Consider the following 54,083-nt stretch of genomic DNA (forward strand, 5'->3'; position numbering starts at 1 on the left):
GCGTATGGCCGAAAAAGCTCTTGAGCGAATGGATCGGCATGTGCTCGCCGAAGACCGCGTGGGTCGCCTGGCTTTCGGCAATGTCGCCCGATTCCGTTGCCGTGCCATGACCGCTGACGAAGCCGATTTCCGCGGCGGGCAGGCCGGCATCCTCCAGCGCAAGGCGCAAGGCGACCTCCATGGTCGAGGCCTGCGGATGGGTGGCGTGATGGCCGTCGCAATTCGTGCCGAACCCGACGAGCTCGGCATGGATCTGCGCGCCGCGTGCCAGGGCGTGCTCGCGCTCCTCGAGGATGAAGGTCGAGGCGCCTTCGCCGATCACCAGCCCGTCGCGCGCGCTATCATATGGGCGCGGCGTCAGCTCCGGTTTGTCATTGTTGGTCGAAGTCGCGAACAGGGTGTCGAAGACCGCGACATTGGAGATATCCAGTTCGTCGGCTCCGCCCGCGATCATGATTTCGGCCTTGCCGCTCTGGATCGCCTCATGGGCATAGCCGATTGCCATGCTCCCCGACGTGCAGGCCGTCGAGGTCGGAATGATGCGGCCGGTCATGCCGAAGAACAGCGCGATATTCACGGCGGCCGTGTGGCTCATCACCTGGACATAGCTGGTGGCATTGAGCGACTTGGAGAGCCCGTCCTTCATCAGCTCGGCAAAGCTGAGGATGGGCGGGACCGAGCCGAAGGAGGAGCCATAGGCGACGCCGCAGCGCCCGGTCGTGAGCTCGGCCGCACTGATCAGCCCGGCCTGATCGAGCGCCTGTTCCGTCGCGCGGACCGCAAGGCGCGAGACCCGGCCCATCGTGCGCAACTGCTTGCGGCCATAGCGCTGGTCGACCGAGAAATCGTTGATGGGCGCGGCGAGCTTGGAATTGATGCCGGTATAGAAATCCCAATCCATGCGCCGGATGGCTGTCTCGCCGGCATGGAGTTTTGCACGAATGCTCGGCCAATCATGGCCGAGGGCGGTGACGCCGCCCATGCCGGTGATGACGGTACGGCGCCTCAAAACATGCCTCCGTTCACCGAAATCACCTGCCGCGTGATATAGGCCGCCTCATCCGAGCAGAGGAACGCCACCACGGACGCCACCTCCTGCGGCTGGCCGACGCGCTGCATCGGCACGGTCTTCAGCGCTTCCTCAAGAAACGGGTGGTCGAGCATCTGCGTCTCGATCAGGCCGGGCGCGACGCAGTTCACCGTGATCTTGCGCTTGGCCAGCTCGACGGCGAGAGCCTTGGTCGCGCCGATGATGCCCGCTTTCGCGGCGCTGTAATTGACCTGTCCGCGATTGCCCATGATGCCGGAGACCGACGAGATGGTGACGATGCGGCCGCCCTTGCGGTTGCTCACCATCGGCATCGTGATCGGCTTGAGCACGTTGTAGAAGCCGCCGAGATTGGTGTCGAGCACGCTGTCCCAATCGACATCGCTCAGCGCCGGAAAAGCATTGTCGCGCGCGATGCCGGCATTGAGCACGGCGCCGTAATAGGGGCCGTGTTCGGCCATGTCGGCTTCCAGCGCCGCCTGCGTGACCTCGCGCTGCGAGGTGTCGAACGAGATCACGCGCCCCTGTCCGCCTGCCCCGACGATCTCGGCCAGAGTGCTTTCCGCGCCGGCACGGTCATTGGCGTAATGCGCAACGACCGTGAAGCCGTCTCGCCCGAGGCGAACCGCGATCGCCCGGCCTATGCCCTTGCTCGCGCCCGTAACAAGCAGCGTGCGCGTCATCTCTCGCGTTCCGATGTTTGACCGTCTACCAGGCTGGCAAGATCATCGGGCTGATAAACTGTCAATTGCGCTTTCGCCAGCTCGTCCTTGCCGCCATGGCGATACACTGTGCAATCGAATTGCCCCATGCCGGCCTCGCGATAGACCGACCTCGCAGTAATAGCGAGGCTCTCTCCTTCGCCGAACCAGTCGAGAGCCGCAGAAAAGTTGCGGGTACCCAGCAGGAAACCTACCCTGACCGGCCTCCGCGCCTGAATTGCCTCGATGCCGACAAAGGCGGCGCAGCTTTGCGCCATCCATTCCATGGCGACATGCGCGGCGATGCCCTTGCCATCGATGAAGAACGGGCAGGACGGGCCGATCGTCAGATAAGTCCGGATCTCCTGGCCGTTCCAGCTCTCGATGCCGTCGATCAGGATCATCGGCGCGCGATGCGGCAGGACAGAGTCGAGCGGGTAAAGCGTCTGTCTCATGACGCCGCTGTCCCTAGGACGAGCGCGACGTTGCTGCCGCCAAAGGCGAAAGAATTGCTCAGCATCGCGACGGTCTTCTGCGCAGGGAAGCTTTCACCCGGGCCAGTCAGGCGCAATGGGGCGATCCCGCCATCCTGGGCCTCATCCCAAAGATGAGGTGGCAAAAGACGCCCCGGATTATGATGCTGTGACAGCGTCAGCCACAGGAACGCAGCCTCGCAGGCGCCTGCCGCGCCCAAAGTGTGCCCGGTCATCGCCTTGGTCGAGCTGCATGGCGTGTCCGCCCCGAAGATCTGATGGACCGCCCGACCTTCCATGACGTCGTTCAGGGGCGTCGCTGTGCCGTGCAGATTGACATAGGCGATGTCGCCGGCCCCACACCCGGCATCGCGCAGTGCCGCGCGCATCGCGCTTTCCGCTCCTGTTCCTTCCGGCTCGGGGGCGCTGATGTGATGGGCGTCCGATGTCTCGCCGATGCCCATGAACACGATCTCGCCCGGCTCCTTCTCCAGCAGGAACACGGCCGCAGCCTCGCCGATCGTGATGCCGTCGCGATTCCTGCTGAACGGATTGGCAGGTTTGGCGGAGACCGCGCCGAGCGCAGTGAAGCCGCTCGGCGTCATCCGGCACAGGGAATCGGCGCCGCCGACAATGGCCGCATCGACCAGGCCGAGGCGGATCAGCCGCCGCGCCGCGCCAAAGACCTTGGCGCTCGACGAGCAGGCCGTCGCGATCGTATAGGCCGGGCCGGCGAGGCCGAGAAACGCCTTGACGAATTCGCTGAGGCCCCCGGCTTCCTGCTGCGCGTAGTCAAACGCTTGCGGCCATTCTCCCGTCTTCACGCGCTGCGCGAACGCGGCCTCGCCCTCGGCGATGCCCGAGGTGCTGGTGCCGAGGATGACGCCGATGCGGCTGTTCCCGTAGCGCGCGATCGCACGCTCGAGATGGGGGCGGATCTGCTCGAGCGCGACCGCCATCATCCGGTTGTTGCGGCAGTCCCATTTTGCGAATTCGGCGGGCAATCCGGGAATCTCTCCCATCGCCTCGCCGACCAGCACCTTGCGCTTGGGAATGAGGTCGTCGCGGCTCCGAAAGCCGCTCTGGCAGCCCTTGAACAGGTTGCCGGCGGTCTCGGCCTTGCCGTTGCCGATGGGCGTGATCAAGCCCATGGCGGAAACGCTGAGATAGTCGTTCACCGCACCACTTCCGCGGATTGAACCTCGACCTCGTAGCCCCAGGCCAGATTGGCATAGTGCAGGGAGCCGTTGAGCCGCTTCGGCGATTTCAGCTCATACTCGGCCCGCAGCACGTCCTTGTCATGGCAACGCAGCAGGCGCGAAGCTTTGCCCAGCTCCAGCGTGCAGCCCGAGCCGCTGAGCGCAGCCTGCAAGGCGGCGGGCTGGCCGTAGAGTACCATCATATCGGCGAAGATCGCATCGGCGCGAACGCCATAGGGCAGCCAGGGGGCGAGCTCGGACTCGAGCCTGCCGTCGCGCCAGACCAGGGTCACGCCGCGCCGCCCCAGCGAATCGAGCAGGATCAGGCGGGTTTCATCCTTGCTCATGGCGAGCTGGGCTTCGAGGCTGATCGACTGCTCGCCGAAGCGCATGGTCAGGACCTGCGTGACCTGGCCCTTGAACGCGAACTCGGCGGGAGAAATCGCGCGGATCGGCAGGCGCGGGCCGATCAGCATGGTCGCTTCGTTCGTCTTCGCTGAATTCAGATCCGATGCGCAGCCGGCCAACGCAAAGAGCAAGCCGCCTATCAGCCAATCACGCCACAACCGCATCAAATGCCCTTTTCGCCCCGCGGGGCTTATAACACAGGGATTGCAGGCTTCTAGAACGCACCCACAGCTTTGCGAGTTCCGCGCTGCGCCGGCTCGTCACCGCGCCCTGTGCCGGGCTGAGATGGGGGCGAGCAGGCAGGCGACGGCGACGCCGAGCAGCACCGTGAGGCCGAAGCTCGCCACGGCGGGCGTGCTGGAAAGCCCGAGAACGCCGAAGGACAGGATCGTCGCCAGCGCCGCGAGCCACACCGCCAGCAAGGTCACGAGCCGGTCATCCGCTTTGCCCTCGGCGCAGAACACCGAATAGTCCATTGTGAAGGAGAGCAGCAGCACCAGCGCCATGGCGTTGAAGAAGGTGAAGGAATAGCCGAGCAGAGCCAGCGCGCAGGGGGCGACCAGCAGGGCGGCGAAGGAGGGCACGAGCGCCCGCACGGCACCGCGCCAGCCGTAGCGCCAGGTGGCGAGCAGCGCGATGACCGCGAGAGAGCACCCTAGCAGAACCAGCGCGCGAAAGCGGTAAAGCCCGAGCAGCGCGCTCAGATCCGCCGTCGGATCGACGAATTTGACACCCGCGAGATCCGCGACCCCCTGCCTGACGCGCTCGGTGCTGGCGACACCCTGCAAGGTGACGACATGCAGGCCGGGCCCGAGCACGAGCTCGTTGAGGAAGGGAATGGCGCGGCTGCTTAGCGCCGCCGCGAGCTCGAGTTTTCCGTCCGGCGCCTCGTTGAGGTCGCCAGCCTGCAGGCCGACAGCCTCCAGCAGCTCAGCTCGAAAAGGTTCGACGAGCTTCTCGCGCTGGAGCAGCCGGTTCTCGTCCTGCCGTGCCGGAGACGGCACATAGGCAGCAGGAAATTGCGCGGTCGTAATCAGGCCGGATTTCCGCCAGGCATCGAGCATCGGCGCGATCTGCTCCTCGATCTCCAGGGCGCGCTCGTCGTCTGCCGCTTCGATCAGCAGATATTGATTGGTGAGGTTGAGCCCGGTGACGGCCGTGATGGCGGCTTGATCCGCCGTGAGCGAGTGATCGAGCGGTTGCAGCTTGCGGATGTCGTCATCGAAATCGATGCGCGCGAAGCCCGCGATGACGATCAGCGCAAGGCATGCGCCAAAGCCGAGGCGAAGCGCCCGCCATCTCCCCTCGGTCCAGAGCCGGGAGAGCCCCGCTATGAAGCGCAGGGTTTGCGGTGTATGCGCCGGCACCTTTCGCCTGTCGGCCAAAGGCAGCCAGAGCACCGTAGAGACGAAGGCGCCGGCCAGGCCGACGGCGGAGAAGACGGCGATCTGGCGCAGCCCCGGAAAGGGCGCGATCGCCAGCGCGCCATAACCCATAACGGCGATCAGCAAGGCCATCGAGATGCCCGGCAGGATATCGCGCAGACGTCGCTCCGGCGTCTTGTCGCCGGCCATGAAGATCGTCGCCGTGTAATAGAACCCGTAATCGACGGCGACACCGATCAGGCCGATCCCGAACAGCAGGACGGCGACATGGACCTGGGCGAAGATCAGCAGACAGGCGGCGAGGCCGCAGACCACGCCGGTCGCGATCACCAGGAGATTCTGGAACAGCGGCCGCAAGCCGCGAAAGGCGAGAAGAATGAGCAGGATGGTCCCGGCGAGCGAAAGCCCGGCCAGCCAGGCGGATTCGTCGATCGCCTTGCGCGCGCCGGTCTCCGCGAAAAACACCGCGCCGAGGCGGCGGATGACCGGCGCATCCTGCCCCGCCAGCGCGGCCTCAAAGCGGTTGAAGGTCGAGACGATGGTCTTCTGGACTTTCAGGTCGAACGGATCGGCGAGAAGCCTGGCCGATAAGAGAATATGCACGCCGTGTTCGTCCGTGAGCGACAGCATGCCCTCGTCCAGCGTCAGTTTGGTGGACGGGAAGGGGAGGCTGAGCAGGAAGGAGGGCAGCAGCAGGAACGGGTCGGCCTTCAGCAACCGTGCATCGGCGACCGCGCCCGGCCCGACGATCTGGGCCATGGCCCGCTCCGCGATGTCCTGGCCCTGGCCCGCCAGCAGAGCCTCCCGGTCGGCCTGCGAGAGCAGGCCGGCGCGATAGGAAAAGTAGAGCGTGCCGAGCTTCCTGAATTGATCCGTCGTGAAATCCTCGCCGATCGGCCCGACGAGGCCGGTCTCTTCGAGCGCCTTCGCCAGTTCGGCGGCGCGGGCCCGTGCCTGCGCCCGGTCCTTGTGGCTGACCAGGATGACGAAGCGTTTCGCCAATGACCGGGAAATCAGGTCATTCGCCTTCTGCCGCGCCGGATCCTGCTGTTCCAGGGGCAGCAGCGCGGTGAGATCGGTGCGCAGCGGATTGCCGCTGCGGAAGCTGAGGACAAGAAAAATGCCCGCGGCGATCACCGCGAGCAACCAGAGCAGGCTGGCCCGGGAACGCGTCAGCGCTGCGCCCTCGTCAGCAGTTCCTCTTCTTCCGGCGTCGGCGCGCCGCGTTCCAGCTTCTGGCTGGAGAAGGTCAGCACATCGCGGTCGTCATTGGTCTTCACCACCTCGACCTCGTCGAGAAGCTTCTGGCCGCGCGCATTGATCGCCTTGATCGGCAGATTGGGATCATCTGCCCTCAGGCTCTCGAGATGGATGGTCCAGGCATTGCCGCTCTGCCGGCGCGTCAGGGCGAAGGCGCTCTGCATCGCATCCCAGTTCCCGGTCAGCGCCGCGCCGAACATCGAATAGAGTTTCGACATGATCGGCAGCTTGCTGGCGGCCAGGCGCAAGGTCTCCTTGCCCTTCACATCCTGGACGAGGCCCGCCTCGGTCATGATCGTCGTCGTTGCGAACGGCTTTTTCGTCGTCCAGATCAGGCCTCGGCCGGCAACCAGCGTGAAGACGCCGGAACTTCTCACCGGATTGTTCAGCCCATTGAGATAGCGCTTCTGCTCGAACTGGCCGCGCAGCAGCTGGCCGTCCTGCAAGGTCACGCTCTGCGCCTGCAGCGGCATGGCGACGAACAGCATCGCGCAGCAGGAGAGCAGCAATGCGCAAGCCGACCGGGCCAGGCCGCGTGCGCTCAGCCGGCGGCAGACGGTGCTCGAAACATGCAAGCGGGAAGTCCACGAGCCGGTTGAGCTAGTCTTGTCCATGAAGCGCTTCCACTTTTCGGATGAAGTCCGGCGGGCAGTCGAGCCGCAATTCGCCGGTTTTTGCATCGACGCAAAGCTGGGTCGTTTGTGCTTTCGTCAGCAGTTCGCCGCTCGGATCAGCGCTGATCCGATAGCCGATCTTGATGCGGTTCTCGTATTCGAGCAGCGTCGCGCGGATGCAGAGTTTCTGAAACAGGCGCGCAGGCTTGACGTATTTGATCTGCATGTCGACGATCGGCCAGATATAGCCTGAGGCCGCCATCTGCGGGTAATTATAGTCGAGCCTGTCGAGGAGCGCGCAGCGCGCCAGCTCGAGAAAGCGCGGATAATTGCCGTGCCAGACGATCTGCATCGGGTCGAGATCGTAGAACTGGACCTCGGCTTTGGCTTCGGCGAACAGAGCCATGTTACCGCTCCTTCGCTGGCTTCAGCCGGATGGAGCCGGAGGACAGCATCTCGCCCTGGTCGGCATAGTCGAAGCGGAGGAATTCGCTCTTGATATGCAGCGTCAGGATGACGGGCCTGCCGGGCAGGAAAATCCGTCGATACTTCACCTGGAAATGCGTCCCGGCCTCGATATCGAGGTGCAAATAGCGTGCGGCCAATCGAATGGCCCAGTCGATCTGCACGACGCCGGGCACGATCGGCGTTTCCGGGAAATGGCCTTCGAGATAAGCGAGATCATGCGGGACGGTCAGGTCGATTTGCACGCCGTCCTGGATCGGACGCGTGGCCGAGATCTCGGGCTCGATTGCGCCAGACAGCTGCATCGGATCGGCTTTAGTCATCGAACAAGGTTTCAACGTCGCGCTGGCTGATTTTGCCCAGGGCGCCGCGTGGCAATTGCTCAACGAAACACCAATGCCGGGGCAGGCTGGCCGCTTCAAGATGAATTGCCAGAGCGGCGCGTATCCGGCGGTTAAACCGGAAAGCGCCATGATTGGCAAGGAACTCGGCCCCTACGGCGCTCGGCACGACACAGGCGGCAAGCCGGGCCGGGCGGCCGCGCAGGATGACGAAGGCTTCCTCGACATCGTCGAGGGCATGCAGCTGCGCCTCGACCTCATCGAGGCTCACGCGCGCACCCTCGATCTTGGCGATGCGGTCGCGCCGCCCCAGCAGGTCGAAACCGCCGCCCTCGCGCATGCGGATCTCGTCGGCAAGCTCTGCCGCCCCGCCGGGAAGATGTGGCGCCTTGGCCGTGGCTTGGCCGGATGAGCCCTGCACGAACTGCACCGAGGGCAGCGTAAGCCAGGGCTGCCCGGAGCGGTCGTGTCGTCGACAGGCGAGCGCCCCGGTTTCAGTCGAGCCGTAGATTTCCGTCACCGGGCAGCCGAAGAGATCTTGCGCCTGCTTCGCCGCGCCATCATCCAGAGGCGCGCCCGCGCTGAGGACGCAGGCGGGGCGCTTCGTCGGTGGCAAGGGAGCGAAGCCGTCCAGACGATGCAAATGAGCCGGACTGGTGACGAAAACAGCGCCCTCTTCGAGCTCTGCCAATGCATTCTCGAGAAAGTCCGGCGTTTCATCCGAGAAGGGAATGCCAGTAAGGAGCGGCCAGATCAGGCGAAAAGCCAGGCCATAGGCATGGTGATGCGGCACCGTTCCGCAAACCGATCGGAAATGCTGCTGCGTGCAGAATAGCTCGGAGATGGCGTCCGCCTCAGCGACGAGATGCCGGAGCTGCTTGTCGATTCTCTTGGGGGCGCCGGTCGAGCCCGAGGTGAAGAAGCTGAGCGGAGAGGCCATGTCCATCTCGGGCCATGCTACATCCGGGACATCACGGCCAGGCACGATAAGCTGCTGCAGGCCGGCGAAAAGCCTGTCCCGATCGCTGACGATGAGCCCGGCATGGTCACCGAGCCGCGCCAGGCCCGCCGGACGATCATTGGCAGCGATGATGACGCGCTTGCGACAGGCGATCAGCGCGAAAAGCCCGATGGCAAACCAGTAGAGGCTGGTCGTGTACAGGATCGCCGCCTCACCCGGCAGCTGCCGCAGCAGCCCGATATTATGGTCGAGATCGCCGATGAATTGCCGCCGTGTGAGAAGCTCGCCGGCGCGCAGCGCGACGGGCCGGCCCATGTCGTCGCGCCAGCTGGCAGGAATGGAAAGGAGGCTGCCTGCACTCATGTCGGCATATGTCTGATACGACGAAACAGCCATTCGCCGCCGAACAGGCCGCCGCTGACGAGATAATTGAGCAGGCTGGTCCAGAGCAGCCACAGCTCCATTTTGTGGCTGAAGGCCAGCGCGGCGGCGATCACGCCATTCGCAATGAGCCAGACGGTCCAGAGCAGGGTCACATTGGCGCAATAGGCCTTGGCTGCGTCCGGCAAGTCCGGATTCCGCGCACGGGCGAAGCGCTCGATCAGGCTCGGCGGATACCGGAGCGACAGGCCGAAGACCGAGGCGAAGGCGAAGCTGATCAGGCTCGGATAGGCCAGCGAGGCCAGCGACTGATCGACAAGGCTCAGGGCGAGCAGCGCCCCGCCGACGATCAGCACGGTCGGATGGCTCAGATGGAGCGGCCCGGCGGGCGCGAGCACGTAACGGAGCGCGATCAGCAGCAGGGCCGCCAGAATGAAGGTCGTGGGAGGAAGGCTGCCATGGCCCCAATAGACCAGGACGGGATAGGCCAGGCCCAGCACGATCAGAAACGCGCGCATCGCGGGCCCAGCGAACATGTCCGCTGCTGCTTTACGCCTGCGCCTTCATCATCGCATCGACCCGGTCGACCACATCGGTGACGGTCAGGGCCGATTTGAAGTCTTCCGGCGAGAATTTCTGGCTGGTCAGGTCCTGCAGCTTCACGATCAGGTCGACCGCATCGATGGAATCGAGATCGAGGTCTTCATAGAGCCGCGCATCCGGCGTCACCTTCTCGGCCGGGACTTCGAAAATCTCGATCAGATAGGACTTGATCTGGTGGAGGAGCTCGTCACGCGACATGGTGCTCGATATCCTTCTGCTGCGAGCGCACGAACTCGGCCAGCGTGCTGACGGTTCTGAAATGAAGCTTGAGATCGTCAGTCACGGTTTCGATGGTCAGCCCGAATGTCTTGCGCAACGCGACGCCGAGTTCGAGCGCATCGATAGAGTCCAGACCGAGCCCTTCGACGAAGAGCGGCTCGTCGCTGGCGATATCGTCCGGCGTGAGATCTTCGAGTTTGAGGCTGTCGATGATCAGCCTTTTGATCCGTAGTTCCAGCTCATCCATTCGCTAGTCTGTCCTCGTAATAGGCCGCCACCGTCCTCACCAGTTTGCGGGCGGCCAGAGGTCGCGCATGGTCGTTCAGCAGGTGCGCCACCGATATCACCTGGCCCACATCGACGCAAAACACCGGGCGGCGCGCCGGAATCTCATACCATTTCTGTCCCTTCAACAGCGTCGGCGGCGTGCAGGTGATGGTGACCAGCTGGATGTCGAGGCCGAGCAGGAGCGCGATATTGGCAAAGCCGCGCTGCAGCTGGATCGGCGCGCCGGGCGTGCTGCGCGTGCCTTCCGGGAAGACGATCAGGCAGGCATCCAGCTCGATCGCCTGGCGACAGGCGGCGAGCAATTGCTCGGAAGGCAGGGCATTGCTGATATAGCCGGCGCCCCGCACCAGCCGGCCGAGATAGGGGCTTTCCCAGAGCTCCTGCTTGACGATGCACTGGGCGCGCGGGATCAGCGACATCAGCAGCACCACGTCGAGCAGGGACGGGTGATTGGCGATCACCAGCTTGCCCGGCGCATCGCGCAGTTTCTCCAGGCCCCGGAACTCGAAGAAAGCCAGCCGCATGAAGCGCATCAGGCCGATATAGAACCTGAACAGCAGATGGATGATGTACTGCTTGCGCGCCCAGCGCCGCTCTGTGTTCCGGGTCGTCAGGCTGACGATCGGGAAGGCGATGGTCGCGATGACAGCGCCGCCGCCGAACAGGATGGCGAAGAAGAAGCCCGTGCCGAGGGTGCGGTAGATGCGGGCAAGCCAGTCAAGCATGCCGCCAGGTCCAGTCCCAGGATTCGCCGTGCGAAACCGCCTGCCTGCTGCCGGAGAGCAGGAACCGCAGAAAATCCAGCGCAGCCGAGGGCGTCGGCGCCTCGGGCCGGCTGGTTGGCTGCTGCGCCAGGAGAATGTCGCCCTCATCCATTTGCGGCGCCGTCAAGCCGAGCACCATGACACAGGGCAGGGCGCTTTCCGGGCCGGCGAGCCCGGTAAATTCATGCGGCAGCTTTTCATCGGCATAGAGCAGCAGGATGGGCGTTTGCGGATTCTCGGCGATGCAGGCCGCCGCTTCGAGCAAACCGCAGGCGAAGGATTCAGTTCCCGCCGCCAGCGCGGTATGGCCTTCGCGATTGCGTGCGTGGATCGACAGGAGCCCCGCAAGCCCGTGATGGACCGACATGCTGAACTCGGCCGGCGAGAGCTCTTCCTCCTGCGCCAGGGTCATGAGAGTCTGGCGCGCGCGGCTGAATTCGCCATGGCGGGAGGCCAGGACATAGCGCGCCCGCTGCACCATATCGCCGAAGCCCAGGGCGCCCGCGAGCAGGGTCTGCCCAATCGGCGTCGCCCGCCGGCGCAGGGACAGAGGCAAGGCGACCGGAGCGATGAAATCCTCATGGCGGCACGGACCGCCCCAATCCCGCCATTGCGCCGCCGAGACGCGCTCGGATGTCCATGCGAACCAGTTTCGAACCGCAAATCTCATAAAGGTTTCGCTTGGCATTTCGGACGGCTCTCATAGCTTGGCTGCCTTCCGCCGGCCATCCTGTTTCGTGCATGTTCGAAATTCCGGGCTTCTCCCTGCCCATCTCCTTTCCTGATCGTCGCGAGTCGAAGCGTCGGATCACGCTGGCACTGCTCGATCAGGACGGCGATATCGCGAAGGAACTCCTGGCGGGCTGGTCGCATGCGACGGATGCCGCCTATTCGCCCGCTTCCCGCTGCGCCAGGGCGCTGCTGCGCCACATGCTCGAGAGAGAGATCGAGACTTCGCGCCAGCGCGCCATTTCGCGCGACGCCAGCGGGCGACCGGTTCTGGAAGCCCGCGCAGGCGAGATACTGCCGATCATCTCGATCTCGCATGCGGGCAGGTTCATTGCCGCTGCCTACGGCTTTGTCGCCCGCCTGGGGCTCGATCTCGAAAGCAGTGCCAAGACCCGCGATCTCCAGGGCATCGCAGAACTGGCTTTCGGTCCGGCCGAGCGACGGCAGGTCGAGCAGCATGGGCCTGACGCATTCTATCGCATCTGGACGGGACGCGAGGCCTTGGCCAAAGCCACGGGGCGGGCCTTCGCCCAGGTCATGGACCGCCGGGACTATATTTCTGAGGCCCTGTCGGAGGGCGTGGCGCAGCTGTATCTTGACGGGGAGGCTTGGTCCCTCGCGCATGCCAGGCCGCTGGAGCACCTGTTTCTTGCGGTCGCGTGGCAGGACTGAGCGGCCTATCGGTCCATGATCGCATGCGCCGCATGGATCCCGGACAGCACCGCGGCTTCCACTCCGGGGCCCGTCGCCGTTCCTGCGCCGGCTAAAAATAGACCGGGCACGGGTGATTTGACGCCGGGGCACCATTGGCCGCGGGCGGCGCCGTAGATGCTGCCATTCTCCGCCTGGATATAGTGGCGAAAGGTTGGCGGCGCGGCGACCTCATGATGCACGATGTGCCGGTCGAGATCAGGGATCACCTTGCCCGCCGCCGCGATCAGCGTCTCGGCACAGGCTGCCTTCGCGCTTTCATACTCCCTGTCACCGAGCTCGAACCAGGAACTCGCCTCGTCTTCGGGCAGCAGATGCAGCAGGCTCAAGGCGGCATGGCCAGGGGGCGCCAAGCTGGGATCGATGGCGCTCGGATTGCCGAGGCCGAAGATCAATCCATCCTGCTCGACAAAGACCCGCGCCGGCATGTCCGGAATCCGGTCCAGGCCAAAATTGATCAGGATCGCAGTCGGGCCACGTTTCAATTGCTTCAATCTTTGGCGGTAGCGCGGCGGCAGTTGATAGGGACCGAGCATCGCGCCATGGCTGGCGGCGATATCGGCGTTGCTGATGACGACGGGCGCATGGACGGATTGGCCGGATGCCAATTCGATGCCTGCTATGGCGCCGTCGCGAAGGATGAACCTCTCTGCCCGGCATTTGAGACGGATCTCTCCGTGATGTCGGCGAATGAAGCCGCACAGCAGATCCGGCAGCTTCTGAGCCCCGCCCGCCGGATAAAACCCTCCGCCGATATAATACCCGAACAGCGGCACCATATCGGTGAGGCTCAGGCAGGCCGGATCATTGGTGACATATTCGGACAGGATGCTGAAAAGACTGATCAGCGTGGGATTGCGGATATGGCGCCGCAGGAGCTCGACATAGGGCTGCCCCGCAGCCTGCGCTGCGTATCTGAACTGGCGAGACCAATCCGCTTGCGCCAACGGCGTCAGCTGCGCGACGGGGCGATAATCCGCGGCCCGCATTCCGGCATAGAGTTCGTCGTAGATCAGCCTGATCTCGCGCAGGAACGCGCTGATGCCCTGCGCCTCATCGGCAAAGCGCGAGCAAAGAAGCTGCTCCAGGGCAGTCCAGTGTCTCGGAAGATCGATACTGGTGCCATTGATCACATAGCGATGCTGCACCGGCAGCCACTGTAAGCCATTCTCCTCGTCCAATTGGGCCAGCAGATGCTGCACGGGAGCTTGCGCGCTCAATCCGCTGATGTCCTGCACGCCGGCATCGAAGACGAAGCGTCGGGCGATCCGGCCTCTGTCCCGCGGCTTGCGAACCCAGGACGTCATGCAGCCGCCCGGCCGGTCGTGATGCTCGACGACCAGGATTCTGTAGCCCTGTTGCGCCAGCAAAGCCGCGGCAGAGAGCCCGGCCATCCCTGCGCCCACGACGATAACGTCGACATGCTGGTCGTCGGAGGGGCGGCGGCTCATTCGCGCGGCTATATAAATGGCCACGGCAGGATTCAAGCCGACCCAGGGAGCGGCAAGGCGCGCTAGCCGGAAATGATCAGCTCGCAGCGCGCATCGCGGATCATCTGAGCCGTCGCCTGATTGGGCTGGCGGTCGGTGATCAGCGTGCTCACCTCGCTTAGATGCGCCAGCCGTGCCATGGCGACCCGGCTGAACTTGCTATGGTCGGCAAGCAGCACCGAGCGGCGCGCGTTGCGCATCATCGTCCGGCCGACGATCGCCTCGTCGTCGCGATATTCGAGCAGGTTCCCCTCGGCATCGATGCCGCCGATGCTGGTCATGTGCAGGTCGCAGCGATAGTTCTCGATGAAGGCGGCGGCGTGCATGCCGCCGCAGGCACGGTTCTGCCCGAGCCAGTAGCCGCCGGTGATCAGGATCGAGATCTCCGGGCATTTGTCGAGGATCGACGCCGCCACCGTGCTGTTGGTCACCACGCGCAGCCCGCGCGGGCGCCGTTCCGCGATCGCCTTTGCGAGCGCGTCCGTCGTCGTGCCGGGCGTGATGAACAGCGAGCTTCCCGGCGTCACCAGATCCGCCGCCGCACGCGCGATCGACGCTTTCTCCGCTGCCGTCTCGACATGGCGCAGGCCGTAATCGGTGTTGGCGGTGCTGAGATTGGCGCTGGCGCCGCCATGATGGCGCCGCAGCAGCCCATGGTCCGCCAGTTCCTGGAGGTCGCGTCGCAGCGTTTGCGGCGTCACGTCGAAGGCGGCGACCATCTCCTCGATCGCCGCGTAGCCGCGCCGGGAGAGCATGTCGAGAATGTCGCTGTGGCGTTTGGTGAGGGAGGCCATGTCGGGGCTCTGACTACGATCGGCAGGTTATACAAGACAATGCGCGATTACGAAAATGGTCATTGCGGAAAGGAACATTTGGTGCATCATCGGCCATCGCCGCGCCTGAAGCCGTGACAAGCGGAGCGGGCGCCCTGCAAGGCGAAGAGAATGATGGCGGGAGGAATCATGAAGCAGCGGCGGGGCCGGCGCGGGGCGGCGTCTTCATGACCGGCAGGATTATCTGTGCCGGCAACCTCGTCCATGACGAGGTCTTCCATATCGACGCCCTGCCGACGGCCGGCATCAAGACCGGGGTGCTGCATTACGACCAGCGCTATGGCGGCCCGGCCGCGACGGCCGCCGTGGCGATCTGCCGTCTTGGCGGGGCGGCCTCCTATTGGGGCCGGGTCGGCGCCGATGCGGCCGGCGATGCCGCAATCCGGATCATGCAGGAGCATGGCGTCGATTGCGCCGGGGTCGCCCGGCTCCCAGGCCGGACCTTGCGTGCCATCGTGCTGGTCGATGCCCGCGGCGAGCGCAGCATCGTCTCGGACCGGCGCAGCCTGCCGACCGATGCCGCCGCGCTGCCGGACGATCCGCTCGACGATGCCGGCGTCGTCCTCGTCGATACGCGTTGGCCGGCCGGTGCCGATGCGGTTCTCGAGCGGGCCCGGACGCGGGGGATACCCACCGTTCTCGACGCCGATGGCGGTGCGCCCGAGGATAACCGGCGCCTGATCGACAAGACCGACCATGTCGTCTTCTCCAGCGAAGGCCTGAAGGATTTTGCGGGAGAGGGCGAGCCCGCGGACCTGCTGAGACATTGCGCCGCCGAGCGGCCCGGCAAGGTTTTTGCCGTCACGCGCGGCAGCGCCGGCAGCCTCTGGCTGCTGGATGGCGAACTCGTCTCGATCCCGGCCTATCGTGTCGAGGTCGTCGACACGACCGGCTGTGGCGACGTCTTCCATGGCGCCTATGCGCTTGGCCTTGGCGAGGGGCGCGCTCCGGTCGAGGCGGCGCGTTTCGCCTCGGCTGTGGCGGCGCTGAAGGCCGAACGTGCACGCGGCTGGGATGGCATGCCGGATCGGGCGGCGGTCGAGGCGCTCATGGCGAATGGCGAGGTTCGCTAACGCCTCCCGTCATTGCGAGCGAAAGCGAAGCGATCCAGGGGTCGCCGGGCGCCCAGTCCCCCTGGATTGCTTCGCTGCGCTCGCAATGACGGGATCGGTGCTCATGCTGCGATGCACTAAAAACGAAAATCAGACTTGCGATAACGAAAATATCATGCATCATTCCCGGCGATAAAAAGAAAAACGTTGCTCCGGGGAGGTCCGATTTTCCGCGCCGGAAGGCGACGAGATCGCGCGGCATGGATTCGCCATCGCTGGCCGGATCCCGTTCCATCGAGCGCCCGTCGTCTCGCCCGCAACGCTCATTCATATCGAACCGGACTGAGAAGGTGTGATCATGGCATGCTCTTCGCTCGCTGAGCTCAAGCAGGATCTGGCGGCACTTGGTGTCGACCTGTCAGGGCATTCGCCCGATTTCTCCAGGGCGAAGCGCCCCCCGGACGAGATGATCGACCGCTGGGCCGAAACGGCGGCGCTCGCCGAGCCCGAGGCGCGCTCGGTCGCGATCTGGGCGATCCGCGAGGCCGCACACGCCGCCGGCATCGTGCCCTCCTCGGTGCAGGAGCTTTATCTCGCCTGCGCCGCCGGTACATGGGGCGGCAAGACCGTGCCGGCGATGAACCTGCGCGGCTGGACCTACCAGACCTGCCGCGCCGTCTTCCGCGCCGCGAAGGAACTGGACTCGCAGCTCTTCATCTTCGAGCAGGCGGTCGGCGAGGCGATCTACGCCCAGCAGCCGCCGCTGGAATATGCCGCCGGCGTGCTCGCCGCCGCGCTGCGCGAGGGCCATAAGGGTCCGGTCTTCCTCCAGGCCGACCACGACCAGATCAACGCCAAGGCCTATCTCGCCGATCCGAAGGCCGAGCTGCGCCGGCTTGAGACCGTCATGCGCGAGCAGATCGCGGCCGGGCTCTACAATGTCGATATCGACGCCTCCACGGTGGTCGACCTCTCCCTGCCCACGGTCGAGGACCAGCAGCGTCTCAATGCCGAGCTCACTGCGCATTTCACCGAGTTCGTGCGTGGCATCGAGCCGAAGGGCATCACCATCTCGCTCGGCGCCGAGATCGGCGAGGTCGGCCACGAGAACACCACGCCCGAGGAGATGCATTGCTTCATGAAGGTCTATCAGCAGGAGCTGAAGGCCAAGGGCAAGCCGCTCGCCGCGGTCAGCAAGATCAGCATCAACTCGGGCACCTATCACGGTGGCAAGGTCCTGCCGGACGGCACGCTGGCGGCGGTGAATGTCGACTACGACCTGCTCAAGACGATCTCCACGCTCGGCCGCGAGCAATACAACATGGGCGGCGCGGTCCAGCACGGCGCCTCGACCCTGCCCGGCGAGCAACTCGCCAAGTTCCCGGCCACCGGCGCCGTCGAGATCCATCTCGCGCTCGGCTTCAACAACCTGATCTTCGATCATCCGCGCCTGCCGCAGGCGATCAAGGACCAGATCCGCGAATACACCTTCGCCAACCATGCCAATGAGCGTGGGCCCGGCGAGACCGATGCGCAGTTCTTCTACAATACGCGCAAGAAGTCCTGGAAGGTGATGAAGGGCCCGTTCTGGGCCATGCCGGCGGATGTCCAGGGCGATATCATGAACTCGCTCCAGGGCATGTTCCGTGACATGTTCACCTGGATGAATGTCGCCAACACCACGAAGCTGGTGCTCGACAATACGACGCTGGTGAAGGTCGTGCCGCCCGTGCCGGACGCCCTGCGCAAGGCGCTTGCCGCCTGATTGGCCGATCGCGACCCCGCATCTCCGCGCGCCCGCCCAGGGCGCGCGCCCGAAGCAAGAGGATAAGCCCAAGCAACAACAAGTCGAAACGACAAAACAAATAATCAAACCGGGAGGAAAACGTTCATGGATAGGAACCGTAGGTCTTCGTTGCTGAAGCTCGCGGCGCTGGCGCTCGCGTCGGTCGTCAGTCTGCCCGTCCTGGCCCAGGCCCAGCAGCGCGAGGTGCGCTGGGGCCAGTGGAAGGGCACCGAGGTCGGCGAGAAGTTCATGGCCGAGTTCAAGGCGGCCTTCGAGAAGGACCATCCCGACATCAAGCTCGTGCCGGTGGATTCCCCGTTCACGGGCTTCCATGATCGCGCCGTCGTGCTGCACCAGGCCAAGAAGCTGCCCGACGTGCTGCTCGTCCAGGTCGACTGGGTCGCGGAATTCGCCGATCTCGGCATGATCGAGCCGATCGACGAGCGCATCGCCAAGGAGCCGAAGGAGTTCTTCGCCAATATCCCGGTCACCTTCCACCAGCAATGGAAGGGCAAGCAATATTACCTGCCGATCGAGTCGGGCGCGGTCGCGCTGTTCTGGAACACCGACCTGTTCAAGGCCGCCGGCCTTTCCAGCGCGCCGAAGACCTGGGACGAGTTCGCCGAGTATTCTCGCAAGCTGACCGTTCCGGACAAGCGGCAATTCGCCGTCACCGGCACGCTCCAGGGCGAGCCGCCGACCAACATGACTTATGACATCTACCCGCTGCTGCTGCAGAACGGGGCCAAGCTGATCGACACCTCGACCAACAAGGCTGTCTTCAACAGTCCCGAGGGCGTCGCGGCGATCGAGTGGTATGCCGACCGCATCAACAAGGACAAGATCTCGGTTCCCGGCGTGCTCAGCAACGGCGAGAAGGAGAAGCGCGCCAATTTCGCCTCCGGCAATGTCGCGATGATGTTCGAGGGGCCCTGGGGCATCGCCATCCAGAAGCAGCTCAACCCGAAGCTGAACTACGACATCGCGCCGCTCCCGGTCGGCAAGACCAGCGGCACCATGGTGCGCGGCTCGCTCAACACCTTGACCAGCCAGGCGCAGGACAAGGAAGCGGCCTGGACCTTCATGAAGTGGATGTCCGGTCCCAAGGGCATCGAGCTCTGGTCGAAGGGCACGGGCGGCTTCCCGGCCCGCACCGACGTCTCCAGCCAGGACTGGTTCAAGGAGCTCAAGCTCTTCCAGGCCTTCGTCACACAGATGGGCCGCGACAACGCCCAGTCGCCCTTCCTGGTGATGCCCAACGCGGTGCAGATGAACAAGGTGATGAGCACCGAGGTGCAGAACGTCATCCAGGGCAAGAAGTCGGCCAAGCAGGCGCTGGATGACGCCGCCGCCGAGTGGAACAAGGTGCTCGCCTCGGCGAAGTGAGCCTGTCGACGAGCATTTTCGAGCGAACTGGATACCGGTTCGCGTGAAGAAAGTGCGTTAAACAAAGAGATAGAGCATTTCAGCGATTCAGAGAGACGCGGAAATGCTCCAGCCGGGCAGGGGAGGTCCGTTGAGCCGATCCCTGCCCCGGCGATCCGCCCGGAGGGCGTCCGCGCCCTCCGTCATCGCTTAAGGGGCCATCTTGCCGAGTGGCCGGCCCCGCATCGATTGGCGAGCCATGCACGCATTCAGACAGAAATATCGCGAAGAGGTTCTGGCCTTCTCGTTCCTGTGGCCGTCGCTGCTGATCCTCATCGCGCTTCTGATCTATCCGCTCATCGACGTCATTCGTCTGAGCTTCTACGACAGCAACCTGCAGCGCGAGACCTGGGTCGGCCTCGGCAATTACGCCACCTTGGCCATGGATCCGCTGTTCTGGCGCGCGTTCTGGCAGACGGTGGTCTTCACCGTGTTCAGCGTGGCGCTGCATCTCGTCATCGGTCTGGCGCTGGCGGTGCTGCTCAACATGCAGCTCAACCAGACCTTCCGCACCATCGCCCGCGGCATGCTGATCGTGCCCTGGCTGCTGGCGCCGACGGTCGCGGGCATGATCTGGGTGCTGATGCTGCAGCCCTTCGGCGTGGTCAACGGCCTCTTCGCCTGGCTCGGCCTGATCGACGCGAACTTCGCCATCTCCTGGCTGGGAGATCCCTCGACGGCGCTGGGTTCCGTCACAGCCATGAATGTCTGGCGCGCCTTCCCCTTCTTCATGGTGATGCTGCTTGCCGGCCTCCAGGCGATCCCGAAACAGCTCTATGAAGCGGCGGAGATCGACGGGGCCACGCTCTTCCACCAGTTCTGGCACATCACCATCCCGCAGCTGCGCGGCGTCATCACCACGATCGTGCTGCTCGATTCGATCTGGACCTTCCGCGCCTTCGATCCGGCCTATGTCATGACCGGCGGCGGCCCGGCCCATTCCTCGGAAGTGCTGGCGACGGCGATCTATTTCGACGGCTTCCAGAAGCTCAAATTCGGCTACGCCTCGGCCCAGGCCGTGGTCATGTTCGTCGTCCTCTTCATCGCCAGCGCCTTCTACGTGCGCCGCGCCATGAGCAACGCGCAGTGAGGGGAAACGCCCAATGACGATCGCACTCCACCCCGCTGCCGCCGCGCATCCGCGCCCCTTCCTCGGCCGTCACATCGGCACGCGCGGGCGCGAGCGCCTGCTCAATCTCTTCGCCTACGCGCTGCTCATCGTGGCGATCGGCATCATCTTCTTCCCGCTGCTCTGGATGTTCAGCGTCTCCGTGCGCCCGAATATCGAGGTCATGCGCATGCCGCCCGATTGGCTGCCGCAGGTCTTCACGCTCGAGGGCTACGCCAAGATCTTCCAGAACAAGAAGTTCCTGGTCGTCTTCCTCAACACGATGGTGGTCTCGCTCATCGTCACCGCGCTGTCGCTCTTCCTGGGCGCGATGGCCGCCTATGCGCTGGCGCGGTTCAATTTCATCGGCCAGCGCGCCGTGCTGATGTTCCTCATCACCACGCAGATGTTCCCGCTGGTGCTGCTCTGCATTCCCTATTTCAGGATCTTCATCACGCTCGGGCTCTACGACACCCGCACCTCGCTGGTGGTCGTCTACCTCACCTTCACCTTGCCCTTCTGCATCCTGATGCTGCGCAGCTATTTCATGAACATCCCGCGCGATATCGAGGAGGCGGCGATGGTCGATGGCTGTTCGCGGCTGAAGGCGATCTTCAAGACGCTGGTGCCGATGTCCTATCCCGCCTTCATCGGGGCCGGGCTCTACACGTTCCTGCTTGCCTGGAACGAGTTCCTTTTCGCGGTCGTCCTGATCGAATCCTGGGAGAACCGCGTGCTGACCATGGCGATCTACAGCCTGATGGCCGAATTCGTCACCGACTGGAACACGATGATGGCCTTCTCGGTGCTGGCGAGCCTGCCTTTGGTGGTAGCCTTCATCTTCCTGCAGAAATTCATGGTGCAGGGCATGACAGCCGGCGCCCTGACGTCGTAGCGCTGGGCGAGAGCGGGTCGGAGCTTGGCCCGCCTAAAGCATTTTCGAGCGAAGTGGTCCCCGGTTCGCGTGAAGAAAATGCGTCGAAACAAGTAGATAGAGCATTTCCGTGTTTCTCCGAAACGCGGAAATGCTCTAAGAATCAGCCCTGTTCCGCCACGGCCGGCTCGATCTCCGCAAAAATCTCCCCGTTATGCTCGCCCAGCCGGGGCGCGGGATAGCGGACGCGGCAGGGCGACCCGCTCATCCTGATCGGGAAGCCGAGCATGCGCACCGTGCCATGGCCGGGATGCGGCACGTCGATCGCCATGTCCTGGCTCAGCACCTGCGGATCGGCGAAGACGCCATCGACGCCGTAGACCGGGCCGCAGGGCACTCCGGCTTGGTTGAGCACCTCGATCCAGTGCGCGCAGTCATGCTCGGCGAGCTTGGCGGTGACGAGCGCGTTGAGCCGCACGCGGTGCTTCACCCGCAGGACATTATTGGCGAAGTCGGGCTCGGCCTTGAGCTCGCTCAGGCCGAGCGCGTCCATCAGCCGGCCGAAGAAGGTGTCGTCGCTGGGCGCGATCGCGATGTCGCCGTCGCGGGCCTTGAACAGGCCATAGGGCGAGGAGATCGGGTGGTCGTTGCCGCTGCGCGGCAGCACCTCGCCGGTCGCGAAATAATGCGAGGCGATATAGGCGAGCAGGCTGACCATCGAGCTGGTCAGGCTGACATCGACCCGCTCCGGCTTGCCGCTCTTCTCGCGCCCGAGCAGGGCAGCGGTGACGCCGAGCGCGCCGTAGAGGCCCGCGACGAGATCGCTGATCGGCAGGCCCGAGCGCAGGGGCGGGCCATCCTTCTCGCCGTTGACGCTCATGAAGCCCGACATCGCCTGGGCGATGAAGTCGAAGGCCGGGCGGTTGCGATAGGGCCCGTCCGGGCCGAAGCCACTGATCGCGCAGGTGATCAGGCCGGGCCGGAGCTCCTGCAGCCGCGCCTCGTCATAGCCGAGCCGGTCGAGCACCCCCGGCCGGAAATTCTCGACCAGCGCGTCCGAGCTCCGGACCAGCGCCTCGAAGCGCTCGCGCCCCTCAGGCGATTTCAGGTCGAGCGTGATCGAGCGCTTGTTGCGGTTGAACGAGGCGAAATACCAGCTCAGCCCCTCGCGCCCGGCGCCCTGCAGCCGCAAGGGGTCTCCTTCCGGGATCTCCGCCTTGATCACGTCGGCACCGAGATCGCCGAGCAGCATGGTGCAGAAGGGGCCGGAAATGATCCTGGTCAGATCGAGGATCCGAAATCCGCTCAAAGGCATTCCGCTTGGTCCTTACTTCATCACGAGATTAGGGAGCCAGACCACCAGCCCGGGAAAGGCCGAGATCAGGATCAGCACGACGATCGACCAGCCGAGGAAGGGCAGCACCTCGACGGCGACCGACCAGATCGGCGTCCGGCCGATCGCGCTGGTGACGAAGACGAGCAGCCCGACCGGCGGGTGCAGCATCCCGATCATCAGGTTGACGATGACGACCGTGGCGAAATGGATCGGGTCGATGCCGAGCTGGGCCTGGATCGGCAGCAGCGTCGGCACGAACATCACCAGGGCCGGCAGCGGCTCGAGGATCATGCCGACGGCGAGCAGCAACAGGTTGACCACGACGAGCACAGTGAAATGGTCGGTCGAGATGCTGAGGATCGCCTGCGAGATCGCGGTCGCGATATGCGACTCGCTGAGCAGCCAGGCGAAGGGGCCGGCGGCGGCGAGCAGGAACAGGATCACCGCCGAGGTCCGGCCGGCATGGTAGAAGACCGCGCCGAGATCCTTGTATTTGAGGTCGCGGTAGACGAAGAGCCCGATGACCAGCGCGTAGACGCAGATCATGCCGGCCGCCTCCGTATCGGTGATCAGCCCGGAGCGGATGCCGCCGATGATCAGGAGCGGCATCATCAGCGCCCAGATCGAGGCGCGGGTGACCTTGATGCGCGTGCCCCAGCTCGCCTTCTCGCGGGCCCGGTAGTCACGGCGCCGGGCGATGATGCCGCAGATCACCATATAGCCGGCACAGAGCAATATCGCCGGCACCACCCCCGCCAGGAAGAGCCTGAGCACCGACAGGTTCGCCATCACGGCGTAGAGGATCATCGGAATCGAGGGCGGCAGGATCGGACCGAGCATCGAGCCGGCCGCGACCACGGCCGAGGCATAGCCCGGCTTGTAGCCTTCCTTCTTCATCTCCGGGATCAGGATCGAGCCGGTCGCGGTCGCATCCGCCACGGCCGAGCCGGTGATGCCGGACATGATGAAGTTGGTCATGATCGAGACCTGCGAGAGGCTGCCGCGGAAATGACCGACCATCGCCGCCGACCAGTCGATCAGCCGGCGCGTGACGCCGCCGCGATTCATGATCTCGCCGGCCAGGACGAACATCGGGATGGTGATCAGCGCGACCGAGTCGACGCTGGAGACCAGCGTCATCGGCGCCATCACCGGGTCGATGCCGGCGCCGCTGCGCAGCACCATGCCGATCAGCGCCGCCAGGATCATCGAGAACCCGACATCGAGCCCGATCAGCAGCAGGGCGAAAAAGACGAGCGTGCTAATAATGATCATGGTCGTCGCTCGCCTTCTCATCGAGGCCGTAGCGCCCGCCGGTCAGCACGTCGGCCAGCCGCAGCACCAGGAAGAGGCAGATCAGGATCAGGCCGGCGAGCCCGGCGCCGTACATCACGTCGTAGGAGAGCGGCGTATCCATCAGCGCCTGGAAGGTGCCGACCTCGAGCAGCGGCCAGCCGAACCAGATCAGCGCGGCCGCCACGGCGAGGATGATCAGGTTGAGCAGGAACTGCTGCGGGGCGACGAGGCGCTTCGGCAGGAAATGGTCGAGCAGGTCGATCCGGATATTGGCCCGCTCGCGGAAGCCCATGGCGATGCCGAAGAAGGCGAGCCAGACCAGCCCGACACGGGAATACTGGTCGAAGGCGAAGCCATGACGCAGGAAGTGCCGGTCGACCACCTGCAGCACGGTCAGGATCAGCACCGCTGCCAGCGTGAGGATCACGCCGCCCCGGACCAGCCAGGTCACCGCGCCGATCAGCCTCGCCGGCCAGCCTGGCGCTGCCCCCGCTTGAGCGGGGGCAGGTCCTGACGCAGCCCTGTCGAGCGTGCTTTGCGTCATGGCGCTTCCTGCAGCTTGCGGATGCGGTCCGGGAAGCCCTTCGGCCAGGACTTGCCGTCGAGCGGTTCCTCGACGCCGGCCACCGCCTTGCGGAAGGCCTCGACATCGGGAACGACATAGGTCGCGCCGGCAGCCTTGAGGATGTCGATCGCCTCGGCGTCGAGTTCCTTGGTCAGCTTGGTCGTGACCAGGCCCGCCTCCTTGGAGGCCTTGGCGAAGATCGCCTTGTCCTCGGCGCTGAGCCCCTTCCAGAAGCGCTCGGAGACGAAGAAGCCGACGAGCTCGATGACATGGTCGGTCGCTGACCAGTACTTGGCGGCCTCATGGTATTTCGGCGGGATCGAGAGATCGAAGCCATTGTCCTGGCCGTCGATCGTGCCGCGCGAGAGCGCGTTGTAGATCTCCATCATGCCCATCGGCGTGACCTGGGCGCCGAGCTTCTCGAACATCGCCTTGAGCACGGGGATAGCGGGGATGCGCAGTCGCAGGCCCTTGACGTCCTCGGGCTTCATGATCGGTCCGCGGGTCGACTGGATGGCGCGCGGCGAGCGCTGGCCCCAGGCGCCGAAGACGCGCACGCCGGCGGTGGTCGCGACCTTCTCGAAGATGCCCTGGAACTCGGGATCGGTGTTGATGATCTTCTCGGCGTCTTCGGCGCTCTTCCAGAGATAGGGCACGTAGCAGACGCTGAGCGCCTCGCCGCCCTTGATGAAGGAGAGCGAGGACAGGCCGAAATAGGAGAACTCGATGGTGCCGAGCTGCATCGCCGAGATCAGCTGCGCGATGTCGCCGAGCTGGCCGTCGGTATAGACGTCGACCTTGTAGCGGCCGTTGCTGTCGGCCTCGACGACATCCTTGAAGCGCAGCAGCGCCTTGTGCCAGGGGCTGTTGTTGAGCGCGATCGTCGCCATCTTGACGGTACGCGGCTGCGTCTGCGCCTGAGCAGGCGCCATGCAGCAGAATGCGGCGAAGGCGAGCGCCGCCAGGCCGGCCAGAATCCGTTTCATCTTGTCCTCCCCATCAGAATCGTTCGGCCCGCTCGAGCGGGCACTTGTCGTTCAGAAGTCCCAATGCACCGGCGCGGCTCCGGCGACGGGCGAGCGGAACGTCGCGAGCCGCGAGCCGAAGAGCGAGCCGAGATAGACGGTCTTGAGGTCGGGGCCGCCGAAGGAGATGCCGGAGAGGTTGGCGAGCTGGCGCTTGCCGCCGGTATCGAGCTGCGGCCGGCCATAGCGATCGTTCTGGAAATCGTCCTCGATCTCGGCGAGCAGGGCCGGATCGGCATCCTCGATCAGGATGTGCTGCCTGCCGTCCGGCATCGCCCGGATGACGCGGTTCGAGACGACGCTGACGATCCAGACCGCGCCCTCGGAATCGAAGGTGAAGCCGTCCGGGAAGGTGCTGGGCTCGCGATACTCAGCGAAGACCTCCTTCTCGCCGAGCGTGCCGTCCGCCCTGATCGGGAAGCGGCTGGTGCGCCGGGCGATCGTCTCGGCGACATAGAGCCAGTGTCCGGTCGGGTCGACGATCGCCTCGTTGGTGAAGCCGATATTCTCGGCGACGACGCGCGGACCCTTGCCGTCGATCATGATGATGTAGCCGTCGCCAAAGCCCTTGCGCATCGACTGCTCGCGCGGGATCTGCTTGGTCGAGACGGTGACCCAGATGCGCGACTTGCGGTCGATGCCGACGAAATTGGTCGGCTCGAGCTGCCTGCCCTCGATCTCGAGCAGCTTCGGCGTCAGCGTTCCGTCCATGGCGAGATGGTAGACGCCACCGCTCGGGCCGAGATTGGCGATCAGCACGGAGCGATCGGGCAGGAGCGCGATGCCGTTCGGCAGGAAGCCTTCAGGGGCGTTCCTGGCCAGGATATGCTCGGTGCGGCCATCGGCCCTGACGATGCTGATGCCGCCCTGCTTGTTGGGCGTGAACATGTCGCCCGAGCGTGTCGTCATCACGCATTCCGGGCGGTCGAGACCATCCCCCACATAGTCCAGGTCGCTGAGTTCCAGCCGCTGCATCGGCACGCATGCTCCTCGTCGTCTCTCCTCGGTATCGAGGGACGAAGCCGGACCATTCCAGAACGCGCCAAAGCGCTCGCGTGCCGGTGCGATGGCACCGGTCATGCGCTTGCGGCGGAAGGGTGGGCCGGGTGGGTCGTTTCCTCGATCGGGCCGCGATCGTTTCGATCTTGTCGGCCGCCCCATGCGGGACCTGAAAAAACTAGACGCAAGGATTGCGCGGTGCATAGCTGAAAGTTGGAATGCCCCCGTTCGCGCTTCGCGAACTCAAGGTCTTCGAGCGCGTACCGCCGAGAGGTGCCTGGACGTTGATCAGAACAGACCTGACCACGCTGAGGATGTTCCTCGCGGTCTATAATCTCCGCAACCTCACCAAGGCGGCCGAACGCGAGCACATCGCGCCTTCAGCCATCAGCAAGCGCCTGCAGGACCTGGAGTTCGAGCTCGGCACGCCGCTCTTCTACCGGCACACGCGCGGCGTCACCCCGACGCCGGCCGGCGAGGTGCTCGCCGGCCATGTCTACCGGCTCTTCGACGATGTGAACCTCATGTCGGCCGAGCTCAGCGAATATGCCTCGGGCGTGCGCGGCCAGGTCCGCATCCACGCCCATACCTCGGCGATGGTCGAATTCCTGCCCGATGATATCGCGAGCTTCGTCCAGGCCTTTCCCGAGGTCCGCGTCGCGCTGCGCGAAGAGACCAGCCCGAACGTGCTGCAATCGACGCTCGACGGCGTCGCCGATCTCGGCATCTTCGCCGGCAACCTGCCCGTGCCGCCCGGGCTCCAGGTCAGGCCCTATCGGCAGGACCGGCTGGCAGCGGTCCTGCCCGCCAATCACGCGATGGGGGGCCGCGCCAGCGTGACCTTCTCCGAGATCCGCGACAGCGACCATATCAGCCTGGAGAGCGGCAGCTCGCTCCAGGTCCTGCTGGCGCGACAGGCGGATTCGCAAGGCTTCGAGCTCAACACCCGCATGGAGGTCACGACCTTCGAATCGGCCTTGCGCATGGTCGATGTCGGGCTGGGCGTCGCGATCGTCCCCGAGGGTGTCGTTCGCATCTATGCCGGCAATCTCAATGTCCGCGCCGTGCCGCTGGAGAACGACTGGGCGGTGCGCGAGCTGATGGTCTGCGTCCGCGACGAGGAGAAGCTGACCGCGACCGCGCGGCTGATGCTGCATCATCTCCTCGGCGAGGCCGCGCCCCGCTCTTGTCAAAAGACGAAGGCCCTCCTGCCGAATCGATAATGGCCGCTCCCGGCGGGTGCGGCTAAGCCTTCCCGATACAGCCGGCGGACGCACCGCCGCATGCCGAGGGAGCGCATTGATGGACAAGGTCGAAATCGTCGAGGTCGGGCCGCGGGACGGCCTGCAGATCATCCCGCAATTCGTGCCGACCGCGACCAAGATCGCCATGATCCGCGCGCTCGTCGCCGCCGGCTTCAAGCGCATGGAGCTCGGCTCCTTCGTCAGCCCCAAGGCCGTGCCGCAAATGGCCGATATGGACGAGGTCGTCGCCGGGCTCGGCCCGCTGCTGGGCGTGCGCGGCATGGTGCTGGTGCCGAATTCGATCGGCGCCAAGCGCGCCATCGCCGCCGGCATCACCGACCTGATCTTCGTGATCTCGATGTCGGATTCGCATAACCGCAGCAATGTCCGCCGTCCCACGGATGCCTCGATCGAGGATCTGCGCGCGATGCTGGCCGAGATCGACCCGGACAAGCGCCTGAAGCTGCGCATCGGGCTGGCCACCACCTTCCATTGCCCGTTCGAGGGCGTGATGGACGAGGGCAAGGTCTTCGCCACGATGGAGCGCATCGCCGCCCTGCGCGACGGCTTCGAATTCTCGCTCAGCGACACCACCGGCATGGCGATGCCCGACCATGTGAAGCGCTTCTCGAAGCGCTGCCTCGACGCCTTCGGCTCGCGCGCGACGTTCTGTTTCCATGGCCATGACACGGCTGGCTACGGCATCGCCAATGTGCTCGCGGCCTGGGAGGCCGGCATCAAATCCTTCGACGGCGCCGTCGCGGGCCTGGGCGGCTGCCCCTTCGCGCCGGGCGCGACCGGCAACATCGCCAGCGAGGATATGGTGACCTTCTTCCACCGCATGGGCGTCGACACCGGCATCGACATCGACAGGCTGCTCGAGGCCGGCAAGATCGCGGCGTCCCTGCCGGGCGCAGTCACCAGCGGCCATGCCCGCGCGATCCCGCGTCAGCGCCTGATGGGTGACGGCGTCCCGCTCAAGGACGCGGCCTGAGGGGGCTACCAGTAGCCGTAGCGATAGCCGTACCAGCGCGGGCCGAAGGCGGTCTCGAGCTGGTAGCGTCGCACCGCCGAGCGGTCGAGATCGACGCTGAGCAGGCAATTGGCGAAGGCGTCCGTGTTGCGCCGGAAGCCATAGGAGCTGCAGCGCGTCTCGTCGGCGGCGCGCTGCTCCGCAGCCGTGACGCAGCCGCTGGCTGTGAAGGCGAGGAGGGCCAGGGCTGCAAACGTCCGGAACTTCATGGCGTTTCGACCTCCCTCGCCGGCATAGGCCCGCGTCCGATGATCCAGATTGCCATGAACCGACGCGATTGCGTCAAGATTTCGGACGCTGGCGCAGCGGCCCGAAAGTAGATCGCGGTTTTGGGAAAAGCCGATGAGACGGGCGCCTGACGCCGCTACGAGATCCGCGTCATCAGCTCGTGCGAGATCGCCTTCGCCGCGGCGCTGACGGCGAGGTGCAGCTTCTCGATGCGCGTCTCGTCCTGGCTGGCGAGGAAGGGGATGCTCACCGCCGCCACGATCGCGCTGTTGCGGTCGCGGATCGGCGCAGCCACCGCCATGACCCCCGCTGAATACTCGCCATTGTCGAGGGCCCAGCCCTGGCGCCGGATCTGGGCCAGGCTCTTGCCGATCGTCTCGGCATCGCACAGCGTCTTGTCGGTATAGCGCGGCAGCGGACCGTTCAGGATGCGGGCGATGTCGTCGCCGTCCATATAGGCCAGCAGCACCCGGCTCGCCGCGCCCGCATGCAGCGGCAATTGCCGGCCGGGCCGGACGGTGAGGCCGTATTCGCCGGAGCTATGCGCCACCGCGATCACCAGCACCGCATCGCCGTCGCGCACCGAGAGCTTGCTCGCCTCGCCGGTGGTCTGGGACAGGCGTTCGAGATGGTTGTTGGCGATCTCGACCAGGTCCGAATCGCGCGCATTGACGACATTGGCGGCGAAGGCGAGCAGCCGTGGCCCGAGCACATAGGAGCCCGACAGGCTGCGCTTCACCACCTGGCGCGCTTCGAGCGTGTTGAGGATGCGATAGACGGTGGAGCGCGGCATGGCCAGGAAGTCGCTGAGGTCGCGGATGCTGGTCCCGGCCGGGCGCCGCTCGATGATCTCGAGCAGATCGAGCATGCGCTCGATCACCGGGACCTGGTTGCCCTCCCGGCGCTTCGAAACGGCGTCGTCTGATTCGATCGTCATTGGCCCATGTCCGAGTTCCGCCTGACCATCCGCGGTATCGCATCGATAGTCGGCTGACCAGCCTGCGACCCGCCGCAGGAATCTCTCGCAGCACCGCTCCGGACGGAATGTCCGGCCGGTGCGATTTCCCCGATTGACAGCATCGCGAAATGCCCCGAAATTATATCGGAACAAGAGTTGTTCAAATAGGAATAGATCGGAGCGACACGCTTTGCAAGCGGTTCCGCGCCCAGCGCGCAAACGGATACCGCGAGCAGACGTCCAGCCGGTCAGCCCCAGGGAGACGAGATGTCGGGCAATTTCAGGATCATGCACACGATGATCCGGGTCGGTGACCTGGATCGCTCGGTGGATTTCTATTCGAATCATTTCGGCATGAGCGTCGTGAAGAAGGTCGACGTCCCCGAAGCGAAATACACCAATGTCTTCATCGGCTACGGCAACGAGCACGACGATCCGATGATCGAGCTCACCTATAATTATGGCGTGCCGGCCTATGAGCTCGGCACCGGCTTCGGCCATCTCGCCATCGGCGTGAAGGATATTTACGGCGTCTGCGAGAAGCTGCGCGCCGCCGGCGTGAAGATCGTGCGCGAGCCCGGCCCGCTGAAATTCGGCACCGTCCACATTGCCTTCATCGACGATCCCGACGGCTATCGCATCGAGCTGATCGACATCGACACCGGCGAATACGCGCAGGGTGGCAAGGCCTGAGACTGTCAGCCGGCGCTCGTCGCGCCGGCCCCGGCGACCATTCATCGATCGAAGACCGAGCCCGGACAGGCCGGAGCGCCTGCGCATCGCGGCGGGCTCCCCGCCTGCGGGCAGGCCGGACCATATGAGGACGAGACCATGACGGCTTGCAGCCCGGAAACCATCGAACTCCTGAAGAAGGTGCCGACGGCGGCGATCACCGGCCTTCTGCTCAAGAAATACGGGCTGCGCATGCGGGCCATTCCCGGCATCAGCGCCATCGACCCGGCCAATTGCCGCTTCGTTGGCCCGGCCTTCACCCTGCGCTATGTGCCGATGCGCGAGGACCTCGCGCTCGCCATCGATATCGGCAACCCGGCCAATGCCATGCTGCAGGCGACGCAGCAGATTCCGGCCGGCTCCGTCTTCGTCATGGACATGTGCGGCAATGGCGCTGTCGGCGGCCTCGGCGACGTGCTGACCACTCGCATGCAAGTGCGCGGCGTCGTCGGCGTCGTCGCCGATGGCGGCATGCGCGATGTCGCAGAGATCCGTACCCTGGGCATGCCGACCTATTGCAAGGGCCCGGCCGCGCCGGCGAGCCCCTCGGCCCTGATCCCGATCGCGATCCAGCAGCCGATCGGCTGCGGCGGCGTGCTGATCTATCCCGGCGACATCATCGTCGCCGACGAGGACGGCGTCGCCGTCATCCCGGTGCATCTGGCCGAGGAAGTGGCGAAGCAGGCGATCGAAAAGGAAGCGCTCGATGGCTGGGTTCGCGAGCGTGTCGCTGAAGGAGGCGACATTCTCGGTCTCTACCCGCCGAACGAGGCCAATCTCGAGAAGTTCAGGGCCTGGAAGGCGGGGCAGGGTTAAAGAGCCCACCAGCCTTCAGGAGCAGAGCATGCGCGTCCATATCCAGAACCATCAGAATGACGGCAATCCCCGTGCCACCCTCGAGCAGTGGCACGCGGCGGTGGCGCGCGCCGGCGAGAAGGGCAGGGGGCTGGAGATCAGCATCGGCCAGAGCGAGGCCGATTTCGCCGCTGCCATCGGCGAGGTCAACGCGCTGATCACCTCCTCGCGCGTCGTGCAGAACCTCCTGCCCGCAGCCGATGCGGCGAAGCTCGAGCTGATCTTCCTCACCCATGCTGGCGTCGACTCTCTGACCAAGGGCGATTTCATTCCGCCGGGCGTGACCTTGCTCAACAATAGCGGCGCCCATGGCGCCAAGGCGGCCGAGTTTGCGCTGATGGCGGTGCTGATGCTCGCCAACCATATGCCGCTCTTTGCCGATCAGCAGCGCGAGGAACTCTGGCAGCGCAAGCTCGCCTCGGCGCTCGACGGAAGGCGCGCCACCATCATCGGCATCGGCGCCATCGGCGGCGCGATCGCGCAATGGCTGAAAGCCTTCGGCATGCATGTCACCGGGGTCCGGACCTCGGCCGAGCCGCACCCGCATTGCGACCGCGTCGTCGCCAATACCGGTCTCGACGCCGTCCTGCCGGAGACCGAGTTCCTGGTCATCGTCGCGCCCTCGACGCCGCAGACCTTCCAGATACTGAACCGGCACCGCATCTCCCTGCTGCCGGCCCATGCCGGGGTGGTCAATATCGGCCGCGGCGAGCTCGTCGAGCAGGACGCCCTGCTCGATGCGCTCGATCAGGGCGCGCTCGCCGGGGCGGTGCTCGACGTCACCACGCCCGAGCCTGTCCCGCCCGGCCACCGGCTCTGGAAGACGCGCAATCTCATCCTCACCCCGCACATGTCGTCGGGCGATCCGCTGACCTATATCCCGCGCAGCCTCGACATCTTCCTCGACAATATCGCCGCGCATCGCGCCGGACGGCCCCTGCCGAACCGGGTCGATCTCGCGCGCGGCTACTGAACAGGTCCTTCAGAGATGCGTTTCATCCCCTTCGGCAAGACCGGCCTCGAGCTCTCGCAGATCGTGCTCGGCGGCCATGAATTCCTCAAGAGCGGCCTCTCGCGCGGCTTCAACGAGGATTTCGCCAGGGCGGTGACGCCGGGCTTCATCGCTCCCGATTTCGGCGGGCCGAAGCGGCTGGAGATCCTCAAGGCCGCCTATGATCTCGGCATCAACGTCTTCGACGTCACCATCGACTCGGAGAAGGAGGCGCTCGGCCGCAACTTAGCCGAGCTGCCGCCGCCCTATCCGGTCTATATCCAGACCCGGCCGGAGGGCATGTGCTACGGCTATGACGAGGGCAACCGCAAGATGCTCGATTACGGCCTGCTCAAGGCCGAGATCGAGCGCGGCCTCAGGCTGATCCGGCGCGAGACCGTCGACTTCCTCAACATCGGCCTGATCAACTGGTCGATCGACGGGACACCGGACTATATGGCGCGCCTCGCCAACAATCTCGCCCGCCTGAAGCAGGACGGCCTGATCCGCTTCGCCGTCGCCGATTCCCACGCCGGCCAGCGGCTCTATCTCGCCGAGCTCGATTCCGGCGGCTTCGATGCGGTCAATCTCGATCTCAGCCTCGGCGAGTTCGACGGGCTGGACAAGGTTGTGCCCCGTGCCCGCGAGCTCGGCCTCGGCGTCATCACGCGCGAGGTCTTCTTCAAGGGCGAGCTCTTCACCATTGCCGAGAGCGTCGGCCTGACCGACCGCGGTGCAGTCGCCCGCACCGCGCTGGCTTGGCTCGGCCAGCAGGATGCCGACCTGATCATCCTCGGCGTCGACAATGCGGCGCAGCTGCGCGCCAACGCCGCGACGCTCGATGCCGGCTCCTCCGCCCTCGATCCCGAGCTGCAGGCCAGGATCGAAGCGAGCGAGGGCTTCAAAGCCTACAAGGACAAGCGCACCCAGATCTTCTTCGAAAGGCCGTGACGGCGAGGTCCGGAGCACGAAATGCCAAGGTTTCATGCCCCTGACAGCCGCTTTTCGAACGGAAATCTTGACAGGATGCAGGCAACCCGTCACGATCACATCAGAACATATCTTGTTCAAATAGGAACAACTAGGGCTGTCTCGCCACAGGATGACCGGCCCGGACGAGCCGGTCCGAACGGGGGCGAGACCCGCAACCAGCCAATAAGAAACGATCAGACAGGGAGGACGAGTAAGTGACGAAATCGACGTTCAAGGTCCGTCTGGCGACAGCCGCCGCGGCCCTCATGCTGAGCGCCTCCGCCCATGCGGGCGAGGTCAACTGGTGGGTCTCCGAGCCCGGCCGCGCCAAGGCGCAGCAGCTCGCCGCCGAGTTCGAGAAGGAGAATCCCGGCATCACCATCAAGCTCCAGGCCAATCCCTATGGCGGCCTCGAGGGCAAGGTGATGATCGCGGTCAAGTCCGGCATCCCGCCGGATATCATCGAGGTCCAGAATTCCTGGATTCCGTCCTATCAGGCGACCGGCGCGCTCGAGGATGTCGGCGCCACGATCGGCCAGAGCGTGCCGCTCTCCGATTTCGTCCCCGCCACGCTCGCGGCCTGCTCGGTCGACGGCAAGATCTACGGCCTGCCCTTCCAGGCCGAGGCGCTGGCCATGCTCTATCGCAAGGACCTGTTCCGCGAGGCCAAGCTCGATCCCGAGAAGCCGCCCCAGACCTGGGACGAGATGATCGAGGTCTCGAAGAAGCTGACCTATACCGGCCCGAACGGCCAGCGCCGCTATGGCTACGGCATCGCCGGGGGCGGCGCCGAAGGCCAGGGCAACACGCTCTACCGCTCGCTGCCCTATATCTGGATGAATGGCGGCGACATCCTCTCCGCCGACATGAAGAAGTCGGTGCTGAGCTCGCCCGAGGCGGTCGCCGGCGTGAAATTCTACACCGACATGTACACCTCGCTGAAGGTCGCTCCGCCGTCGACGCTGGAGAATGGCGGCCTCGAGCTGCGCCGCCTGTTCATGGCCGGCACCATCGCCATGTACCAGGGCACGCCGACCGAGCTGGAGCGCTTTGCGCAGGACGCGCCGAATCTCGACTATGGCGTCGCGATCATGCCGCATCCCAAGGGCAAGCAGACCTCCGCCCTGCTCGGCGGCTGGGGCTTCATCGTGCCCAAGGCCGGCAAGAACAAGGCCGAGGCCATGAAGCTGCTGCAGTTCCTCGCCAAGCCCGAGCGGCTCGCGCTCTACACCCGCACCTTCCCGACCACGACGACGGCGATGAACCTGCCGCGCTTCGCCGATCCGAAGCTCGACGCGTTCAAGGAGATGCTGAAGCATGCCCGGCCGCAGCCGCCGATCGGCACCTGGCTGGAAATTTCCAGCGCCTACTACAAGAACATCCAGGAAGTCCTGATCGGCGGCGCCTCGCCGCAGGCGGCGATGGCCGCCGCCGACAAGGCGATCGAAGCCATCCTCAAGAAGGCGAACTGAACGCCGTCATCCGCCCCGTCCCTGCCACGGCATGGGCGGGGCGGCCTGACGCAGGCGGCCTCCGCGAGACCGAAAAATGTCCGACGCAGCAACAGCCATGGTCCAGACAGAAGCCTCATCGAAAGCGCGCAGGGCGCAGCCGGAGGCCGCCGCGCCGCGCGGCCGCCTCGCGCGCTATCTCGCCGCCCACAAGGACGGGCCGACCTTCTTCATCCTGCCCGCCATCGCGTTGCTCGCGACCTTCATCATCTACCCGATCATCTCGACGCTGATCATGAGCGTCACCAATGGCAACGGCGTCTTCGTCGGCGCGCAGAACTATATCGACATCATCGAATCCGACCGCACGGCGCGGGCGACGATGAACACGGTCTATTTCGTCGGCGCCTCGATCATCCTGCAGCTCATCCTGGGCACCGCCGCCGGCATCGTGCTGAACGAGCAGTTCCGCGGCCAGGCCATCGTGCGCGCCCTGACGCTGATCCCCTGGGTCATCCCCGGCATTGTCGGCGCCATGACCTGGGCCTGGATGTTCCACACCGATTACGGCGTCATCAACTATGTGCTCTCCTCCTGGGGGCTGATCGACGAGCCGGTGCGCTGGCTCACCAACCCGACCATCGTGCTGCCGGCGCTGACGGCGGTGAATGTCTGGAAGATGTTCCCCTTCGTCGCCATCATGGTGCTCGCCGGCCTGCAGTCGATCCCGGTCTCGCTCTACGAGGCGGCCAAGGTCGACGGCGCCACCTTCCGCGACGAGGTCATCTACATCACGCTGCCGCAGCTCAGGCCGATCCTGGCCTCGATCACGCTCCTCTTGATCATCGCCGGCGTGAACTCGATCACGATCATCTACGCCATGACCAAGGGCGGCCCGGCCGACCGCTCGCTGATCACCTCGATCCAGATCTTCGTCGAGGCGTTCCAGTACTTCAACTTCAACCAAGCCAGCGCGCTCTCGGTGCTGTTCTTCCTGGTCTCGACCCTGTTCATCGTCGCGCATATCTGGCTCGACGGCCGCCGGAAGGAGCGCTGACATGAAAGCGCGCAGCCCCTGGGTCTACCTGCCGGTCCTCATCCTGCTGGCGATCACCGTGGTGCCGTTCTTCTGGATGATCGTCTCATCCTTCAAGAGCCTTGCCGAGCTCTACCACATCCCGATCACCTGGCTGCCGAAGCAGGCGACGCTCGCCAACTACCAGAAGGTGCTCTTCGACTCGAACGTGCCGCGCTATTTCTGGAACAGCACGATCGTCTCGCTCGGCTCGACCATCGTCGCGCTGATCTTCGCGACGCCGGCGGCCTACGGCTTCTCGCGCTTCGAGTTCAAGGGCCGCTCGGTCTGGCAGATGCTGATCCTGATGTCGCATCTGCTGCCTTCGGCGGCGCTGATCGTGCCGCTCTACATCTTCCTCGGCTATCTCAACCTGCTCAACACGCTGATCGGGCTGATCCTGGTCTATCTCGTGCTGACGCTGCCGCTCGCGATCTGGATGCTGACCGGCTACTTCAAGAGCATCCCGGTCGAGCTCGAGGAGGCCGCGATCATCGACGGTGCCTCGCGCTGGGTGATCCTGCTCAAGATCATGCTGCCGCTCTCGCTGCCGGGCATCGTCGTGATCTTCCTCTATTCCTTCGTCGCGACCTGGAACGAGTTCATCTTCGCACTCAGTTTCGCCAATGATTCCTCGGTGAAGACCCTGCCGATCGGCCTCGCCGAGTTCTCGACCGAGTACGACACCGACTGGGGTGCGATCATGGCCGCGTCCGTGATCATGAGCCTGCCGATCGCGGCGATCTTCCTCGGCCTGCAGAAGGTCTTCGTCGGTGGCATGATGTCGGGCGCGACGAAGGGCTGAGCGTCGTCCGATGTCGGTTCACCTCATGCTCGACCTTCGCCCCAGGGAGAGGGGAGCGCTTCTCCGGGGTGGGAGAGGGGCAGGGAGGAGGGCTCGCCCGCAACCGCAGGCCCTCCAGAGCCCGTCCCGTCATTGCGAGGAGCATAGCGACGAAGCAATCCAGGGGGACGTAGAGCAAGGCCCCCTGGATTGCTTCGCTGCGCTCGCAATGACGGAGAGCTTGCCGCCCCAGTCGTTACGGCGGACGCCGCTCGCACCTTTCGGTAGCCATAGTCCATCGCCCCACTCCTCTCCTATCCGGGAGAGGGGATCCCGCGCCTCATTTTGATACCGGCCGCCATGATCATCGCGGCCTCTCGGAGCAGCGTCACATGAAGATCTCCTCGATCACCCCCTGGATCGTGAAGGCCGAAGGCACCTTCTTCGGCGAGTTCCTCTTCGTCGAGGTCCAGACCGACGAGGGTGTCACCGGCTGGGGCGAGGTCACGACCTCGACCCGCCTCGCCAACCGCACCGTCGCCTCCTCGCTGCGCCACCTGAACGAGCTGCTCGTCGGCGCCAACCCGCTCGATATCGAGAGCATCTGGAACCGCACCTATCGCAACTTCACCTATATGGGCAGCCGCGGCGCCGCCGCGCTTTGCCTCAGCGGCGTCGACATCGCGCTCTGGGACATCAAGGGCAAGGTTCTCGGCCAGCCGATCTACGAACTGCTCGGCGGCAAGGTCCGTGAGGACGTGCTGCTCTACACCCATCCCGACCAGAGCAAGTTCACCACCAGGGAGGGCGTGGTCGAGGAGATCATGGGCATCGTCAATTCAGGCCATACGGCGCTGAAATTCGACCCGTTCCCGCATCTCAACGGCCTGCAGATCCGTCGCAACGGCTATCTCGACGGCGAGCTCTCCCGCAAGGCGGAGCGCATCGCCGCCGAGCTGACCGCGCTGATCCGCGAGACGACCGGCCCGGATATCGAGATCCTGATCGACGCCCATGGCCGCTTCAACGTGCCGACCGCGATCCGCCTCTGCAACACGCTGGAGGATGCCGGCCAGATCGACTGGTTTGAGGAGCCGGTGCCGCCGGAGAGCTATCACGCGCTGAAGCAGGTCCGCGAGAAGATCAACGTGCCGATCTCGGTCGGCGAGCGCCTGCACACGCGCTGGGAGTTCGTGCCCATCCTGGAGAAGGAGCTCGCCGACTACATCATGCCTGACGTCACCTGGACCGGCGGCATCAGCGAGCTGAAGAAGATCTCGACCATGGCCGAAGCCTATTACATCCCGGTCTCGCCGCATGACGCTTCGGGGCCGATCAACGTCGTCGCCGGCGGTCATGTCATGATCACCGTGCCGAATTTCTACCGCATCGAGACCTCGATGCACGACCTCTCCTGCTACAACCGCTTCATCGAGACACCGCTCGACAATTCCGGCGGCAGCCTGAAGCTGACCACGAAGCCCGGCCTCGGCATCGAGATGGATATGGACTTCCTGCGCGGAAACATCATCGACGATTTCGGCCGGAAGGCTTGAGCGGCCGTCGGACGGCCTCTCCCGTCATGGTCGGGCTTGTCCCGACCATCCACGTTTTCCTTGATGCAGGGCGGAGTTCAAGACGCGGATGTTCGCCACGAGGGCGAGCATGACGCCGCCGCCGCTCATGCCGCCGCAGGCTGAGCGACGCTCACCCCCGTCAGCCGCTCCGAAACCGCCCATAGCCGCTGCCAGGCGTCGCGGTCGAGCGCGGCCTCGACGATCTTGGCGCGCCGCGGCGAGCCCTTCATCTCGTAGAACCCGTCCGGTCCGTAGAGCACGCCGCCCTCGGCCTCCGGTGACGTCGCCGCATAGAGCGTCGGCAGGGCGCCGGCGGCAGCCGATTGCGCGACGAACGGCCCGAGCAGCTTGCCGGCCAGTTCCATCATGCTGGGTCCGTCGCGGCCCATGCGCGGCCCGGCGCTCTGCAGGCCGGTCAGGGCGAAGCCGGGATGGGCGGCATTGCTCATCAGCGACCAGCGCGCCGCGCGCGCCCTCCGCTCCAGTTCGAGGGCGAATATCAGCGTCGCCAGCTTGGACTGGCAATAGGCGGTCCAGGGGCGGTAGCGCTGCTGCGACTGCAGATCGTCGAAATCGATCCGACCGGAGCGATGGGCGAGGCTGCTCAGCGTCACCACGCGTGGCGCCGAGGCGGCGAGGATACGCGGCAGCAGCCGCAGCGTCAGGGCGAAATGGCCGAAATAATTGGCGCCGAGCTGCATCTCGAACCCGTCCACCGTCTCGTGCCGGTTCGGGATCGCCATCACCCCGGCATTGTTGACGAGCAGGTCGAGCCGCGGCGTGCTTGCGGCAATCCGCTGCGCGCAGGCCTCGACCGAGGCGAGGCTGGCGAGGTCGAGCGGCTCGAAGCTGACCTCGGCTGCGGGGTATGCCGCTCGGATCCGGGCCAGCATCTCCGTGCCCTTCGCCGCGTTGCGCGAGGCCAGGACGACCCGCGCGCCGGCTCCGGCGAGCGCCAGCGCCGCCTCATAGCCGATGCCGCTCGTCGCCCCGGTGATGACGGCCGTCCGTCCGGCCTGGGCCGGGATCTGTTCGACGCTCCAACCTGACATGATCCGTGCTCTCCCATTGCGATGAATGAGGCTGCGCAATCGCGCCGCCCTGCCGGCGCGGGGCCATTGCCTCGGCGCTCGGCATGCCCTATATCTGCATCAAGTGCAAATTTGCAATAGATACAAAATTGCAACTTGTGCGACACGAATCCCTTCACTCGCATCGATCCACGGACCCCATGACCTCAGCCGCAGCCAGTTGCTCCGACTTCGTCCAGTTCTTCCGGCTTTGGGCCGCCAATCCCCTGCAGGTCGCGGCGGTCGCGCCTTCGGGCGATGCGCTCGCCCGGGTTATGACGCAGGAGATAGGCCCGGAGACCGGGCCGGTGCTCGAGCTCGGTCCCGGCACGGGCGTCTTCACCCGGGCGCTGCTGGAGCGCGGCGTCGCCGAGAGCGATCTGACGCTGGTCGAATACGGCTCGGATTTCGCGCGGATGCTGGAGTTCCGCTTCCCGCAGGCCCGCGTGCTCTGGATGGATGCGTCGCAGCTCGCGCGCTTCGATCTCTATGGCGACATGCCGGTCGGCGCCGTGGTCAGCGGCCTGCCGTTGCTCTCGATGTCGCCGCGCAAGGTGGTCGCGATACTCTCCGGCGCCTTCACCTACATGCGACCGGGCGGCGCCTTCTATCAGTTCACCTATGGCCCACGCTGCCCGGTCCCCCGCCCGATCCTCGATCGGCTCGGCCTAAAGGCGACCCGCACCGGCCGCGCCCTGCGCAATATTCCTCCCGCCGCGGTCTACAAGATCACGCGGCGCCAGCCGCTCGGCGCCGGCCGCCGGCGTTTCGAGGCGCTGCCGGCCTGACCGGCACGAGATTGCCTCGGCAGGCCATGGGGGCTAGGCCTGTCCAAGGGAAATGACCGACTGACGAGTTCGATGCGCGTTCCAGACGATCCGACCAGGACGAATGAAGGCCTGCGCGAGCGCAAGCGCCGGCAGACGCGGGAGCGCATCGCCCACGCCGCCCAGACGCTGTTCCTGACGAACGGCTTCGACGCCACCACAATCGACGAGATCGCGGCGGCGGCCGATGTCTCGAAACGCACCTTCTTCGACTATTTCCCGAGCAAGGAGGATGTCATCGCCGCCTGGCAGGACAGGTTCGGCGAGGTGATGGCCGAAGCCGTCGCGGCCCGCCCTGCCGGCGAACCGCTGATCAAGGTGGTGGAGGAGGCGCTGATCGGCTCGGTCCTGGCCTCCGCCGCCGATCCGCAGGCGCTCGCGCTCGGCAAGCTCATCCGCGAGACGCCCGCCCTGCGCGGGCGCGAGCAGCTCAAATACGTCAAGCTGGAGCAGAAGCTGGCTGCGGCGCTCGCCGCCCGCGCTCCGAACGACCCGGCAAGCCGCCTGCGCACGCGCCTCCTCGCCATGATCGTCGTCGGCGGCATGCGCGTCGGTGGCGAGTGCTGGCACGAGGAGGGCGTGCCGGATGATGTCGAGGGTTTCGCCCGCAGGATCTTCGCCGCGATCTGGGTGGAGCTGGCGGAGTTCGGCCGGCTGGGCGGGGGCGGGACGCGCTGACATCGTCCAACCGGCATTGCGAGGAGCTTCGCGACGAAGCAATCCAGGGGACGTAGAGCGCTACCGCCCTGGATTGCCTTGCGGAGCTTGGAGCTTGTACTCGGGCTTGCCAAAGCCAGGACCCGGGTGCCCGCAATGACGAGTGGTGCGCCGTGCTCTTGCCCTCCGCTCCACGCCTATGCCAGATGGGAATGGGCATCAGGGCGGGTAACCCATGGCTTCGACGAAGCGCCGCAAGGCCAATGGAGGCGACGGGGACCGCGAGGTTCTCGATCTCACCGGCTATGTCCCTTACTTCCTCACCGCGATTTCCAACACCTGGTCGCGCAGCTCCTCGCGGCTCTATCTCGAATGCTTCGGCGTCGGCGTCACCGAATGGCGCATCATCTCGCAGCTTGCGATCGAGCCTCGGATCGGCGCCCAGCGCATCTGCGAGGTCATCAGCCTCGACAAGGGCGCGGTCAGCCGCGGCGTCGCCGCTCTGGTCGCCTCCGGCCATGTCCATGAAGCCGCCGATGGGCGCGATGCGCGCCGCCAGGTCCTGGAGCTGACGGCGGAGGGCTATGCCCTGCATGACCGGCTGATCGCGCTGGCGATCGAGCGCGAGCGCCTCGTCCTCGCCGATTTCTCGCAAGCTGAGGTCGACCAGCTGCTCGCGCTGCTGCGGCGCATCCACGTGCGGCTGCCCGAGCTGCGCGAATTCACCCCCGCACCGGAAAAGCCCGCCAGAACCGGCAAGCGTACCGCGCGTCGCTGACAGGTCCCGGCCGTAAGGAGAATAGTTCTATGAGCTGGTCAGCCCGGCAATACACCAAGTTCGAGCACGAGCGGAACCGGCCGATCCACGATCTGCTGGCGCAGATCCATAGCCTGCCTGTCGCGAACGCCATCGATATCGGCTGCGGCCCGGGCAACTCGACCGAGCTGCTCCAGGCCCGCTTTGCCCAAGCCACGATCATCGGCATGGACAGCGACGCTGACATGATCGCGGCGGCCCGCAAGCGGCTGCCTGCGATCCCGTTCGAGCTCGCCGATATCGCGACCTGGCAGCCAGAGGCGGCCTATGATGTCATCCTGTCCAATGCCGTGCTGCAATGGCTGCCGAAGCACGAGACGCTGATGCCGTCCCTCGTCGGGAAGCTGACGCCAGGCGGCAGCCTCGCCGTGCAGATGCCGGATAATCTCGACGAGCCGGCCCATGTGCTGATGCGCGAGATCGCGGCCGATGGTCCCTGGGCCGGCAAGCTCGCCAAGGCTGCCGGCTCGCGCGCTCCGCGCCACCATGCCGACTGGTACTATCGCGTGCTGCGCGACAGCGCGGCCTCGATCGATATCTGGCGCACGACCTATCATCACGTGCTTGAGGGCGGGGCTGGCGCGATCGTCGAATGGTTCAAGGGCAGCGGTCTGCGCCCCTTCCTCGCCCCGCTCGACGAGGCCGAGCGCGAGGCGTTCCTGGCGCGCTATCAGGACGCCGTCGCGCGCGCCTATCCGGCGATGCCCGACGGTACCGTGTTGCTGCCCTTCCCGCGGCTGTTCTTCGTCGCCACGCGCTGATCCGGCCTTCAGGCGTAGCGCCGCGCCGCCAGTCCGTGCGAGCGCCTGAGCGCCGCGAGGTCCAGCCCCGGCACCGCTCCGTCGACGACACGCCAGTGCCCTCCGATCATCACCCGGTCGGCGCGGTTCGCGCCGCATAGCACCAGCGCCGCTACGGGGTCATGCGCCCCGGAGAAGCGCAGCTCGTCGAGCTTGTAGAGCGCCAGGTCCGCCTGCATGCCCGCGGCGATCGTACCGATGTCGGAGCGCCCGAGGCAGCGTGCCGAGCCCTCGCTCGCCCAGCGGATCACGTCGCGCGCTGTCACCGCACTCGCGCTCTGGTAGTGCAGCCGGTTGGTCAGCAGCGCGTGGCGCAGCTCCTCCATCAGGTTGGAGCCGTCATTCGAGGCCGAGCCGTCGACGCCCAAGCCCAGCGGCGCTCCGGCCCGCTCCAGTTCGCGTGTCCTGCAGAAGCCGGAGGCGAGCACGCCGTTCGAGGTCGGGCAATGGCACACGCCGACACCGGCCTTGCCCAGTCGCTCGCATTCCTCGCAGGAGAAATGGATGCCATGGGCCAGCCAGGTTTTTGGCCGCATCCAGCCGACCTCCTCGAGCAGGTCGAGCGGGCGTCTGCCATAGACCTGGAGGCAATAGGCCTCCTCATCCGCGGTCTCGGCGAGATGGGTGTGCAGCGGCGCGTCGAAGCGCGCTGCGAGCTCGGCGCTTTTCGCCATCAGCGCGGGCGTCACCGAGAAGGGGGAGCAGGGCGCGAGCGCGATCTGGATCATGCTGCCCGGCCGGGGATCGTGGAACAGCGAGAGCACACGTTCGCTATCGGCCAGGATCGTGTCCTCGTCCTGCACCACCTCGTCCGGCGGCAGCCCGCCATCCTTCTGCGACAGGTTCATCGAGCCGCGCGACACCGTCATGCGGATGCCGAGCGCCCGTGCCTCTTCCACGGCGATGTCGACCGCGCCCTCCAGCCCCTTCGGGTAGAGATAGTGATGGTCGGCCGCCGTGGTGCAGCCCGACAGGAGCAACTCCGTTAGCGCCACGCGCACTGCGAGCCTGAGATCGTCGGGGTTGAGCCTGGCCCAGAGCGGGTAGAGCGCCTTCAGCCAGGGAAACAGCTCCTGGTCGATCGCAGCCGGATGGGCCCGTGTCAGCGTCTGGTAGAAATGATGGTGCGTGTTGATCAGCCCGGGGAGCACGACATGCTCCGAGGCATCGAAGACCTCGCCGATTGGGAGCGAAGGCGCGCCTCCCGCTGGCACCAGCTCGGCGATGACAGCGCCATCGGTGACGATGCCGCCACCGGCGGCCTCGGCGACGATGCCGAGCGGGTTCCTGATCCAGAGGCGCATGAGTGGGTCCAGGCTGTGCGGGAGGCGGGGTGATCAGCCAGCGAAGCGGGCGGGTCGACGTGCGTCAAGCCGTCCTTGTCCCCGCGCCGGTCGCGTATAAGATCACCTCGTCGTTATGCGAGTTCGCCCGCGCGAGGGCATGCCTGCTTCTGGATTGGCGCTGCGATGCGGATTCTCCCGCCGCGGCCAGGAGGCTGACACCATGGCAGACGATGTCGAGAGCCACTATGGCGGCGACGGCGACCTCGCCAATGCGATCGCCGAGAGCCTGCGCAGGGCCGGCAAGGATATCGAGACGCTGACGACGGCCGATCTCGGTACGGTCGACGAGTTCCATATCCGCGGCCGCAAGGCGACGCTCGAGCTCGCTCAGATGCTCAACCTGAGCCCGGCCTCGCATGTCCTCGATATCGGCAGCGGCCTCGGCGGCCCGGCCCGGACCCTGGCCGAAACCTATGGCTGCCGGGTCACCGGCATCGATCTCACCCAGGCCTTCTGCGAGGCGGCGACGACGCTGAGCGACTGGGTGCACCTGAGCGACCGCGTCAGCTTCCAGCAGGGCGACGCCACCGACCTGCCATTTGCCGATGCCGCTTTCGACGCAGCGATCACCATTCATGCCGGCATGAACATCCCGGCCAAGGAGAGGCTCTACGCCGAGGCCAGGCGGGTGCTCAAGCCCGGTGCCCGCTTCGCCGTCTACGACATCCTGCAGGGCGAGGGCGGCGAGCTGTTCTATCCCGTGCCCTGGGCGAGCGAGCCGGCCATCAGCCATCTGGCGACGCTCGTCGCCATGCCTCCGCTCCTCGAGGAAGCCGGCTTCAGGATCGTCGACATGCGCGACTCCACCGAGGAGAGCCAACGCTGGTTCGAGGCCATGGCGGTGCGGCTGGAGCGGGCAGTGCCGGCCGTGACCTTCCAGGCCTTCCTTGGCCATGATTTCCCGCTGATGGCGCGCAACCAGGTGCGCAATCTCCAGGATCGGCGCATCCGCACCGTCAGCTATATCTGCAAGGCCTGAGCGGGGCGCAGCGGTTCCGCCACGCAGCTCGCCTTGACGCCGCCGCCTGCATCCGCCATCGCTCGCGGCGTCATCTGAACGCCGGAGCCGCTCCATGTCCCTGACCGATCTCGCCGCCACCATCGACGCCGCCTGGGAGAACCGGGCCGAGATCGGCATCAACACGAAAGGTGCGGTGCGTGACGCCGTCGAGCAGGCGATCGAACTGCTCGATGACGGCAAGGCCCGCGTCGCCGAGAAGATCGACGGCGACTGGGTCACGCATCAATGGCTGAAGAAGGCCGTGCTGCTCTCCTTCCGCCTGAACGACAACAGGATCATGGCCAACGGCCCGGGTGAGGGCGTGTTCTGGGACAAGGTCGCCTCGAAATTCGAAGGCTGGGGCGAGAACCGCTTCCGCGCCGCCGGTTTTCGTGTCGTGCCGCCGGCCGCCGCTCGCCGCGGCGCGTTCATCGCGCCGAACGTCGTGCTGATGCCGTCCTACACCAATATCGGCGCCTACGTGGATTCCGGGACCATGGTCGACACCTGGGCGACGGTCGGCTCCTGCGCCCAGATCGGCAAGAACGTGCATCTCTCGGGCGGCGTCGGCATCGGCGGTGTGCTCGAGCCGCTCCAGGCCAATCCGACCATCATCGAGGATAACTGCTTCATCGGCGCCCGTTCCGAGGTGGTCGAGGGCGTGATCGTCGGTGAAGGCTCGGTGATCTCGATGGGCGTCTTCATCTCGGCCTCGACCAAGATCGTCGACCGCGCCACCGGCCAGGTCCATATCGGCAAGGTGCCGCCCTATTCGGTGGTGGTCTCCGGCTCGCTGCCGGGCAAGCCGCTGAACGACGGCACGCCCGGCCCCTCGCTCTACTGCGCCGTCATCGTCAAGACGGTCGACGCCCAGACGCGGGCGAAGACCGGCATCAACGAGCTGCTGCGGGACTAAGCAACATCTCCATCGTCATGGTCGGGCTTGTCCCGACCATCCACGTCTTCCTTGATGCAGGGCGGTGTTCAAGGCGTGGATGCTCGCCACAGGGGCGAGCATGACGGAGGCCGCTGAGCCCCGCGATTGAGCCAGGCGTTCTGCTGCCTCTGATCGGGATGCCGGTTCCGCAAAAGCAGCGGTGCTAGCCGCAGCTCAGGCAGATATGAGGGTGGCCGCGGCAGCAGGACGGCTTGGCGCAACTGCCGAGACTCGTCGCCATTGCGGCCAGCCCCAGCATGAGGGCGAGGCTGGCTCGCGGCGGACGCTTGCGCCGCATGGCGTTCCGCTCAGCCCACCGGCGAAGGCGCGCCGGTTCCGGCAGGCACCGCGCCCGGCGTCGAGGGATGCTCGACCGCGCCCGGCGAGGCCGAGATCGCGTCGCGCAGCGCCTGCTCGCGGGTATGGTCGAGCGAGGTCTTCAGCACGACGCCGCCCGTGCCCTTGATCGCCTCCAGCACCTTGTCGGCGGTCATCTTGCGCACCAGCACGAAGAGCGCGGCATTGCCCGGCTGCAGGCTGGACGAGAGCTCCTTCATGAAGCCGTCATTGACGCCGTAATCGGTCAGCGCCCCGCCAAGGGCGCCGGAGGCGGCGCCGAGCGCCGCGCCGAAGACCGGCATCAGGAAGATCGCGCCGATCAGCAGGCCCCAGAAGCTGCCCGAGACCGCGCCGAGCGCCGTCGTGTTCATCAGCTGGTTGAGCTTGATCTTGCCGCCTTCGTGCATGACCGCGATGGCGGCGTCGCCGATCTCGATCAGGTATTCCTTCTGCAGCTCGAGGAGCTTCTGGCGCATCTCCTCGGCCTTGGCCTCGGTCGGATAGACGATGACGACGAGATCGGACATGGGGCTCTCCTGATTTGAAGCGCGGCCGGCACCGGCCCGCAGGGAGGACGCGTCAAGACAAAGCCAAAGCGTTCGGCGACGCAAGAGTTGCTGGACGCAGAGTTGCGGAATGTCTCGCCCGACCATGCCGCAATCATGTGACGGTTCATCCCGGCCGCAGGCTGAACCGTCCCGGCCCGAAGGCGAAGAGGACGAGCAGCCCGCCGGCGATCGCCAGATCCTTCTCGAAATGCTGGAGCTGGTTGCCGTCGGAGAGCGCATTGTGGAACAGCACCGCGGCAGCGATGCAGAACGCGGCCAGGGCCAGCGCCGCGTGGCGGCTGCCCCAGCCGATGACGAGCATGAGCCCGCCGCCGAGTTCGAGCGCGATCGCCCCCGGCAGCAGCAGGCCCGGTACACCGAAGCGCTCCATATAGACCATGGACGGGCCGATATTCGTGAGCTTGACCCAGGCTTCGTGCAGGAAGAGGGCGGCCATCAGCAGCCGTCCGAGGAGGACGGCTGCGTCGAGGATGATGGGTCGCGGCATGATGCGTCCCTTCCGGGTGAGGTGAGGTCAGTTCGTCTTCGGTGCGGCGGAGAGGGCCTTCTCGAGGTCCTCGCGTTCCTCGCAGCCGCCCGGGCAGAGCTTGACCAGTTGGGCGAGATTGGCCTGCGCCTTGGCGATCTCGCCGGTCTCGACATAGAGCTCGCCCTGGTATTCGAGCGCGCCCTTGTGGTTCGGGTCGAAATCCAGCGCCTTGCGGTAATAGGTCAGCGCCGTCTTGTGGTCGCCGCTCTTGCGCAGGCTGAAGCCGAGCAGGTTGTAGACATCCGGGTGCTGGACGCCCTGATCGATCATGCTGTTGAGGTCGGTGATCGCGACCTTCCAGTCCTTGGCCTTGATCGCGGTCCGGACGGCGGCGAGATCGGGCGAGGTCACCGTCGGCGTCGTATCGACGGCGAAGGCGGCGTTGGCGAGCGTGAGGCTGGCTGCGAGCGTGGCCAAGGCAAACATGCGGTTCATGTCGATCTCCTGAGTGTTGGTGTGTCGCGGGGGAGTGTGGGCGGCAGGGCTCCGCCGCCCGCTGGCGGGTTCAGGCCTTGGCGGGCGTGAAGGCGTAGGCGGCGCCGTCCTTGGCGAAGCTGCCGAGGCCCGGGAACGGGAAATGCGCGCCGCAGATCAGCATCTTCTCGGCCAGGACCCGTTCGATCAGCCCGCGGCGCGTCTCGACCGCGAGGGCGCTGTCCTGGTCATAGGTTCCCTGCCAGTCCGGGTGCGGCGCGAGCAGGGCCGGGACATAGAAAGTGTCGTTCGACATCATCAGCTGCTCGTTGCCGGAGCTGACATGATAGGCGGCGTGGCCCGGCGTGTGGCCCGGCGCCTTGACCAGCCTGACGCCGGGCGCGACCTCGGGTTCGCCCTCGACGAGGCGAAAGTTCTTCCAGCCGGGGAAAACGGCGTTGATGCGCTGGCCGAGCGCCTTGCGTGCTTCGGGCAGCGCACCGACCCGGCCGGGCTCGGTCCACCATTTGTACTCGGTGGCGCTGACGACGATCTCGGCCTGCGGGAAGACCGGCGCGTCGGTGTTCCGGTTCATCAGGCCGAAGATATGGTCCGGATGGAAATGCGACAGCAGGATCGTGTCGATCCTGGCCGGATCGATGCCTGCGGCCGCCATGTTGCTGGCGAGCTTCGTCGCCGTCGGTTGCCATTGGCCGGCGCCCGAGCCGGAATCGACCATGACATAGCGCTCGCCGAGCTTGAGCACGACGACGGTGAGCGGGATCGAGACGAAGGCGGTGGTGAGCCCGGCCTTGGCGAGGGCCTCCTTGGTCTCGTCGATCGAGGCATTCTTGATGAAGGCCGGATCATGCGGCTTTTCCCAGATGCCGTCATAAAGCGCGGTCACCTCGATCGAGCCGACCTTGTAGCGATGGAAGCCGACGGCAGGATCGGGCGTTGTCTGTGCCTCCGCCTCGTCGATGAAGGCGAAGGGCTTGTCCAGGCCAAAGGCAGCAGCCAGCGAAGCCGCGACGAGGGCGTCGCGACGAGAGGGATGGAACATGGAACGCTCCCGAAGGTGGTGTGGCGAGCGCCGCAGCGGCGTCGCAACATCGGAGATTCAGGAAGACGGCGATTTATTCCCGCGATCTGCGTCGCCCGGAAATTGCAGCGCCAAGGGAATAAAGCGGCCGCGATTGGGATAGGATGCCCGAGGGGCCACGTTCCGCCCCGAGCGCCACAGGCATCGGCTGACCCATGGCTTCCCCCTCGCGCTTCGAAGAGCTGGCGCTGCCGCATATGGAGGCGGCGTTCAATCTGGCGTTCTGGCTGCTGCGCTCGCGCTCCGATGCCGAGGACGCGGTCCAGGAAGCCTATCTCCGGGCATTCCGCGCCTTTGACGGCTTTCGCGGCGACGAAATCCGGCCCTGGCTCTTCGCCATCGTCCGCAACGCCGCCTATCGCAGCCTCAACCTGCGCCGACGCGCCGCCAACGTCGTCTCGCTCGACGAAGCCTTGCCGGGCGCCGGCGGCGAGCCCGGTCCGGCCTTCCAGATCGCCGCCGACGAGCCCAGCGCCGAGGAGGCGATGATCGGCGCCGACGAGCGCGACCTGGTGCGCCGTGCTCTCGCCGAATTGCCGCCGGCCTTCCGCGAGGTCGTCGTGCTGCGCGAGATCGAAGGGCTCGGCTATCGCGAGATCGCCGAGATCACCGGCACCGTGGTCGGGACCGTGATGTCGCGCCTCGCGCGTGGCCGTGAACATCTGCGCAAGACGCTTGCCCGCAAGGCCGGGAAGGACCAATCCAATGCCATGTGACCAGCCCTTCGACCGCGTCAGCGCCTATATCGACGGCGAGTTGCCGGCGGAGGAGCGCCGGGCCTTCGCGCTCCATCTGGAAACCTGCCCCGCCTGCGCGAGCCTTGCCACCGAGCTGCGGCAGATCGGCCGCTCGCTCGCCGCCTCGGGCCGCGAGCCGATGCCGTCCGAACTCCCGTCCCGCATCAGGCTTGCCCTGGCGCAGGCCGCCGATAGGCCGGAAGAGCCTGCCGCGCCGGCCCCCCGGCTGCGGCGCTGGCCGGTCCCGGTCATGCTGCGCCAGGCGGCGGCGATCCTCGTCGCCTGCCTCGTCTCCTCGCTCGCGACCTTGTGGTTCGTCACCGGCGCCTCGCAGGGACGGCTCCTCGAGCAGGACCTGCTCTCCGCGCATGTCCGTTCGCTGCTGCAGGACAGCCCGATCCAGGTCGCATCCTCCGACGCCCACACGGTCAAGCCCTGGTTCGCCGGCAAGGTCGATTTCTCGCCCGAGGTGCGCGATCTCGCGCCCCAGGGCTTCCCGCTGGTCGGCGGCCGGCTCGATTCGATCGGCGGCAAGCGGGTCGGCGCGCTCGTCTACAAGCGTCGCCTGCACCTGATCAACGTCTTCGCCTGGGCGACGCAAGGTTCTGACGCGGCACCGTCCCTGTCGACGCGTAGCGGCTATAATTTGCTGACCTGGACGCGCGGCGGCGTCGCCTATGCGGCGGTGTCCGATCTCGACGGCAAGGAACTCGAGCGGCTTGCCGAACTGCTCTGACGCATCGGCCCGGACAGTGGCTTGCGGCTTACTCTCCCGCCGCTTCCTTCGCCGCCTCGATGGCGCTGCCGCGCAGCGGCATCTCCTTCATCATCAGCAGGAAGGCGAGCGCCAGCGCGAAGCCGAGGCAGGTCGCGGCGAAGACGTACTGGAACAGCGTCACCATGGTGGCGCGGTCGACCGAGCCGGCCCTGAGCGTCTCGGCCGAGAGGCCGGCCCCACTCGAGCCCATGCCGCCGAGCACGATCGCGCCGAACACCGCGACGATCAGCGCGCCGCCGATCTGCCGGAAGAAATTCGCAGTCGCGGTCGCGGTGCCCAACTGGTGCGGCCTGACCGCGTTCTGGATCGAGACGGTCGCGACCGGCAGCAATGTGCCGAGCCCGAGGCTGATCACCGCGAGCAGGCAGACGAAGGGGATGAGCGGCAACGTGCCGGCGCCATAGGCCAGCAGCGCCGTGCCGATGACCGCGACGGTGAGGCCGATCATCGGCACGCGCTTGTAATGCGTCAGCTTGGTCATGGCGCGGCCCGACGCGGTGGCGCCGATCACGGTGCCGCAGCTCAGCGGGATCAGCCCCATGCCGGAATTGGCGGCGGAGAGGCCGGACACGGTCTCGAAATAGAGCGGAAGGTAGATGGTCAGGCCGATGAAGGTGCCCATGCCGAAGCCGGCGGCGATCGTGCCGGCGCGTACCACCGGATTGGCCAGCACGTCGAGCGGGATCAGGGGCTCATCCGCCCGCTTCAGCCGCGCCGCGAAGCCGATCCAGAGCAGGATCGAAAGGCCGACCAGCCCGAAGATCTGGGCGGAGAGCCAGGGATAATGCGTGCCGCCCCAGCTCAGCGCGAGCAGCAGCGTCATGGTCGCGCTGGTCATCAATAGCGCGCCGAGCAGGTCGAGCTGGTGCGGCCGCTCGTGCCGGGGCAGGCGCTTCAGCGCGGAATTGGTCATGTAATAGGCGAAGAGGCCGATCGGCAGGTTGATCCAGAAGATCACGGGCCAGCCCACTGTCTCCGAGATCACGCCGCCCAGCACCGGGCCGAGCAGCGAGGAGGAGACGAAGACGCCGGCGATATAGACCTGATATTTGCCGCGGTCCTTCGGTGGGACCATGTCGGCGATGATCGTCTGCGCCAGCGAGATCAGCCCGCCGCCGCCGAGACCCTGGACGAAGCGCGCCATCACCAGCAGCCAGAGCGAGGGCGCCAGCGCACAGGCGACCGAGCCGATGATGAAGACCACGATCGCCGTCAGCATCGTCACGCGCCGGCCGTGGATATCGGCGAGCTTGCCGTAGAGCGGCGTCACCGCGGTCGAGGCGAGGAGATAGGAGGTGACGATCCAGGGCAGATGGGCGACATCGCCGAGTTCGCGCCCGATCGTCGGCATTGCGGTCGCGACAATGGTCTGGTCGAGCGCCGCCAGGAACATGGCGAGCACGATGCCGATCAGGATCGAGCGGATATCGGCCTCGGTGAGGGCCGGCCTTGCATGGGCGCCATGAAGCTCGCCCGGTTCGACCCGCTTATCCATCGGTTACCGTAATCCGTCCTGTCTCAGGGGAATGGCTTTAGTTTATTATCAGCGCCAGCCATGCGCCAGCGTCGGGGGTGCAGGGCGGCACTGCGGCAGGCGAGTGAGCAGGTGCAGCATGCCGCCACAGCGCCGCCCTTTTGCTTTGCTGGCATCCTGCTACGCTTGAGCGCCGGACTGGAGGGTGGAAGCCGGTTTTCGGAAAGATCGGCAGTGTCTCAGTATGAAATCTCGCGTCGTTGACGCGCCTGTCGCCAGCCCGGCTTCGTCCCTATATGCTTAGCGGGAAGTATGGGGGCGACATGGAAACGATCACGTTCACCACGAGTGCGATGTTCATGCGATGGGCTCGTCTCATGGTTAGGGACAAAGCAGAGTATTATGATCGGAAACCGGTTTCCAGGCAGCTCTGGATTTATGGTGATGGTCACGTCGAGGAAACGGGATACGTAAGCAAGGCGGAACGATGCTTGCGAATTTCGAATTCGTCATCAAGACCGGCATGGGGGAACTGGAACACTCTAAAGAGCGCCGGCTCGTGCAAGATATCGATGCTCGCGGCGGCGTAGCCATAACAATACGCTGGCCCGACGCGGCAAAGGGCGACCTGTAAATGCCTAAAGGCCCCAAAGGCGAGAAGCGCCCCGCAAGGCTGGACCAAATAGAGCGGCCATCTTTCCCGCCCGTGAGCGCAAGCTGCATGGCCTCCCCAAATTTGGGATACGCCCGATTAAGACCCCGCTACTACCGAAAGATTCGATGCGTTGACAATGGCCTGGATGGGTGAGGACGGATGCGCCGGTTTCTCCTGCTTGCGTTCGCCGCCTGCCTGCCGGCTTCCGTCGACGCGCTCGAGCTCACCGGCAATTACGGCTATGCCGGCGAATGGGGCCTCAGCGCCAGCCTGAGCGAGATCGGTACCGGCCGCGGCCAGGCCCGCTACTATTCCGGTCCGATCCGGCTCAAGCATCTCGCGATCTGCGGCCCAGGCGAGGCGCCGGAGAAATCCGGAGAAATCCGCATGAGCCGCGTCGGCAGGGACCGCTATGCCGCCAGCCTTACCGTCGATGGCGAGCAATGCAGCGTGGCCGGCGCGCTCTCGCCGAACGAAGTGGCCTTCGCGCGCTGCGGTGAGAAGGCCCAGGTTCCGCTGCGGCTTTGGGAGAAGTAAAGTGGCTGAGCGACTGTGCCTTGTCTGCGATCATATCTTTCACAATACCCGCCCTATCTGCCATGTCGTCTTCCTTGAGGGCGGCGACATTCAGGTGGATTGCGGTGAGGACGACCACGGAGACGATGAGAATTTCTACAAGAGCTTTCGTCCGGTTGGTCTGAACCACCTCATCGATCGGGACGAGGATATCGCTGATCTATTGCTTCACGAAGCACCGGGTTTCAGCTTTGGCCGCGAGGCCCCGGGGCATGCTTGGACGCGATATTATATTTGAGCTTGTATTGCGGAGACGATCATCCAAGAGCCTCGTCCAGTCGTTCAGAACGTGCCGGCGACCTCCCTGAACACCTGTTGGCCATCGCCCAGGAACGGACAGCAAGCCCCGATCAGGCGGGAGAAGAGACCTCAAACCAGCTCCCCGAAGCTCTTCAGGTACTTCATTCCCGTATCGCACATCACTGTCACGATGGTCGCTCCAGCCGCCATCTCCTCGGCCAGTCGCAGCGCCGCGACGACATTCGCGCCGGTCGAGCTGCCGCAGAACAGGCCTTCCTCACGGGCCAGTCTGAGCGCCATCGCCCGCGCCTCCTCGGTCGAGACCCGCTCGATCCGGTCGGCGGTGCCATCCTGCCAGAGCGGCACGACGAAGCCGGCGCCGATGCCGTCGATCTTGTGCGCGCCCGACGGGCCGCCCGAGAGCACTGCCGATTCCGCCGGCTCGACCGCGACGATGCGGATGCGCTCGTCATGGCCGCGCAGCGTCTCGGCCGTGCCGCGCAGCGAGGCGGCGGTGCCGACGCTCTGGACGAAGGCGTCGATCCGGCCTTCCCTCTGGCGCCAGATCTCCTCGCCCAGCCGGTGATAGGCGGAGAGCTGGTCGCAGTTCCTGAGCTGGTCGGTCCAGAAGGCGCCGGTCTCCGCGGCGATGACCCGCGCGGCCTCGATCATGTCGCGCGTCAGCTTCTCGGTCGTCCGGCCGCCCTCGCTCGGGATCACCTCGAGCCGGGCACCGAGCAGCCGCATTTGGTCGAGCTTCTCCCTGGCGAAGGCATCGGACGTGACGATGTGCAGCGGATAGCCCTTCACCGCGCAGACCAGCGCAAGGGATACGCCGGTGCTGCCGCCGGTATATTCGACCACCGCCCCGCCGGGTTTCAGCCGGCCATCGGCCTCGGCCGCCGCGATCATGGCGAGCGCCTGGCGGTCCTTCAAGCTGCCGGTCGGGTTCTCGCTTTCGATCTTCAGCAGGATGC

At 65.6% G+C, this 54,083-nt stretch carries 59 protein-coding genes (2 of these 59 cut by a window edge); 26 read left to right on the top strand and 33 right to left on the bottom strand.

Features of this window, described 5'->3' with window-relative positions; genetic code table 11:
* The 15 genes from EV560_RS21645 to EV560_RS21715 form a co-directional block, all read right to left on the bottom strand.
* A protein-coding gene (locus tag EV560_RS21645; RefSeq protein ID WP_165923567.1) for a beta-ketoacyl-ACP synthase crosses the window boundary here: on the bottom strand, nucleotides 1-1,009 show its 5' portion. It extends 215 nt beyond the left edge of the window; the window shows 1,009 of its 1,224 coding nt (coding positions 1-1,009); it begins with the start codon at nucleotides 1,007-1,009; the stop codon falls past the left edge of the window.
* Nucleotides 1,006-1,731 carry a 3-ketoacyl-ACP reductase FabG2 gene (locus tag EV560_RS21650; protein ID WP_131857890.1) on the bottom strand — a complete coding sequence of 242 codons (726 nt, stop codon included), beginning with the start codon at nucleotides 1,729-1,731 and terminating at the stop codon, nucleotides 1,006-1,008. Before EV560_RS21650 ends, EV560_RS21645 begins: the two co-directional genes overlap by 4 nt.
* A complete protein-coding gene (locus tag EV560_RS21655) occupies nucleotides 1,728-2,204 on the bottom strand; it encodes a hotdog family protein (protein ID WP_465247030.1) in 477 nt (158 codons plus the stop codon). The genes EV560_RS21650 and EV560_RS21655 overlap by 4 nt, the downstream gene beginning before the upstream one ends.
* Nucleotides 2,201-3,400, bottom strand: a complete 1,200-nt coding sequence (locus tag EV560_RS21660) for a beta-ketoacyl-[acyl-carrier-protein] synthase family protein (protein WP_207908088.1) — start codon at nucleotides 3,398-3,400, stop codon at nucleotides 2,201-2,203. The genes EV560_RS21655 and EV560_RS21660 overlap by 4 nt, the downstream gene beginning before the upstream one ends.
* Nucleotides 3,397-3,897 carry a DUF3261 domain-containing protein gene (locus EV560_RS21665; RefSeq protein ID WP_165923568.1) on the bottom strand — a complete coding sequence of 167 codons (501 nt, stop codon included), beginning with the start codon at nucleotides 3,895-3,897 and terminating at the stop codon, nucleotides 3,397-3,399. The genes EV560_RS21660 and EV560_RS21665 overlap by 4 nt, the downstream gene beginning before the upstream one ends.
* A 192-nt stretch (nucleotides 3,898-4,089) precedes the next feature.
* The gene (locus EV560_RS21670) at nucleotides 4,090-6,351 is read right to left on the bottom strand and encodes an MMPL family transporter (protein WP_131857893.1); all 2,262 of its coding nucleotides are present in this window, start codon (nucleotides 6,349-6,351) and stop codon (nucleotides 4,090-4,092) included.
* 35 nt (nucleotides 6,352-6,386) lie between these two features.
* The gene (locus EV560_RS21675) at nucleotides 6,387-7,049 is read right to left on the bottom strand and encodes an outer membrane lipoprotein carrier protein LolA (RefSeq protein ID WP_131857894.1); all 663 of its coding nucleotides are present in this window, start codon (nucleotides 7,047-7,049) and stop codon (nucleotides 6,387-6,389) included.
* A gap of 25 nt (nucleotides 7,050-7,074) precedes the next feature.
* Nucleotides 7,075-7,494: an acyl-CoA thioesterase gene (locus tag EV560_RS21680; protein ID WP_131857895.1), complete on the bottom strand. Its 420-nt coding sequence runs from the start codon at nucleotides 7,492-7,494 to the stop codon at nucleotides 7,075-7,077.
* A gap of 1 nt (nucleotide 7,495) precedes the next feature.
* Entirely contained in the window at nucleotides 7,496-7,876 is a 381-nt protein-coding gene (locus EV560_RS21685) for an ApeI family dehydratase (protein ID WP_165923569.1), read from the bottom strand.
* Complete coding sequence (locus tag EV560_RS21690) at nucleotides 7,869-9,218, bottom strand: AMP-binding protein (RefSeq protein ID WP_165923570.1); 1,350 nt, start codon at nucleotides 9,216-9,218, stop codon at nucleotides 7,869-7,871. The genes EV560_RS21685 and EV560_RS21690 overlap by 8 nt, the downstream gene beginning before the upstream one ends.
* Nucleotides 9,215-9,772 (bottom strand): COG4648 family protein, encoded by a 558-nt coding sequence (locus EV560_RS21695; protein ID WP_131857898.1) that lies wholly within the window; start codon nucleotides 9,770-9,772, stop codon nucleotides 9,215-9,217. Before EV560_RS21695 ends, EV560_RS21690 begins: the two co-directional genes overlap by 4 nt.
* Before the next feature lie 13 nt (nucleotides 9,773-9,785).
* The gene (locus EV560_RS21700) at nucleotides 9,786-10,037 is read right to left on the bottom strand and encodes an acyl carrier protein (RefSeq protein WP_131857899.1); all 252 of its coding nucleotides are present in this window, start codon (nucleotides 10,035-10,037) and stop codon (nucleotides 9,786-9,788) included.
* Nucleotides 10,027-10,305: a phosphopantetheine-binding protein gene (locus EV560_RS21705; protein ID WP_131857900.1), complete on the bottom strand. Its 279-nt coding sequence runs from the start codon at nucleotides 10,303-10,305 to the stop codon at nucleotides 10,027-10,029. The genes EV560_RS21700 and EV560_RS21705 overlap by 11 nt, the downstream gene beginning before the upstream one ends.
* Nucleotides 10,298-11,071, bottom strand: coding sequence for a lysophospholipid acyltransferase family protein (locus EV560_RS21710; protein WP_131857901.1), 774 nt, complete (start codon nucleotides 11,069-11,071; stop codon nucleotides 10,298-10,300). Before EV560_RS21710 ends, EV560_RS21705 begins: the two co-directional genes overlap by 8 nt.
* Nucleotides 11,064-11,780: a beta-ketoacyl synthase chain length factor gene (locus tag EV560_RS21715; RefSeq protein WP_165923571.1), complete on the bottom strand. Its 717-nt coding sequence runs from the start codon at nucleotides 11,778-11,780 to the stop codon at nucleotides 11,064-11,066. The genes EV560_RS21710 and EV560_RS21715 overlap by 8 nt, the downstream gene beginning before the upstream one ends.
* A 71-nt stretch (nucleotides 11,781-11,851) precedes the next feature.
* Between EV560_RS21715 and EV560_RS21720 the strand changes: the two genes are divergently transcribed.
* A complete protein-coding gene (locus EV560_RS21720; RefSeq protein WP_131857903.1) occupies nucleotides 11,852-12,511 on the top strand; it encodes a 4'-phosphopantetheinyl transferase family protein in 660 nt (219 codons plus the stop codon).
* Between the two features lie 5 nt (nucleotides 12,512-12,516).
* On the opposite strand, the gene EV560_RS21725 is transcribed toward EV560_RS21720, so the two are convergent.
* Nucleotides 12,517-14,025 (bottom strand): phytoene desaturase family protein, encoded by a 1,509-nt coding sequence (locus EV560_RS21725; protein WP_131857904.1) that lies wholly within the window; start codon nucleotides 14,023-14,025, stop codon nucleotides 12,517-12,519.
* 38 nt (nucleotides 14,026-14,063) lie between these two features.
* The gene (locus EV560_RS21730; protein WP_131857905.1) at nucleotides 14,064-14,834 is read right to left on the bottom strand and encodes a DeoR/GlpR family DNA-binding transcription regulator; all 771 of its coding nucleotides are present in this window, start codon (nucleotides 14,832-14,834) and stop codon (nucleotides 14,064-14,066) included.
* A 206-nt stretch (nucleotides 14,835-15,040) separates the two neighbouring features.
* On the opposite strand from EV560_RS21730, the gene EV560_RS21735 reads away from it, so the two are divergent.
* The gene (locus EV560_RS21735; protein WP_131857906.1) at nucleotides 15,041-15,946 is read left to right on the top strand and encodes a PfkB family carbohydrate kinase; all 906 of its coding nucleotides are present in this window, start codon (nucleotides 15,041-15,043) and stop codon (nucleotides 15,944-15,946) included.
* Here EV560_RS21735 and EV560_RS21740 read toward each other — a convergent pair.
* The gene (locus EV560_RS21740; protein ID WP_131857907.1) at nucleotides 15,921-16,220 is read right to left on the bottom strand and encodes a hypothetical protein; all 300 of its coding nucleotides are present in this window, start codon (nucleotides 16,218-16,220) and stop codon (nucleotides 15,921-15,923) included. The genes EV560_RS21735 and EV560_RS21740 overlap by 26 nt on opposite strands.
* 63 nt (nucleotides 16,221-16,283) lie before the next feature.
* Between EV560_RS21740 and EV560_RS21745 the strand changes: the two genes are divergently transcribed.
* The 4 genes from EV560_RS21745 to EV560_RS21760 all read left to right on the top strand — a co-directional run bounded on the left by EV560_RS21745 (nucleotide 16,284) and on the right by EV560_RS21760 (nucleotide 21,139).
* On the top strand, nucleotides 16,284-17,690 hold the full coding sequence (locus tag EV560_RS21745; RefSeq protein ID WP_131857908.1) for a class II fructose-bisphosphate aldolase: 1,407 nt from the start codon (nucleotides 16,284-16,286) through the stop codon (nucleotides 17,688-17,690).
* Between the two features lie 126 nt (nucleotides 17,691-17,816).
* On the top strand, nucleotides 17,817-19,097 hold the full coding sequence (locus EV560_RS21750) for an ABC transporter substrate-binding protein (RefSeq protein WP_131857909.1): 1,281 nt from the start codon (nucleotides 17,817-17,819) through the stop codon (nucleotides 19,095-19,097).
* A 238-nt stretch (nucleotides 19,098-19,335) separates the two neighbouring features.
* Nucleotides 19,336-20,226 carry a carbohydrate ABC transporter permease gene (locus tag EV560_RS21755; protein WP_131857910.1) on the top strand — a complete coding sequence of 297 codons (891 nt, stop codon included), beginning with the start codon at nucleotides 19,336-19,338 and terminating at the stop codon, nucleotides 20,224-20,226.
* A gap of 13 nt (nucleotides 20,227-20,239) precedes the next feature.
* Nucleotides 20,240-21,139 carry a carbohydrate ABC transporter permease gene (locus EV560_RS21760; RefSeq protein WP_131857911.1) on the top strand — a complete coding sequence of 300 codons (900 nt, stop codon included), beginning with the start codon at nucleotides 20,240-20,242 and terminating at the stop codon, nucleotides 21,137-21,139.
* Between the two features lie 142 nt (nucleotides 21,140-21,281).
* On the opposite strand, the gene EV560_RS21765 is transcribed toward EV560_RS21760, so the two are convergent.
* The 5 genes from EV560_RS21765 to EV560_RS21785 are packed head-to-tail and all read right to left on the bottom strand — an operon-like array spanning nucleotide 21,282 to nucleotide 26,315.
* Nucleotides 21,282-22,433: a CaiB/BaiF CoA transferase family protein gene (locus EV560_RS21765; protein ID WP_131857912.1), complete on the bottom strand. Its 1,152-nt coding sequence runs from the start codon at nucleotides 22,431-22,433 to the stop codon at nucleotides 21,282-21,284.
* 12 nt (nucleotides 22,434-22,445) lie between these two features.
* A complete protein-coding gene (locus tag EV560_RS21770; protein WP_165923572.1) occupies nucleotides 22,446-23,729 on the bottom strand; it encodes a TRAP transporter large permease in 1,284 nt (427 codons plus the stop codon).
* The gene (locus tag EV560_RS21775) at nucleotides 23,716-24,294 is read right to left on the bottom strand and encodes a TRAP transporter small permease (protein ID WP_131857914.1); all 579 of its coding nucleotides are present in this window, start codon (nucleotides 24,292-24,294) and stop codon (nucleotides 23,716-23,718) included. The genes EV560_RS21770 and EV560_RS21775 overlap by 14 nt, the downstream gene beginning before the upstream one ends.
* The gene (locus EV560_RS21780; protein ID WP_131857915.1) at nucleotides 24,291-25,301 is read right to left on the bottom strand and encodes a TRAP transporter substrate-binding protein; all 1,011 of its coding nucleotides are present in this window, start codon (nucleotides 25,299-25,301) and stop codon (nucleotides 24,291-24,293) included. The genes EV560_RS21775 and EV560_RS21780 overlap by 4 nt, the downstream gene beginning before the upstream one ends.
* A 51-nt stretch (nucleotides 25,302-25,352) precedes the next feature.
* A complete protein-coding gene (locus EV560_RS21785) occupies nucleotides 25,353-26,315 on the bottom strand; it encodes an SMP-30/gluconolactonase/LRE family protein (protein WP_165923573.1) in 963 nt (320 codons plus the stop codon).
* Nucleotides 26,316-26,623: 308 nt separating this feature from the next.
* Here EV560_RS21785 and EV560_RS21790 point away from each other — a divergent pair, with 308 nt between their 5' ends.
* Nucleotides 26,624-27,562 carry a LysR family transcriptional regulator gene (locus EV560_RS21790; RefSeq protein ID WP_165923574.1) on the top strand — a complete coding sequence of 313 codons (939 nt, stop codon included), beginning with the start codon at nucleotides 26,624-26,626 and terminating at the stop codon, nucleotides 27,560-27,562.
* A gap of 79 nt (nucleotides 27,563-27,641) precedes the next feature.
* Nucleotides 27,642-28,577 (top strand): hydroxymethylglutaryl-CoA lyase, encoded by a 936-nt coding sequence (locus EV560_RS21795; RefSeq protein WP_131857918.1) that lies wholly within the window; start codon nucleotides 27,642-27,644, stop codon nucleotides 28,575-28,577.
* 5 nt (nucleotides 28,578-28,582) lie between these two features.
* Here EV560_RS21795 and EV560_RS21800 read toward each other — a convergent pair whose 3' ends face one another.
* Entirely contained in the window at nucleotides 28,583-28,825 is a 243-nt protein-coding gene (locus EV560_RS21800) for a hypothetical protein (RefSeq protein WP_131857919.1), read from the bottom strand.
* A 155-nt stretch (nucleotides 28,826-28,980) separates the two neighbouring features.
* The gene (locus EV560_RS21805; protein WP_165923575.1) at nucleotides 28,981-29,781 is read right to left on the bottom strand and encodes an IclR family transcriptional regulator; all 801 of its coding nucleotides are present in this window, start codon (nucleotides 29,779-29,781) and stop codon (nucleotides 28,981-28,983) included.
* Nucleotides 29,782-30,069: 288 nt separating this feature from the next.
* Between EV560_RS21805 and gloA the strand changes: the two genes are divergently transcribed.
* The 8 genes from gloA (at nucleotide 30,070) to EV560_RS21845 (ending at nucleotide 38,218) form a co-directional block, all read left to right on the top strand.
* Nucleotides 30,070-30,495, top strand: a complete 426-nt coding sequence (gloA, locus tag EV560_RS21810) for a lactoylglutathione lyase (protein WP_131857921.1) — start codon at nucleotides 30,070-30,072, stop codon at nucleotides 30,493-30,495.
* 138 nt (nucleotides 30,496-30,633) lie between these two features.
* Complete coding sequence (locus EV560_RS21815) at nucleotides 30,634-31,350, top strand: RraA family protein (protein ID WP_131857922.1); 717 nt, start codon at nucleotides 30,634-30,636, stop codon at nucleotides 31,348-31,350.
* A gap of 28 nt (nucleotides 31,351-31,378) precedes the next feature.
* Entirely contained in the window at nucleotides 31,379-32,362 is a 984-nt protein-coding gene (locus EV560_RS21820; protein WP_131857923.1) for a D-2-hydroxyacid dehydrogenase, read from the top strand.
* A gap of 15 nt (nucleotides 32,363-32,377) precedes the next feature.
* Nucleotides 32,378-33,331, top strand: coding sequence for an aldo-keto reductase family protein (locus tag EV560_RS21825; RefSeq protein WP_131857924.1), 954 nt, complete (start codon nucleotides 32,378-32,380; stop codon nucleotides 33,329-33,331).
* A 236-nt stretch (nucleotides 33,332-33,567) separates the two neighbouring features.
* Nucleotides 33,568-34,824, top strand: coding sequence for an ABC transporter substrate-binding protein (locus EV560_RS21830; protein WP_131857925.1), 1,257 nt, complete (start codon nucleotides 33,568-33,570; stop codon nucleotides 34,822-34,824).
* 76 nt (nucleotides 34,825-34,900) lie between these two features.
* The gene (locus EV560_RS21835; RefSeq protein WP_248312156.1) at nucleotides 34,901-35,860 is read left to right on the top strand and encodes a carbohydrate ABC transporter permease; all 960 of its coding nucleotides are present in this window, start codon (nucleotides 34,901-34,903) and stop codon (nucleotides 35,858-35,860) included.
* Nucleotide 35,861: 1 nt separating this feature from the next.
* Entirely contained in the window at nucleotides 35,862-36,683 is an 822-nt protein-coding gene (locus EV560_RS21840) for a carbohydrate ABC transporter permease (RefSeq protein ID WP_131857926.1), read from the top strand.
* A gap of 371 nt (nucleotides 36,684-37,054) precedes the next feature.
* Nucleotides 37,055-38,218 (top strand): mandelate racemase/muconate lactonizing enzyme family protein, encoded by a 1,164-nt coding sequence (locus EV560_RS21845; protein ID WP_131857927.1) that lies wholly within the window; start codon nucleotides 37,055-37,057, stop codon nucleotides 38,216-38,218.
* 125 nt (nucleotides 38,219-38,343) lie between these two features.
* On the opposite strand, the gene EV560_RS21850 is transcribed toward EV560_RS21845, so the two are convergent.
* Nucleotides 38,344-39,291 carry an SDR family oxidoreductase gene (locus tag EV560_RS21850; RefSeq protein WP_131857928.1) on the bottom strand — a complete coding sequence of 316 codons (948 nt, stop codon included), beginning with the start codon at nucleotides 39,289-39,291 and terminating at the stop codon, nucleotides 38,344-38,346.
* 179 nt (nucleotides 39,292-39,470) lie between these two features.
* Between EV560_RS21850 and EV560_RS21855 the strand changes: the two genes are divergently transcribed.
* From EV560_RS21855 to tam, 4 genes are all read left to right on the top strand, one after another.
* Nucleotides 39,471-40,097, top strand: coding sequence for a class I SAM-dependent methyltransferase (locus EV560_RS21855; protein WP_131857929.1), 627 nt, complete (start codon nucleotides 39,471-39,473; stop codon nucleotides 40,095-40,097).
* A 72-nt stretch (nucleotides 40,098-40,169) separates the two neighbouring features.
* Nucleotides 40,170-40,814 carry a TetR family transcriptional regulator gene (locus EV560_RS21860; RefSeq protein WP_131857930.1) on the top strand — a complete coding sequence of 215 codons (645 nt, stop codon included), beginning with the start codon at nucleotides 40,170-40,172 and terminating at the stop codon, nucleotides 40,812-40,814.
* Nucleotides 40,815-41,028: 214 nt separating this feature from the next.
* Nucleotides 41,029-41,571, top strand: coding sequence for a MarR family winged helix-turn-helix transcriptional regulator (locus EV560_RS21865; protein ID WP_131857931.1), 543 nt, complete (start codon nucleotides 41,029-41,031; stop codon nucleotides 41,569-41,571).
* 29 nt (nucleotides 41,572-41,600) lie between these two features.
* Nucleotides 41,601-42,371, top strand: a complete 771-nt coding sequence (gene tam, locus EV560_RS21870; RefSeq protein ID WP_131857932.1) for a trans-aconitate 2-methyltransferase — start codon at nucleotides 41,601-41,603, stop codon at nucleotides 42,369-42,371.
* Between the two features lie 8 nt (nucleotides 42,372-42,379).
* Here the strand turns inward: tam and EV560_RS21875 are convergent, their stop codons facing one another.
* Entirely contained in the window at nucleotides 42,380-43,714 is a 1,335-nt protein-coding gene (locus EV560_RS21875) for an 8-oxoguanine deaminase (RefSeq protein ID WP_131857933.1), read from the bottom strand.
* Nucleotides 43,715-43,916: 202 nt separating this feature from the next.
* Between EV560_RS21875 and EV560_RS21880 the strand changes: the two genes are divergently transcribed.
* Complete coding sequence (locus EV560_RS21880; protein WP_131857934.1) at nucleotides 43,917-44,735, top strand: SAM-dependent methyltransferase; 819 nt, start codon at nucleotides 43,917-43,919, stop codon at nucleotides 44,733-44,735.
* A 94-nt stretch (nucleotides 44,736-44,829) separates the two neighbouring features.
* On the top strand, nucleotides 44,830-45,672 hold the full coding sequence (gene dapD / locus EV560_RS21885; RefSeq protein ID WP_131857935.1) for a 2,3,4,5-tetrahydropyridine-2,6-dicarboxylate N-succinyltransferase: 843 nt from the start codon (nucleotides 44,830-44,832) through the stop codon (nucleotides 45,670-45,672).
* Between the two features lie 329 nt (nucleotides 45,673-46,001).
* Here the strand turns inward: dapD and EV560_RS21890 are convergent, their stop codons facing one another.
* The 4 genes from EV560_RS21890 to EV560_RS21905 all read right to left on the bottom strand — a co-directional run bounded on the left by EV560_RS21890 (nucleotide 46,002) and on the right by EV560_RS21905 (nucleotide 48,607).
* On the bottom strand, nucleotides 46,002-46,559 hold the full coding sequence (locus tag EV560_RS21890; protein WP_131857936.1) for a DUF1269 domain-containing protein: 558 nt from the start codon (nucleotides 46,557-46,559) through the stop codon (nucleotides 46,002-46,004).
* Between the two features lie 145 nt (nucleotides 46,560-46,704).
* Complete coding sequence (locus EV560_RS21895) at nucleotides 46,705-47,088, bottom strand: DoxX family protein (RefSeq protein WP_131857937.1); 384 nt, start codon at nucleotides 47,086-47,088, stop codon at nucleotides 46,705-46,707.
* A gap of 27 nt (nucleotides 47,089-47,115) precedes the next feature.
* On the bottom strand, nucleotides 47,116-47,565 hold the full coding sequence (locus EV560_RS21900; RefSeq protein WP_131857938.1) for a tetratricopeptide repeat protein: 450 nt from the start codon (nucleotides 47,563-47,565) through the stop codon (nucleotides 47,116-47,118).
* Between the two features lie 70 nt (nucleotides 47,566-47,635).
* Nucleotides 47,636-48,607, bottom strand: a complete 972-nt coding sequence (locus EV560_RS21905) for an MBL fold metallo-hydrolase (protein WP_131857939.1) — start codon at nucleotides 48,605-48,607, stop codon at nucleotides 47,636-47,638.
* Nucleotides 48,608-48,801: 194 nt separating this feature from the next.
* Here EV560_RS21905 and EV560_RS36085 point away from each other — a divergent pair, with 194 nt between their 5' ends.
* Together EV560_RS36085 and EV560_RS36090 are read left to right on the top strand one after the other, a co-directional pair.
* Nucleotides 48,802-49,362, top strand: a complete 561-nt coding sequence (locus tag EV560_RS36085) for a sigma-70 family RNA polymerase sigma factor (RefSeq protein WP_207908090.1) — start codon at nucleotides 48,802-48,804, stop codon at nucleotides 49,360-49,362.
* Nucleotides 49,352-50,119: an anti-sigma factor family protein gene (locus EV560_RS36090; protein WP_207908091.1), complete on the top strand. Its 768-nt coding sequence runs from the start codon at nucleotides 49,352-49,354 to the stop codon at nucleotides 50,117-50,119. Before EV560_RS36085 ends, EV560_RS36090 begins: the two co-directional genes overlap by 11 nt.
* 28 nt (nucleotides 50,120-50,147) lie before the next feature.
* Here EV560_RS36090 and EV560_RS21920 read toward each other — a convergent pair whose 3' ends face one another.
* Nucleotides 50,148-51,656 carry an MDR family MFS transporter gene (locus EV560_RS21920; protein WP_131857941.1) on the bottom strand — a complete coding sequence of 503 codons (1,509 nt, stop codon included), beginning with the start codon at nucleotides 51,654-51,656 and terminating at the stop codon, nucleotides 50,148-50,150.
* A 793-nt stretch (nucleotides 51,657-52,449) separates the two neighbouring features.
* Between EV560_RS21920 and EV560_RS21925 the strand changes: the two genes are divergently transcribed.
* Entirely contained in the window at nucleotides 52,450-52,827 is a 378-nt protein-coding gene (locus tag EV560_RS21925; protein WP_131857942.1) for a hypothetical protein, read from the top strand.
* A gap of 1 nt (nucleotide 52,828) precedes the next feature.
* A complete protein-coding gene (locus tag EV560_RS21930) occupies nucleotides 52,829-53,104 on the top strand; it encodes a hypothetical protein (protein WP_131857943.1) in 276 nt (91 codons plus the stop codon).
* A 131-nt stretch (nucleotides 53,105-53,235) separates the two neighbouring features.
* Here the strand turns inward: EV560_RS21930 and EV560_RS21935 are convergent, their stop codons facing one another.
* Nucleotides 53,236-54,083: the 3' portion of a PLP-dependent cysteine synthase family protein gene (locus EV560_RS21935; RefSeq protein WP_131857944.1), read on the bottom strand. It continues 88 nt past the right edge of the window; only the last 848 of its 936 coding nucleotides appear in the window; its start codon lies beyond the right edge, outside the window; its stop codon occupies nucleotides 53,236-53,238.

Source organism: Allobosea sp. BK604 (assembly GCF_004341515.1).
Taxonomy (GTDB): Bacteria; Pseudomonadota; Alphaproteobacteria; order Rhizobiales; family Beijerinckiaceae; genus Allobosea.

Bases quoted from the DNA above. Each gene is read 5' to 3' on its own strand.
- EV560_RS21700 (WP_131857899.1), bottom strand. From the start codon at position 10,037: ATGTCGCGTGACGAGCTCCTCCACCAGATCAAGTCCTATCTGATCGAG.
- EV560_RS21855 (WP_131857929.1), top strand. From the start codon at position 39,471: ATGACCTCAGCCGCAGCCAGTTGCTCCGACTTCGTCCAGTTCTTCCGG.
- EV560_RS21665 (WP_165923568.1), bottom strand. From the start codon at position 3,897: ATGCTGATCGGCCCGCGCCTGCCGATCCGCGCGATTTCTCCCGCCGAG.
- EV560_RS21925 (WP_131857942.1), top strand. From the start codon at position 52,450: ATGCGCCGGTTTCTCCTGCTTGCGTTCGCCGCCTGCCTGCCGGCTTCC.
- EV560_RS21715 (WP_165923571.1), bottom strand. From the start codon at position 11,780: ATGAGATTTGCGGTTCGAAACTGGTTCGCATGGACATCCGAGCGCGTC.
- tam (WP_131857932.1), top strand. From the start codon at position 41,601: ATGAGCTGGTCAGCCCGGCAATACACCAAGTTCGAGCACGAGCGGAAC.
- EV560_RS21875 (WP_131857933.1), bottom strand. From the start codon at position 43,714: ATGCGCCTCTGGATCAGGAACCCGCTCGGCATCGTCGCCGAGGCCGCC.
- EV560_RS21835 (WP_248312156.1), top strand. From the start codon at position 34,901: ATGTCCGACGCAGCAACAGCCATGGTCCAGACAGAAGCCTCATCGAAA.
- EV560_RS21820 (WP_131857923.1), top strand. From the start codon at position 31,379: ATGCGCGTCCATATCCAGAACCATCAGAATGACGGCAATCCCCGTGCC.
- EV560_RS21775 (WP_131857914.1), bottom strand. From the start codon at position 24,294: ATGACGCAAAGCACGCTCGACAGGGCTGCGTCAGGACCTGCCCCCGCT.
- EV560_RS21650 (WP_131857890.1), bottom strand. From the start codon at position 1,731: ATGACGCGCACGCTGCTTGTTACGGGCGCGAGCAAGGGCATAGGCCGG.
- EV560_RS21845 (WP_131857927.1), top strand. From the start codon at position 37,055: ATGAAGATCTCCTCGATCACCCCCTGGATCGTGAAGGCCGAAGGCACC.
- EV560_RS21840 (WP_131857926.1), top strand. From the start codon at position 35,862: ATGAAAGCGCGCAGCCCCTGGGTCTACCTGCCGGTCCTCATCCTGCTG.
- EV560_RS21865 (WP_131857931.1), top strand. From the start codon at position 41,029: ATGGCTTCGACGAAGCGCCGCAAGGCCAATGGAGGCGACGGGGACCGC.
- EV560_RS21805 (WP_165923575.1), bottom strand. From the start codon at position 29,781: ATGACGATCGAATCAGACGACGCCGTTTCGAAGCGCCGGGAGGGCAAC.
- EV560_RS21720 (WP_131857903.1), top strand. From the start codon at position 11,852: ATGTTCGAAATTCCGGGCTTCTCCCTGCCCATCTCCTTTCCTGATCGT.
- EV560_RS21750 (WP_131857909.1), top strand. From the start codon at position 17,817: ATGGATAGGAACCGTAGGTCTTCGTTGCTGAAGCTCGCGGCGCTGGCG.
- EV560_RS36085 (WP_207908090.1), top strand. From the start codon at position 48,802: ATGGCTTCCCCCTCGCGCTTCGAAGAGCTGGCGCTGCCGCATATGGAG.
- EV560_RS21730 (WP_131857905.1), bottom strand. From the start codon at position 14,834: ATGGCCTCCCTCACCAAACGCCACAGCGACATTCTCGACATGCTCTCC.
- EV560_RS21920 (WP_131857941.1), bottom strand. From the start codon at position 51,656: ATGGATAAGCGGGTCGAACCGGGCGAGCTTCATGGCGCCCATGCAAGG.
- EV560_RS21815 (WP_131857922.1), top strand. From the start codon at position 30,634: ATGACGGCTTGCAGCCCGGAAACCATCGAACTCCTGAAGAAGGTGCCG.
- EV560_RS21890 (WP_131857936.1), bottom strand. From the start codon at position 46,559: ATGTCCGATCTCGTCGTCATCGTCTATCCGACCGAGGCCAAGGCCGAG.
- EV560_RS36090 (WP_207908091.1), top strand. From the start codon at position 49,352: ATGCCATGTGACCAGCCCTTCGACCGCGTCAGCGCCTATATCGACGGC.
- EV560_RS21695 (WP_131857898.1), bottom strand. From the start codon at position 9,772: ATGTTCGCTGGGCCCGCGATGCGCGCGTTTCTGATCGTGCTGGGCCTG.
- EV560_RS21895 (WP_131857937.1), bottom strand. From the start codon at position 47,088: ATGCCGCGACCCATCATCCTCGACGCAGCCGTCCTCCTCGGACGGCTG.
- EV560_RS21760 (WP_131857911.1), top strand. From the start codon at position 20,240: ATGACGATCGCACTCCACCCCGCTGCCGCCGCGCATCCGCGCCCCTTC.
- EV560_RS21770 (WP_165923572.1), bottom strand. From the start codon at position 23,729: ATGATCATTATTAGCACGCTCGTCTTTTTCGCCCTGCTGCTGATCGGG.
- EV560_RS21850 (WP_131857928.1), bottom strand. From the start codon at position 39,291: ATGTCAGGTTGGAGCGTCGAACAGATCCCGGCCCAGGCCGGACGGACG.
- EV560_RS21685 (WP_165923569.1), bottom strand. From the start codon at position 7,876: ATGACTAAAGCCGATCCGATGCAGCTGTCTGGCGCAATCGAGCCCGAG.
- EV560_RS21755 (WP_131857910.1), top strand. From the start codon at position 19,336: ATGCACGCATTCAGACAGAAATATCGCGAAGAGGTTCTGGCCTTCTCG.
- EV560_RS21825 (WP_131857924.1), top strand. From the start codon at position 32,378: ATGCGTTTCATCCCCTTCGGCAAGACCGGCCTCGAGCTCTCGCAGATC.
- EV560_RS21740 (WP_131857907.1), bottom strand. From the start codon at position 16,220: ATGGAACGGGATCCGGCCAGCGATGGCGAATCCATGCCGCGCGATCTC.
- EV560_RS21795 (WP_131857918.1), top strand. From the start codon at position 27,642: ATGGACAAGGTCGAAATCGTCGAGGTCGGGCCGCGGGACGGCCTGCAG.
- gloA (WP_131857921.1), top strand. From the start codon at position 30,070: ATGTCGGGCAATTTCAGGATCATGCACACGATGATCCGGGTCGGTGAC.
- EV560_RS21905 (WP_131857939.1), bottom strand. From the start codon at position 48,607: ATGTTCCATCCCTCTCGTCGCGACGCCCTCGTCGCGGCTTCGCTGGCT.
- EV560_RS21900 (WP_131857938.1), bottom strand. From the start codon at position 47,565: ATGAACCGCATGTTTGCCTTGGCCACGCTCGCAGCCAGCCTCACGCTC.
- EV560_RS21735 (WP_131857906.1), top strand. From the start codon at position 15,041: ATGACCGGCAGGATTATCTGTGCCGGCAACCTCGTCCATGACGAGGTC.
- EV560_RS21655 (WP_465247030.1), bottom strand. From the start codon at position 2,204: ATGAGACAGACGCTTTACCCGCTCGACTCTGTCCTGCCGCATCGCGCG.
- EV560_RS21860 (WP_131857930.1), top strand. From the start codon at position 40,170: ATGCGCGTTCCAGACGATCCGACCAGGACGAATGAAGGCCTGCGCGAG.
- EV560_RS21710 (WP_131857901.1), bottom strand. From the start codon at position 11,071: ATGCTTGACTGGCTTGCCCGCATCTACCGCACCCTCGGCACGGGCTTC.
- EV560_RS21705 (WP_131857900.1), bottom strand. From the start codon at position 10,305: ATGGATGAGCTGGAACTACGGATCAAAAGGCTGATCATCGACAGCCTC.
- EV560_RS21765 (WP_131857912.1), bottom strand. From the start codon at position 22,433: ATGCCTTTGAGCGGATTTCGGATCCTCGATCTGACCAGGATCATTTCC.
- EV560_RS21745 (WP_131857908.1), top strand. From the start codon at position 16,284: ATGGCATGCTCTTCGCTCGCTGAGCTCAAGCAGGATCTGGCGGCACTT.
- EV560_RS21785 (WP_165923573.1), bottom strand. From the start codon at position 26,315: ATGCAGCGGCTGGAACTCAGCGACCTGGACTATGTGGGGGATGGTCTC.
- EV560_RS21680 (WP_131857895.1), bottom strand. From the start codon at position 7,494: ATGGCTCTGTTCGCCGAAGCCAAAGCCGAGGTCCAGTTCTACGATCTC.
- dapD (WP_131857935.1), top strand. From the start codon at position 44,830: ATGTCCCTGACCGATCTCGCCGCCACCATCGACGCCGCCTGGGAGAAC.
- EV560_RS21690 (WP_165923570.1), bottom strand. From the start codon at position 9,218: ATGAGTGCAGGCAGCCTCCTTTCCATTCCTGCCAGCTGGCGCGACGAC.
- EV560_RS21880 (WP_131857934.1), top strand. From the start codon at position 43,917: ATGGCAGACGATGTCGAGAGCCACTATGGCGGCGACGGCGACCTCGCC.
- EV560_RS21800 (WP_131857919.1), bottom strand. From the start codon at position 28,825: ATGAAGTTCCGGACGTTTGCAGCCCTGGCCCTCCTCGCCTTCACAGCC.
- EV560_RS21780 (WP_131857915.1), bottom strand. From the start codon at position 25,301: ATGAAACGGATTCTGGCCGGCCTGGCGGCGCTCGCCTTCGCCGCATTC.